Source organism: Microbispora sp. H10836 (assembly GCF_012999525.1).
Classification (GTDB): Bacteria; Actinomycetota; Actinomycetes; order Streptosporangiales; family Streptosporangiaceae; genus Microbispora.
On sequence record NZ_JABBWU010000024.1, the window covers coordinates 1 to 57,671 of the forward strand.

Below are 57,671 nucleotides of genomic sequence, written 5' to 3' on the forward strand. Positions count from 1 at the left end.
AATTCGACCACCCCGTTTCCGGGGCAACCCCTCTAACTTACCCGAACCCCCAGCCCGGCGCAAAACCACCGACCCAGACAACCCGGAAAGAGAGAAGGACACCGGCGACCAGCCCGCGCACAGCCAACACAACCACCGAAGTGATCGAAGAGGAGTGCGCCGAACCGCGCCGACACCACAAGATTACCAGGGTCCGGCACTGCCATGACCCGGTTCGACTACAACGCCCCCATCGCCGGCGCTATTCCCGGCGACGCCGGCCTGGGCGGCGCGGCGTCGCCTGTTGCGACACACCGACCGGTCGTGAGTGTTCCCGCAGGTCACAGCCGGGAGCGCCCTCCACGTCCGGGGTGCGGCAAAACGTACGAGCGGGCAGGGACAACCAGATCCGGCTCTCAAGCATCTACTTAGCGCCGCGGCGATCACGTCGGCATGGCACGGACTATCGGGGAGGCACGAGGTGAGGGACGAACGCCGTGAGCGGCTGTCGTCCCCGTGCCGCGCGACGGCTCTGACAGGCCGTCGTCTTCCCACGCAACCGAACGTCAAGCCACTCGCAATCGCCCCGCGCTACGAACATGATGCGGAAGTCCCCGTACGGCGCCAACCCGGCCGCCCGGACTTCCGTCGCTGGAGGTGGCCATCATCATGCGGTCGGAGTTCGACGACATCCGTGCCCACATCACCGCCGAGCCGCCGCGCCCGGGCGACCTGCTCGAGCTCGCGCACTCCCTGCTCGACGACCTGGAGCTGTTGCGTACGCGCGAGGCGATCCTGCGCTCGCACTACCTCGCGTTGCTGACCGCCGCTCGCGCCTCCATGGCCGCGGACGCCGCCGGCCATCCGGCGCCGCTCACCTTCCTCCAGCACGAGCTGGCCGAGCACGGGCAGCTTCCCGACGGTGAGCAGGCGCAGCGGATTCTGTCGGACGCCACGGCGGCGCAGGCCATGTTGACCAACCTCGACGAGCCCACGCCCCGGCGGCCCCGCACCGCGCGCGGCCCTCACTGTGGCGGGGTCAGCCGCAGGCTGCGGGGCTGACCCCCGCGGCCTGCGGCTCAGCCGCCGGGGATGAGCTCGTGCACGAAGACGACGTTGGGGTAGGCCGGGTTGTCGGTGAACCCCTGGACGTTGCCCAGATAGGCCCGTTGATAGGTCAGCACCCACGGCACGGCCACCACCGCCTTCTCCTCGATGAGGCTGCGCTGGAGGTCGGCGTACGCCGTCTCGGCGGCGGAGCGATCGTTCGTCCCCAGTGACGGCAGTCGGTCGATCTTGGCGTCGATGTCTTTGTTCTTGAGGTAGGTGAGGTTGAAGGACACCGGCTCGGCGCTGTGGAAGACGTTGAGGAACCACGAATAGGCGTCGGCGTAGTCGGGGTACCAGTACATGACGAAGATGTCCTGGCGCTTGGCCGGGTCCGCGGCCTTGCCCCGGTCCCACTGGTCGTTCCACGGCATGGCCTTGGCGTCGAGCTGGACGTTCAGCTCTGCGAGCGTGCGCTTGAGCCTGCGCACCAGCAGTTCCTCGTCGTCGTCCCCCTCCGCGTAGGTCAGCGTCAGGCGCAGCGGGTCGCCGCCCGGGCCGTACCCCGCCTCGGTGAGCAGCGCGGTGGCCCCGGCGAGGTCCTGCTTCTGGGTCAGGCCGGGAGCGTGACCGAGCAGGCCCTCGGGCACCAGGCCCGAGGCGGGCGCCGCCGCCCCCTTCAGCCCGGAGATCAGACCGTCGTAGTCGATGGCCTTCTGCACCGCCTTGCGCAGCCGTATGTCGGCGAGTGGTCCGGAGGCGGTGTTGAACAGCACGAGCAGGTTCTGGAACGACGGCACCTGCAGGGTCCGCACGCCCGCGGTCGCCCGGGCCCGGTGGAACAGATCGGGGTTCAGCCGCTGCACGTAGCTCGCCTCGCCGCGCAGCAGCAGCCGGTACGCCCGGTCGGGGTCGGGGGTGACGCGGAACTCGATGTTCCGGTAGTGCGGACCCTCCCAGCCGCCCCAGTAGCGGTCGAAGGCGCGCAGCACCAGTTCCTTCTCGCGCCCCTTCTTCCAGCTCGCCACCGTGTACGGCCCCGAGCCGGCGTCCCGGCCGGCCTGGAACCACTTCTTGAGGTCGCCCGAGCCCGCCGCCTGCGTGTCGTAGATGAACGCCGCGTAGTCGGCGGAGGCGATCAGGTCGAGCGGAGCGGCGTACTTGAGCCGGAACTCCACGGTCAGCGGGTCCTTGACCGTGATCTGCTGCACGGGGTCCCAGATGTAGGCCGCGCCGGCGCCCATCCGCTTGGTGCGCTCGATGGACGCCTTCACCGCGGCGGCGTCCAGCGGCCGTCCGGTGTGGAAGACCACGCCGCCGCGCAGGGTGAACGTCCAGACCTTGCCGTCGGACGACGTCTGCCAGCGCTCGGCCAGGCGGGGCGCCGCGCGCCGCGTCCTGGGGTTGTACTTCGTCAGCGAGTCGTAGATGTTCTCCATCGCGACGACCTCGTTGGAATACGAGCTCGCCGGGTCCCAGTCGGTGACGATGTCGAGATGGTGCAGGTAGACGAAGGTGGAGTCCTTCGCCGACGGCAGGTTCGCGGCCGAGATCTCTCCGGCCTCACCGCCGCCGCAACCTGCCAGGGCCAGCACGGCCAGCACTCCCAGCACGAGGAAACGGCGCATGCGTGCGGGTCCTTTCCGTGTCTCCCATGATCGACGCTACTGCAAGATCACGATTGGACACGATATCTCCCGATAATTGATCACAGGGCCCTCATCCGGCTCGCCTCACTGCTAGTCTCTTGCTCTGTCTCAAAAAGGTCTTACGTGAGGCTTGTTCCTCACTGGCGAGGTGCCATGAGTCCGCGTAGGCGCGACCGGCCGATCCGGTCCCGGCTCATCGGCCTGCTCCTCGTCCCTCTCTTCTCCCTGGTCGTCCTTTGGGTGGTCACCGCCGGCGTCACCATCGGCGAGAGCCTGAGCCTGCGTACGTACAACACCCTGTGGTCCACACTGCGGCGGCCCGCCGACTCCCTGATCGTCGAGCTGCAGGCTGAGCGCCTGGCCACGGCCCGATACCTCGCCGCGCGCCAGAAGAACAGCCGCGACGCCATGGTCCTGCAGCGCCAGCGGACCGACAAGACCAGGGAGAAGGTCCGCACGCTGGCCCTGTCCGACTCGTCCCGGTCGGCCACCACCGCCGCGATGCGCACACAGGTCGACGAGATGCTGGCGGGGCTCAGCCGGATCGACGAGATCCGTGCGGAGATCGACGAGGGGCTGTCGGAGCGTCTGCGCGTCATCGAGACCTACAACCTGGTCAGCGACTCGATTTACCGGATGCACTACAGCCTGGCCCTGATCGACGACATCCCGATCTACCAGCAGTCGCGTGTGGTGATCTCGCTCGGGTACGCCAAGGAGCTACTGACCCGGGAGCAGGCGCTGGCGGCGGCCACGGGGGCGTCCGGCGGCCTCACCGACGAGGAGCGCAAGCTGTTCACCCAGCTCGTGGGCAACCGCCGGTTCCTCATCGACCAGGGACTGCCCGAGCTGGACGCGGGCCTGCGGCAGCTCCACGTCAACCTGATCACCACCCCGCTCTACCAGCGGCTGCGGCTCCAGGAGGAGCAGATCATCGCGGCGCCCACGATCTCCGCGCGTACGCAGCGGGTGTGGCAGTCGACCTCCGACGACCTGGCCGACTCGTTCCAGAAGGCGCAGACCGAGGCGGCGGCCCTGCTCGCCCAGCGCGCCGCGCCGATCGCCGACTCGATCCTGCGCCGGGCCGTGCTGGTCGGGGGCTTCGGTCTTCTGGCGGTCCTCGCCTCGATCCTGATCTCGCTGCGGGTCGGCGGACGCCTCGCCCGTGAGCTGGCCGATCTGCGGCAGGCCGCGCTCGACCTGGCCAACACGCGGCTGCCGGGAATGCTGGTCAAGCTCAAGCGGGGCGACGACGTGGACGTGGCCACCGAAGCGCCCCCGATCCAGACGGCGGGCGGGACCGCCGAGATCCAGGACGTGGGGCGGGCCTTCTCGACCGTGCAGAAGACCGCGGTGGAGGCCGCCATCGGGCAGGCCCGCCTGCAGCGGGGTGTCAGCCAGGTCTTCCTCAACCTGGCGCGGCGCAGCCAGACACTCCTGCATCGGCAGCGGACCCAGCTGCACGGCATGCAGCGCCACACGACCGACCCGGACATGCTGGAGGAGCTGTTCCGGCTCGATCACCTGACGACCCGCATGCGCCGCCACGCCGAGGGCCTGATCATCCTGTCCGGCAACGCCCCCGGCCGCGCCTGGCGCAAACCCGTCCCGATGTACGACGTCGTACGCGGGGCCGCGGCCGAGGTGGAGGACTACGCCCGGGTGAACGTGCTGCCCATGGAGGACCACGGGATCGACGGCGCCGCGGTGGCCGACGTCATCCACCTCATCGCCGAACTGATCGAGAACGCCACCATCTTCTCGCCGCCGCACACGTCCGTGTCGGTACGCGGCGAACTCGTCGGCACGGGCTTCGCGGTCGAGATCGAGGACCGCGGGCTCGGCATGACCAAGGAGCGGCTCGCCGAACTGAACGAGCGTCTGGCCGCTCCGCCGGAGTTCGACATCGCGGACACCGAGCGCATGGGACTGTTCGTCGTCGCGCGCCTGGCCGCGCGGCGGGACATCCGCGTGACCCTGCGGTCCTCGGCCTACGGAGGAACGACCGCCATCGTGCTGCTCCCATCCGCGCTCATGGTCGGCCCCAAGGATCCCGACCTCGCCCGTCTCGCCGCGGGAGAGGTCACCCCGGAGGACATCATCCTCGCCTCGCTGAAACGGGGGCCGCAGGACAACGAGAACACCGGCGAGGAGGACGAAACGTGACGGAGCGCATGCAGGACCAGTGGCTGGACGAGGAGGCCGGGCCGATCGTGCCGGCCTACGCCCTGACCCGCGGACGCGTGCGGCCCTCCAGCCGGGAGATCGACCTCGTCGCGATCGTCACCGCGGTCGGCGGGCCCACGCCGGTGAGCCTCGGTCCCGAGCAGTGGATGATCCTCAGCCTGTGCGCACGCCCGGCGTCGCTGGTCGACATCGCCGCGGCCATCGACCTGCCCCTCGGCGTCGTACGGGTGCTGGTGGGCGACCTCCACGAGCAGGGTCTCGTGAAGGTGCGCCCGCCCGCCAACGTCGCGCGCTTCCCCGCCGAGAAGCTCCTCGGCGAGGTGATCAGCGGCCTGCAGGCCCTGTGAGCGCCCTCACAGCGCGTGGGGATAGTGCCGCCGGGCGTGCTCGCCGGTGATGTAGCCCTCCCGCAGGTCCGCGCGCACGGCCTCGGGGTCGCGCTCACCGGGCGGGCCGTACCCGCCGCCGGAGCCGGTGCGCAGGTGCACGACCGCGCCCTTGGGCAGGAAGATCCGCGTCTTCAGCGAGAAGTCCTCGACGCGCCCGTCGGGATACTCCACGGTGAGCCGGTTGGGCCGGCCGGGCAGGCCGCCCTCCAGGCCCCAGGGCGCCAGCGCGGTCCTGGCCAGGCCCGATGTGAGGTACTGGTCCTCCAGCACGCGGAAGGACAGGTCGAGTCCCAGGCCGCCGCGGTGACGGCCCGGGCCGCCGGAGTCCTCGGCCAGGGCGAGCCGCTCGATCCGCCAGGGGTTGCGCGCCTCCCACACCTCGGCGGGCGTGAAGCGGGTGGCCGACTCCGAGATGTACATGAGCGCGCTCGCGCCGTCGGCCGACCGTGAGGCGCCCTGGCCCACCGGGTGCGGCGCGCCGTCCGCCCACGGCTCGCCGGTCGCCTCGCGGTTGCCCCACCACACCAGTGCGTTGATGTCACCGCCGCTGGCGGCCGGCACCGATCCCGGCACGGCCTCGGCCAGCGCCCTGATGATCAGTTCGATGGCGTGGTCGGAGGGGATGCCGTACATGAAGCAGGGCGCGGGCCGTACGGGGTGGAAGAGCGAGCCGAGCCGGGTGACCAGCTCCAGCGGCCGGAAGTGGCCCTCGTTGGGCTGCTCGCCCGCACCCGCGAGGAAGGCCACCGCGATCCTGACGGCCGCCACGGTGGACGGGAGCGGGCAGTTGACCGGCCCGCCGACCTGGTCGGGGCAGTCGGTCAGGTCGACGGTCACCGACGAGCCGTCCACGGCGACCTCCACGCCGAACGGGATCGGCGTGCCGTTCACCCCGTCGGAGTCGATGACGCTGGACGCCCGGTAGACCCCGTCGGGCAGGCGCTCGAACCAGTCGCGCACCAGCGCCTCGCCGTGGGCGTACATCCGGGCGACGCAGCGGCGGAAGGTGTCCAGGCCGTGCCGCCGCACCAGCGCGCCGAGGGCCTCGGCGCCGGTCCGCGCCCCGGCCACCATGGCGTTGATGTCCCCGATGACCATCTCCGGCATCCGGCTGTTGGCCAGGATCATCCGGTAGACGTCGCTGACCAGCCGCCCGGCGTCGTACAGCTTGACGCCGGGGAAGATCGTCCCCTCCTGGTGGACGTCGATCGTGTCGGTGCAGTAGGGGTCCTTGCCGCCGATGTCGAGCCAGTGGGCCTTGATCGCCGAGTAGGCGACGAGCACGTCCTCGTGGAAGATCGGCACCACCATCGCCGCGTCCTGGGGGTGGGAGCCCGTGCCGTACGGGTCGTTGTAGAGGATGACGTCGCCGGGGCTGAGCGCGGCGGGACCGCCGACGCCCTCGACGGCCTCCCGCACGCAGAAGCCGAGCGTGCCCATGAACGCCGGCAGTGTCGGCGCCTGCGCCAGCATGCACATGTCGGCGTCGTAGAAGGCGACGGCGAAGTCCAGCGCCTCGTAAATGATCGGCGAGAACGCGGTGCGGATCAGCGACTGCTTCATCTGGTCGGCCGCGGCGCTGAGCCCCTGCCGGATGATCTCGGTGGTCACCGGGTCCGCGCCGTCGCCCAGCCCCGGATGCACCTCGGTGTAGCGGGTGCGGACGATGGTCATGGCCGGTCCTTCCGTGTGATCAGGAGGCAGCCGCTCTCGTGCGCCTCCACCGCGAAGCCGGCGTCCACGTAGGCGGTCGCGGTCGGCTCCACAACCAGCAGCGGGCCCTCGGCCACGCCGGTCAGGTCCTCCCGGCGTACGACCGGGGCATCGGTCCAGGCGCCCCGGCGGAACGACCACAGCCGCGTCGTCCCCGCCTCGTCCTCGCCCTCGCCTGCGGACGGGGCCGGCACCAGGGGGCGCTCGTCGTCGAGCACGACCCGGCTGGTCGCCCGTACGGTGACGATCTCCAGCGGGTCGGGCAGGGTGTGGCCGAAGGCCCGGTGGTAGGCCTCGGAGAAGCGGGCGGACACGGCGGTCAGGTCGTCCTCGCCGAGCCGCACGGGGATCGTCAGCGTGTGCTCCTGTCCCCGGTGGCGCAGGTCGAGGTCCACCTCGCGTACGGCTCCGGGCCGCGCGAGCCGTTCGAACAGCGATCGCGCCACGTCGTCGACCGCCGGCAGCGCCGCGTCGTCCAGGGGGCGCACCATCGTGCGGGCGGCCGAGCGTACGACGTCGGTCTGCACCAGGCCGACGGCGGAGAAGTTGCCCGCGTTGGGCGGCACCACCACGGTGTCCACGTCGAGCTCGTCGGCGAGCAGGCAGCCGAACACGGGACCGGCGCCGCCGAAGGCGACGACGGCCGCCCCGCGCGGGTCGACGCCCCGCTCGACCGTCACGCCGCGCACGGCCTGGGCCATGTGCGCGGCGGCGATCCTGACGACGCCCATCGCGACGGCGTCCACGCCGTCGATGCCGGTCGGGGCGGCCAGCGGCGCCAGCGCACGGGCCGCCTCATCGGCCGACAGCTCGATGCCGCCGGAGATGCGCCCGCGGGGGATCATGCCCAGGTGCAGGGCGGCGTCGGTCACCGTGGGCTCGGTCCCGCCCCGCCCGTAGCAGGCGGGCCCGGGATCGGCGCCCGCGCTGCGCGGGCCGACCCGCAGCAGGCCGCCCGCGTCGGCGTACGCGACCGAGCCGCCGCCCGCGCCCACCGACCGCACGTCCACCCACGGGCTCTGCAGCGGCAGGCCGACGACCTCGCCCTGGTACAGCAGCGGGAGCCGCCCGTCCTCGATGAGCGCGGTGTCGAAGCTGGTGCCGCCCACGTCGGCGGCGACGGCCGTGCCGAGCCCCAGGGAGTGGCCGAGGGAGGCGGCCAGGCGCGCGGTGGCGGCGGCCCCGGCCACCGGGCCGGACAGGATCGTCTCGAACGGCCGGGCCGCGGCCTCCGTCAGCGCCAGCGCGCCGCCGCCCGACCGGGTCACGAGCAGCTCGCCCGCGAACCCTCTGGCCCGCAGCTCGCGGTCGAGGTTGTGCAGGTAGGGACCCATGCGGTGACGGACGAAGGCGTCCACGACCGTGGTGCAGGTGCGCTCGTACTCCCGGTACTCCCCCGAGACCTCGTGCGACAGCGAGACCGGCCCGGCGAACCCGGCCCGCCTGAGCAGCTCGGCCACCCGCGCCTCGTGCCCGGGGTTGGCGTAGGAGTTCACCAGCACGACCGCGACGGCGTCCACGCCCTCGGCCGCGAACGTCTCGGCGGCCCGCCGCACGTCCTCCGGCTCCAGGTTACGTACGACCGAGCCGTCGGCGGCCACCCGTTCGGCCACCTCCAGGCGCAGCCGCCGGGGCACGAGCGGCGGCGGCGGGGTCCAGGACAGGTCGTAGGGGTCGTCGCGGTCACCCCGGCGGATCTCCAGCACGTCGCGGAACCCGGCCGTGGTGATCAGGCCGACGGTCGCGCCGCGTCTTTCGAGCAGCGCGTTGAGGCCGACGGTGGTGCCGTGCGCGAAGTGGCGGCAGCGGGCGAGCAGGTCGCGTGGCACGGCCGCGTCGACCGCCGCGAGGACCCCGCGCTCCGGTGCGGCCGGCGTGGTGGGCTGTTTGGCGACCCTGATCTCGCCGGTCGCGGCGTCGTGCAGGACGAGGTCGGTGAAAGTGCCTCCGACGTCCACTCCGATGACCGTTGTCATGCCAGGCAACGTAGATGTGGCCGCGCGCGGCGTCGATGTGCCCTCACAACGACGAGAGCGGCGTTGTTGTGCCCGGGAGACAGTCGTGGCCGAGCACCACGTGGCAGGCGAGCTGGAGCGCGAAGCGGGTCTGCGGGTCGGACAGGTCGGCGTCGAGGGCCTCGGCGATACGCCTGATCCGGTGGGCCACCGCGTTGGGATGCAGGCTGAGCAGCTCGGCCGCCCGGGTCCGGGAGCCCCAGCAGTCCAGGTACGCCTTGAGGGTGGGCACGGCGTGCGCGCTGAGGGCCCCGAGGCGGTCCAGCGGGGCGAGCATGTCGCGGGCGGCGACCAGCGCGCTCTCGCTGCCGCTCAGCTCCGCGAGGATCGCCTGGACGCCGAGCCGGTCGAACCTGACGACCTGCCCGGCCGCGGCGCGGGCGGCGGCGGCGCGGGCCTGCGAGGCCGTACGGCGCAGCCCGTCGGGGCCCTCCTGGCAGGTGCCCACGCCCACGGCCATGCCCGTGATCGGGGCGTCCGGGCCGCCCGGTGCCGTCGGCTCGTCGGTGGTGAGCACGACGAGCACGCCGTCCTGCCATCGGGTGACCAGCGGCGCCGCGGACAGGCCGGCCGCCCCGCCGGGGCCCTGCGGGCGCGGCAGGATCGTGGCGGCCGTCCTGCGTATCTCGCGCAGCACGGGATCGGCCGCCCCGGCGCTCCCGGAACCCCGGACGGCGTCGGGAGCCGGATCCGCGGCGGGGTCGCGCAGGAAGACCGCGACGTGCCAGCCGTCCACGGGCACGCCCTCGTGGCGGGCGCGGCGGGCGGCGGCCCGGGTGTCCTTGGCGCCGAGCAGGGCCAGCAGCGCGCGTTCGCGGGCCGCCTCCGCCTCCCGCGCGGCCGCCCGCACCCGGCCGAGCGTGGTCGCGACGACCTGGGCGACGATCGCCGCCGCCGGGTCCTCGCCGTCCCAGCACACGTAGCCGTCCGGCCGCCCGCCGACCCGGATCACGGTCGCGTTGGCCGCCGGGTCGGCCAGGTCGGCGACCGCGTACGCGACCCCGACGGAGGCGGACGCCGCGCGCAGGATGTCGTCCTCGCCCGCGCCCTCCATCGCGCCGAGCCCGTCGATCGCCTCCCTCGTACGGCGCAGCAGCAGCCCGGGGTCGGCGCGTACGGCCGCGCTGAGGCCGAGCACGGCGTCCGACAGCGAGTGGTCGGAGGCGCCGGCGAGCAGGGCGACCCCCTCCCGCCTGGCCAGCTCCACGATCTCGGGCGTCGTGCCGGCCGGGCCGGGCAGCACGAGCCCGGCCAGGCGGCCGCGCCCGGCCAGGCGCAGCGCGTCGAGCACGTCGCACGACCGCATGGCGTGGCGGGACAGGATCGCCAGCGCGCCGGGGGCGGCCGAGGCCAGCTCGCGCATCTCGTCGACGAGGACGACGCTGTCGACCTCGCGGGCGTCCCACGGGCCGGCGATGAGCGTCAGCCTGCGACCGGCGGGCGTCCTGAGCAGGTCACTGACGCGGCGCATCGCGATCCTCACGGGACACGTGGCCCAGCACCTCCTCCGCGCGGTGGCACGCCACCCCGCGCCCCTCGACCTCGCGCGCCCGCGGCGCCTCGTCCCGGCAGCGGTCCACGGCGAGGGGGCAGCGCAGCCGGAACGGGCAGCCGGACGTGGCCGGCGCCGCCTCGGTCCGCCCGGTCGGGCGCGGGGGCTCGCCGCCCAGGCGTGGCACCGCGTCGCGCAGCGCCCGGGTGTAGGGATGGGCCGGCCGGGTGAGCAGTTCCCGGGTCGGGCCCGACTCGACGACCCGCCCGGCGAACAGCACCGACGACGTACGGCACAGCCGCCCGACGACGCCGAGGTTGTGCGTGATGAGCAGGTAGCCGAGCCCGTGTTCGGCGGCCAGCCGCTCCAGCAGGTCGAGGATCCTGGCCTGCACGGTGACGTCGAGCGCGCTTGTGGGCTCGTCGAGCACCAGCAGCCGCGGCTCCACGGCCAGCGCGCGGGCGACGGCCACCCGCTGCCGCTGGCCGCCGGACATCTCGTGAGGCCTGCGGGCGGCGAGCGCGGGGTCGAGCCCCACGTCGGCAAGGAGCGCGTCCACCCGGTCCCGCCGCTCGGCCCTCGACATGCGGTGGTGGGTGGTCAGCGCCTCGGTGATCGACGCTCCGGCCGTCATGCGGGGGTCGAGCGCCTCGCTGCCGTCCTGGAAGACCGGCTGCACGGCCCGGCGGAACTCCGCCCGGCCCGTCCTGCCGAGTCCGGCGAGGTCGCGCGAGCCGTACCGGACGACGCCGGAGCGCGGGCGCACGAGGCCGAGCAGGGCGCGGGCGAGCGTCGTCTTGCCCGAGCCGCTCTCCCCGATCAGGCCCACCCCGCCCTCGTCGACGGTGAGGCTCACGTCGTGGACCACGGCCGTCGTACCGTAGGCGAGGGTGACCTTCTCGGCGGCGAGCAGCGTCATAGGTCCTCCCCGGCTTCGGGTAGTGCGGGCCCGGCTTCCGGTAGTGCGGGCACTGCGGCGATCAGCTCACGGGTGTAGGGGTCGCGCGGCCGGGCGAACACCTCGGCGGCGGGCCCGCTCTCCACCACGGCCCCCTCGCGCATCACCACGACCCGGTCGGCGATCGTGGAGACCAGCGCGAGGTCGTGGGAGACCAGGAGCACGGCGAGCCCGCGCTCGTCGCGCAGCCGGCGCAGCACCGCGACCACCTCGGCCTGCACGGTCACGTCGAGCGCGCTGGTCGGCTCGTCGGCCAGCACGACCTGCGCGCCGAGCGCGAGAGCCAGCGCGATGGCGAACCGCTGGGCCTGGCCGCCGGACACCTGGTGGGGGTGGCGGCGCAGGATCTCCGGGTCGAGCAGCACCGCGCGCACCGCCTCCTCGGCCCGCTCGCGCGCGTCCGCGCCCTTGACGCCGTGGCGGGCGAGCGCGCGGCGCATGAGCGTGCCCAGGCGCATGGTGGGGTTGAGCGCGGCCTGCGGGCTCTGCATGACCAGGGCCGCCCGCGAGCCGCGGATCTCACGCAGCCGGGCGTGGCTCGCCGTGAGCACGTCCACGTCGCCGACGGTGATCCGGCCGGAGACGTCCGCGCCCTGGGTGAGGCCGAGGGTGGCGAGCAGGGTCGTGGTCTTGCCCGACCCGCTCTCCCCGACGATCGCCACGCACTCCCCGGCGCAGACGTCGAGCTCGGGGACCGACGCGATCACCCGGTCGCCGATCCTGACGGCCAGGTCCCTGACGCTCAGCAGGGTCATCGCGCCAGCCTCGCCCTCAGCCCCTCGCCGAGCACGTTGAACGCGAACGCGGTGACCAGGATGGCGAGGCCGGGGAAGGTCACCACCCACCAGTCGGTGGTGAACAGCGTCTGCCCCTGCTGGACCATCAGGCCCCACTCCGGCGTCGGCTCGTGGGCGCCGAGCCCCAGATACGACAGCGCGGCGGCGGTGAGGATGACCCCGCCGCCGTCCAGCGACAACTGGACCAGCACCGGCGTGAGCGAGTTCGGCAGCACGTGCCGCAGCACGATGAGCGGGGCGGGCACGCCGAGGCAGCGCGCGGAGTCGACGAAGCCCCGGGTGGCCACGGACGCGGCGACCGACGCCGTGAGCCGGGCGTACCACGGCCACCAGGTGACCGCGATCGCCACGATCACGGTGGTCACGCTGGGCTGCAGCACCACGGCGAGCGCCAGCGACAGCAGCAGCGCGGGGAAGGCGAGGAAGACGTCGGTCACCCGCATGATGACGTCGCGGGCCCAGCCTCCGGCGTACCCGGCGACGACGCCGAGCACGACACCGGCCACTCCGGAGACGGCCAGCACCGCGACGGCGATCAGCAGCGAGGTGCGGGCGCCGAACAGGACCCGGCTGAGCACGTCGCGGCCGACCTGGTCGGTGCCGAACCAGTGGGCGCCGCTCGGCGGCAGCAACGCCTCCAGGGGATGCGTGGCCGAGCCGCCGTCCTCCGGATAGGGGGCGATCCACGGCGCGAGCAGCGCCGCCAGCACGACGACCGCCAGCAGCACGGCCCCCGCCACCGCGAGGCGGTCCACGCCCGCCAGGCGCCGCAGGGGCGTACGGCGGAGCGCGGGCAGGGCCGGTGTGGTCATCGGGCCCTCACCCTCGGGTCGACCACGCCCTGGAGGAGGTCCACGGCGAGGTTGGCCACGACGTACAGCACGGCGACCAGCAGCGTCACCCCGGCGATGGCGGGCGTGTCGAGCGAGCGGATCGAGTCGGCGGCGTACCGCCCGAGGCCCGGCCAGTTGAACACGGCCTCCACGAGGAAGCCGTTCACGATCGAGTACGCGAAGACGAGCGCGATCAGCGACAGGACCGGGTTCAGCGCGGGCCGCAGGGCGAACCGGGTGAGCACCGCGGTCTCGCCGAAGCCGAGCGCGCGCTCCAGCCGGGCGTGGTCGCGCGACGACTCCTCGATGAGGGCGGCCCTGGTCATCTGGGCCACGACCCCGGCCGGGTACGCCGCGATCACCAGCGCGGGCAGCACCAGATGCGACAGCGTGCTCGTGAGGATCGGCCAGTTGCCGGTGATCAATGCGTCCACGGCGGTGATGTTGGTGTAGAGGTGCAGGGGGCTGGTCCGGTCGAGCGACGCGTCGTACTCCCCGGCGACGGGGAACCAGCCGAGCCCGCTGGCGAAGACCGTCTGCAGGGCCAGCGCCAGCCAGAACACCGGCACCGACACGGCCAGCATCGACGACAGCCGCACCGACAGGTCGGGCAGGCGGCCCTTGTAGCGCGCGGCGGCGATCCCCAGCGGGATGCCCGCGACCAGCGCGATGATCAGCGCGGCGCCCACGAGTTCCAGTGAGGCCGGGAACGCCTGGAAGAGGTCGTCGCGCACCGGCTGCCGGGTGTGCAGGCTGGTCCCCCAGTCGCCGCCCAGCAGGTCGCGCACGTAGTTCCACAGCTGGACCGGCAGCGGGTCGTCCAGGCCGAACCGCCGCCTGGCCTCGGCCAGCTCGGCCGCCGTCGCCTTCGGCCCGGCGTACGCCACGGCCGGGTCGCCGGGCACCAGGCGCATGACGGCGAAGGTGAGGACGATCACGCCGGCCACGACCAGGACGGCCTGGCCGAGCCGGCGGATCAGGTACCCCGGCATGGTGTCAGGCGCCGGGCTTCAGGTCGTAGACGAAGACCACGTTGGGGTAGGCCGGGTTGTCCACGTAACCCTGGACCGTCTTGGCGAAGGCCCGCTGGTAGTTCTGCACGTACGGCACCGCCACCGCGGCCTTCTCGCTGATGATCGTGTTCTGCAGGCCGGCGTACGCCTTCTCCGCACCGGCCTGGTCGGTCGCGGTCAGCGCGGGCAGCTCGTCGATCTGCTTGTCGACGGCCTCGTCCTTCAGGTAGGAGAGGTTGAACTGCACGTCCTTCTCGCCGTGGAAGACGTTGACGAACCACGAGTAGGCGTCGGCGTAGTCGGGGAACCAGTACATGACGAAGATGTCCTGCCGCTTGGACGGGTCCTTCGCCTTGCCCTGGTCCCACTGCGTGCTCCACTGCAGCGGCTTGGCCGACAGCTTGACGCCGAGCTTGTCGAGCGCCGAGGAGAGCAGCGTGACCAGCAGTTCCTGGTCGGCGTCGCCCTGGGCGTAGGTCAGCGTCAGTTCGAGCCGCTTGCCGCCGGGGCCGTAGCCGGCCTCCTTGAGCAGCGCCTCGGCGCCGGCGAGGTCCTGCTTGGGGGTCATGCCGGGGGTGGCGCCGAGCAGGCCCTCGGGGACCAGCCCGCTGGCCGCCACGCCCGAGCCCTTCAGCGCCGCCACGAGGCCGTCGTAGTCGATGGCCTTCTGCACGGCCTGGCGCAGCTTCACGTCCTTGAGCGGGCCGTCGGCGGTGTTGAGCAGCACGAGCAGGTTCTGGAACGACGGCGTCTGCGAGGTCTGCACCGTGTCCGTGCCGCCCGCCTGGCCGAACAGCTGTGCGTTGAGCCGCTGGACGAACGTCACCTCGCCGCGCTGCAGGAGCTGCCAGGCGGTGGTCAGCTCGGGCGTGACCCGGAAGGCGACCTTCTTGTAGTGCGGGCCGTTCCAGCCGCCCCAGTAGCCGTCGAACGCCGTGAGCGTGAGCTCGGTCTCCTTGCCCTTCTGCCAGCTCTCGATGGTGTACGGCCCGGAGCCCGCGTCGTGTCCCTCGCCGAACCACTTCTTCAAGTCGCCCGAGGCGGCCGTGGTGTCGTAGATGTACGACGCGTAACCGGCCGAGGAGATCAGGTCGAGCGGGGCGGGGTACTTGAGCGTGAACTCCAGCGTCGTGGCGTCCTTGGCCTCGATCTTGTCGACCGCGCCCCAGATGTAGGCCGCTCCCTGGCCCTCCTTCATCGTGCGCTCGATCGCGGCCTTGGCCGCGGCGGCGTCCACCGGCTTGCCGGTGTGGAACTTCGCGCCCTCGCGCAGCGTGAACGTCCACTTCTTGCCGTCGGGCGAGGAGGTCCACGAGGAGGCCAGCCGGGGCTCGGTCTTCTTCGTCTGCGGGTTGTAGCGGGTCAGCGACTCGTAGATGTTCTGCATCGCGATGATCTCGTTGGAATACGAGCTCGCGGGGTCCCAGTCGGTGACGACGTCCAGGTTGGGGACGTACACGAACGTGCTGTCGGCCGCGCCTCCGGCCGGAGCCGTCGTCGAGCCCGGCTGAGGGGAGTCTTCCGCGCCGCGGACCTTCCCGCCCGCGCAGGCCGCGGCGGTGAGGGTCACGGCGGCCACGGCTCCCGCGGCGAGAAGACGCTTGTGCCAGCGCATGTGAGGGGGTTCCTTTCCTATCCGGCCTGCCGGGCGAGGGGGCCGGCGGCCTTGACGTGCAGGCGCACAGCGGGCTCAGGAAGGTAGCTGAGAGGGATCTCGCTGAGCTCGACGATCTGGACGGATGCGGGGTCGGCCCCGGCGGCGACGGCCCGCGCGGCCGCCTCCTCCTTGGCGTTGTCGATCAATGTAGCCCTGGAGCTCCCACCTCCAGAAGCGGAAACGATCGTTTCGAACCTGCCGCCGGCGAGCGCGATGGCCGCGCCCACCGCGTTCGCGACCTCCGCGTGCGCCGGGCGGATCACCTCACACACCCCGGGCACCTCCGCGGCCAGCAGGAACGCGCCGCCGCCGACCGCCACGAGCGGCCGGTCCACCCTGCCGAGCGTCACCCGGTCCACCGCGTCCGCCACCGCCTCGTCCGCTCGCCGTACGGCCCGGGCCAGCCGTTCGCGCCACTCCCCGGGCACCGGGTGGATGCCGACGTCTCCCCGCCCGGCCGCCACGGCGGCGTCGGTCATCGTGGGGGTGGAGCCGCCGAAGACGAGCGCCTCCGTGCCGATCCGGTAGCCGACCGAGCGCGGCTCGGCCCCGACGATCGTGCCGCCGCCGAGCGCGATGGACAGGATGTCGGGCATCCGGAAGTTGGTCGCGACCCCGCCGATCTCGACCGCCGCGGCCGACTCCCGGGGGAAGCCGCCCGCGAGCACGCCGAGGTCGGTGGAGGTGCCGCCGACGTCCGCCACGATCGCGTCCGTCACCCCCGACAGGTACGCCGCGCCGCGCAGCGAGTTGGCCGGCCCGGAGCCGATGGTCAGCACCGGGTAGCGGGCCGCGTAGTCGACGGCCATCAGCGTGCCGTCGTTCTGCGCGAAGTACGTCTCGACATCCAGGCCCCTCGCCGCCAGGGCCTCGCGCAGCGCGGCGGTGACGTCGCGCGCCACGCCGTACAACGCGGCGTTGAGGACGGTCGCGTTCTCGCGTTCGAGCAGGCCGAGCGAGCCGATCTCGTGGCTGAGGCTCACCGGCACGTCGCCGATCTCCGCGCGGATGACCTCGGCGACCCGGTTCTCCTGGTCGGCGCTCGCCGGGCTGAAGACGCCGGTGACGGCGATCGCGTCGGCGGGCGTGGCGGCCACGAACCTCCTGACCGCGTCCACGTCGAGAGGCGCGATCTCGCGGCCGTCGACGAAGTATCCGCCGCGGACGATGGCGGTGCCCGCCGCCACGGTGTCACGCAGGTCGTCCGGCCACTCGCTCAGCGGCGGCACCGACGTGGTCGCCGGGGCGCCGAGGCGCAGCACGGCGACCCGGCCGAGCGCGCGCCGCTCCAGAATGGCGTTGGTCGCGTGGGTGGTGCCCAGCATGACCCGCTTCACGCGCTTTTCCAGGCCCGGCTCGGGCAGCTCGGCGAGGACCGCGTCGAGCGCCGCGCGCAGGCCCTCGGTCACGTCCGGGCTGGTGGGCCGCTTGGCGGCGGCCAGCACCCGGTCGTCGTCGTCCAGGACCACCGCGTCGGTGTTGGTGCCGCCCACGTCGATGCCGACCCGCAACGCAAGGCTCATGCGATCTTCTCCACGGGCCGGTAGTCCATGTCGTAGCCGAAGGCGCGCGGGCCCGCCGTCTCCAGGCCCTTCCGCGTACGCCACAAGGGGTCGCAGGGCCAGGCCAGCACGGTCACCCGCTGGCCGTACCGCAGCCCCTCGGTCTGGATCGCCGTGGCCGTCTGCGTGTCGACCACCGTGATCAGGTCGGGCACCATGGCCCGGACCCGGCCGTCCTCGACGGCGACGAGGTTCTCGTTCTGGATCTCCAGCCGCAGCGTCCTGCCCCGGTCGCCGCCGGTGCCCTCGATCGTCGCCGTGCCCCGGGCGAAGCCGCCGGTGGTCCTCCGCTCCAGGTCGGCCAGCTTGCCGGTGATCAGCCGTACCGCGCCGAGCTCGGCGGTCAGGGCGGCGAGGGGGTCCGCGGCGCCCTCGGTCGCCCGCCCGACCGCGATCGCCCGGCTCACCGTGCCCTCGATCACCGCGCCCGCGCACTCCCGCGCGGTCAGCACGTAGTCGGCCATCAGGGCGCTCGACCCCGCGGCCACGCAGACCGCGCGGGCGATCTGCTCCGACCACAGGCCGTCGACCGGCCGGATCGTCACCACGTTGCCGACGACGTCGGCCATGACGACGAGGTTGGCGGGGATTCCGGCCACGTACATCGAGACCATCTGGACCTCGGGGAAGGCCCGGCCCATCGCGTCCGCGTCGAGCAGCGGCAGCCCGAGCCGGGCCGCCCAGGCCACGGGAGCCACGCCGTTGCCGCCGCCGATCTCCGAGGACATCACCGCGGCGGGCGGCCGGCCCAAGATCCGCTCGATCTCCTCGGCGATCCTGACCGGCTCGTCCGTGCCGTGGACCATCTCGTTGCTGACCGTCGGGGCGCCGATTCCCGACAGCGGCAGCACGAGGGCGTCGCCGGGCAACTCGTCCAGGGCGACGAGCGGCACGTCGCCGTGCTCGCGGATCGCGCGCCGCGCGGCGATGGCTCCGGGGCGGACGTCGCCCCCGCCACCGGTGCCGAGCACGGCGCAGCCGCGGGCCAGGGCGGAGACGTCCTCCAGCGTGATGCGGGCCTGCATGCGGGGAGCCTTCACCACCGGACGGCCGCCCCTCAATGTCGCCCTGCGACAGTAATCGCCTATTTGTTGTGGCGCCGCGACAAACCGTCAGCTTTGTCGCGGCACCGCGACGGAGCCGTCAGCGCAGCGGATCGCACTCCCGCAGGGCGGCGGGCTGCTTGCCGGTGGTGATCTGCTCGGCGAGGAGCCGTCCGGTGACCGGGCCCTGAGCCATACCCCACATGCCGTGCCCGCCGGCCACGTAGATCCCCGGAGCGTTCGTCGCACCGACCAGCGCCCGCCCGTCGGTCGTGACCGGCCGCGGACCGACCCAGACGTCGGTGCGTTCCTCCCAGCGCACGCCCTTGAGCAGGGGGCGGGCGGAGGCGATGATCGCCTTGAGCCGGGCCTCGACGATCGGGGCGTCGGGGTCGCGGAACTCCATGGTGCCCGCCACGCGCAGCCCGCCCTGATAGGGCGTGCAGGCCACCCGCACGTCCGGCAGGTAGATCGGGCCGGGGACGGGGTGGTCCACCGGCACGGTGAACGAGTAGCCGCGGCCGGCCTGCACCGGGACGCGTACGCCCCAGCGGCCCGCCAGCCGGGACAGCCAGGCGCCGGTGGCCAGCACCGCCGCGTCGGCGGACAGGACGGCGCCGTCACGGGCCACCACGACGACCTTCTTGGTGTCGGTGCGCACGTCCGCGACCTCGAAGGTCTCCACGGTCGCGCCTCGGGCGACGACGGCCTCGCCCAGGGCGTGCACGAAGCGGCCGGGGTCGACGTAGCGCTGCCCGTTGATCCGCACCCCCGCGCCCAGGGCGCCGGAGGCGAGCGGCATCGCCTCGGCCAACTGCGCGGCGTTCAGGACGTCGTGGTCCACCCGCTGCCCGGCGGCGGCCATTCTGCGCAGCTCGTGGAGCAGGCCCGCGGCCTGGCGCGGCGTGCGGAATCCGGCGGTGATCGGCGCGTCCTCGACGGGCGCGGCCACGCCGTTCGCGGCGAGCACCTCGTACGCCTCGATGCACTCCTCGTTGAGCGGCAGGCCGGCACGGACCGCCCGGGTCCACGACGACCACCGGCAGTTGGCGGCGAATCGGGTCAGGAACGCCCACAAGCCCGGATCGACGGTCGCCGGGACGTGCAGCGGCGCGGCCGGGTTCACCAGCGAGCGCAGGCCGTAACGCAGCACGGAGGGCTCGTTCAGCGGGATGGCCAGGCCGGGCGCGATCCAGCCCGCGTTGCCCCACGACGCGCCGGCGGCCACGCCCCGGCGGTCGACCACGGTGACCTCCACACCGCGTTCCTGCAGGAACCACGCGGTGGACAGGCCCACGATCCCCGCCCCCACGACGATCACCGACCCCGGCCATTCGTTCACGCGCTCGGCGCCGGACATATCCCACCTCCACACAGGCGACTGCTCTCCCGTTCAGGATGGCCCGTACGGCGTCGCGGACCCTTGTAGGAGCCACACAATCGCGACGCTCCTGTTGTGGGGTGCTGACAACCTCCTAGTCGTCCTCCGCGGCGAGAGTGATGACCATGGCGAGGCGCTTGCGTGGGTCGTCGAGGTGCAGCGGGGTCACCTCGCTCATCCTGCGCAGCCGGTTGCGCACCGTGTTGGCGTGCACGCCGAGCCGTTCGGCGGCGACCGCGAGATCGCCCTGGGCCTCCAGCCACGCCCGCAACGTCGCCACGTAGTGGGTGTCGTGGAGGGCGTCGTGGCGGCGCAGCGCGCTCACCGGCCCGCGCGCGGGGGTGCGTGCCGCGCGCGCCGCGGCACGCAACCGCTGGAGCAGGATGTCGTCCCAGGACTCGTCGTACGCGGGCGGACCGGCGTGCGAGGTGTCCCTCTCATGCAGCGCCAGGCACTCCTCCGCCTCCTGCCGGGCGGCCGGCAGGTCCGCCGGCTGCGCCGCCGCGCCGATCCCGGCCGCGACGCGCACCCGCGACGGCAGCCCGGCCGCCAGGGTGGCCACCCAATCCCGTGCCGCCGCCGCCCCCGCGTCCGGCAGGACGGTGTAGAGCGTGTCGCCGAGCAGCGCGCTTCTCCCGGGCCTGGACCACCCGAAGCCGGTGGTGGCCCGTTCGAAGGCCAGCAGGAGCATGGCGTGCGGCTCCTCGGTGGTGTGCGTGCGCACCGCCACGACCCGCATCTCCCGCGCGGGCAGCCCCAGCCGGCTGACCACGGTCGCGGCGTCGGCGGTGCCCTCGAGCAGCCGGACGACCAGGTCGGACTCCACCTGCCGTTCCAGGTCCGCGCTCGCCCGGGAGCGGAGCAGGTGCAACGCGACGGTGCGCGCGCCGTTCGCGAGCGCGGTGTGCCGCGTCCCGGTCAGGGGGCTGCCGCACGTCACCCATACGGACCCGAGCAGCTCGCGGCCGGCCCGCACCGCCACCGCCATCCGCCCGGTCATGCCGTGCCGCGGGTCCGGTTCGACGAACATCGGCTCGTCCGTCGCCGCCAGCCGGGCGAACACCCCACGCTCGCGGAAGACCTCCCGCAGCCGCTCCGGGACCTGCCGCACCAGGATCGTCTCCAGCCGGGCCGGGTCGCCCGCCTGCTGCGAGCGGGAGTAGGCGAGCACCCGCGAGAGCGGGTCCTCGATGGTCACGGCGCCTCCGACGGCGTCGGCCAGGCTGTCGGCCAGCGCGAACAGGTCCGTGGGCCCGCGCCCCGACTCGGTCTCCCGCCCTTCGAGCACCAGTCCGTAGACCACGCCGACGAGGTGGCTCCACGAGACCGCGGGATCGACCAGCATCACCGCCACGTCGTTGCTCTCGCCGGCCACGGTCGCCTCGCGCGCGGTCTCGGCGCCCGCGCGCACCAGGACCACCGTGGCCTGCGCCGCGACCGCCCACCGCACCGCCTCGGTCACCGATCCGGCTCCCACGGCCACGAGCACGTCGCCGGTGACCCGGCCGTCGGTCGCGTCCGGTATCGCCACGCTGCGCAGCCGCGCCGTACGCCTGTCAGGCCGGCCGCACAGCCGCACGCCGTACACGCCCAGCACGTTGACCAGGCGATCCAGCGTGATCATGGGCAACTCCTGTCCGAGACCCGGTGGCGGTGCCCGTCCCGCCCGCGGCCCCTCCGGGAAACGCCGAAGGCCCGGTCTCCGTTTCCGGAGGCCGGGCCTTCATTTCTTGGTAGCGGGGACAGGATTTGAACCTGCGACCTCTGGGTTATGAGCCCAGCGAGCTACCGAACTGCTCCACCCCGCGTCGTTGTGTTTGTTAGCTTACCCCCACCGGGGACCAGTGCCAAATCGGTTTCCTCTCGAACGCACCGCGTCGGTCGCCAGGCCACCCGGGACCAGACCGATCCACCGGCGTCGTCCTGGTGAGCACTCCACGCGGTGGCGAGCGGATCACCAGCCACAGGCCCCGCCCACCGTCGGCGTCGACGTCCGACACGCGCACCGCCGGTGCGGCTGGTGGACAGCAGGAGCGGCACATCGTCGAGGACCGGAGCCCTGACCTGTCCGGCCAGCAGCCCGCGCCCTCAGCGGTCGGATTGTGCTTCAGTCCGTGGAGTAGGAGATCCAGAACTTCGGCGGATCCGCCAAAGGGTCGATCAATTGATAGCGGGCTTTCGGTGTCGGGTCGATGCTGCGCAGAGTGATCAGCCTCTGGCCGTTCGCCTCCTGCAACACGGCCAAGGCACCGGGGAGACCCGCAGCGACTGTCGCGATGGCAATCCCCATCCCTGCCAGGCCATGGTGCTTGTGTGGATACTCAACTCGATGCAGGCCCGAAGCCGCGATCGCCGCCACCTCCCGCGGACGCTGCATCTGCCGCCCGTCGTTTGTCACAACCACCTGGAAGCCCTCAGCCGCCGCCAGCGGGTAAAGGCTCTCGTCGCGGGTGCCGGACCAGCCAGGCATATCAAGCAGGTGAACGATCTCGTGATTCAGAACGAAGGCGGTGAGGGCCTGGTAGAGCGGCTTGGGGACGTTCTCATCCAGCAGCAGCCTCACGCGGTCCTCTCGGGGGGGTCGTAGCTGTCGACGTAATCGGCGAAATCCGCGGCCTGCAGCGCGGCCGTCGCGGTGACGCTGGGGTAGTAGACAGGAATCCGATCAGCCGGAACGCCGTCCCGGAGGAGCGCGGCGACCTCGTCATAAGGCACCCGCGTGCCCTCGATCACCGGGATTCCACCCCTGACCGCCGGATCCACCGTGACGTGGTCACGCGGGCGTAGGAGGTCGGGAATATGGCGACCGTCTCGATAGAACGGTCGCAGGACGTCCACCATCTCGTGAATGACGATGTTCTTCTTACTGCGGACCAGATCGACGGCCTGAGCCGGCTCCACCAAGTAGATGCTGCTGCCGTCGGCCACGAGGCGGTACTCCGAAAGGTGCTCACGCTCTCCCAGATCATCGCGGAGCGTGTCCAACGCCCTTCTGATCTTCTGCAGCGAAGCGTCGTTGCGCAGCTTGACGCAGGTTCGCAACGCCATGACGTCCCTGAAGGAGTACAGGACGGGACGGACAGCGGAGATTTCGGGAACCAGCAGAGCCCCACGACCCGAACCGGCCTTCCGCCAGTGGGCGAGCTGGCGAAGCGTGGCACCCGACAGCGCCGCGGCGAGCTTCGGACTGTAGGACAACCGCTTCACCTCCTCCTACCGGGCATGCGGACGCTACACGGCCCATCATGGCAAAGATCTCCCCGATGTTCCCGGTGTTCCCGGCGTCCTATGCAGCCGATCATCGCCCCTGTTCAGAGGCCCGGGCATATCCACTCAGGTGGCGCGTGATCGTGAATCATCGCCCTGACAAGCCGGTCCAGCATGGTCGTCGTGAACACGCCGATTCGGCGCCTAACGGCTTGCACCATGGCCGGTTACCGGCCATCGAACATGAAGAAGCCCTCGAACCCATGGGTTCGAGGGCTTCCATTTGGTAGCGGGGACAGGATTTGAACCTGCGACCTCTGGGTTATGAGCCCAGCGAGCTACCGAGCTGCTCCACCCCGCGTCGGCTCTACGAGGTTATCCCGGTATCGGGCGGGAGGCAAACCGGAGCCCCGCGCCGTGTGGGGCGCGGGGCTCCGGAGGGTTCAGCCGCTCGGTGCGGGGCTGGGAGTCGCACTGGCCGGTGGACTCCCACCCGGGCTGGCGCCGGCGCTCGGACTCGCGCTCGGGGCCGGAGACGCCGTCGCGGCGGGCACCGCGCCCTTCACCTTCGCCAGGTCGTCCAGCGCCTTCTTGAGCGAGGTCTGCGCGTCACCGTACGCCTTCCAGTCGGGCGGGTTCGCCGACAGCGCCTTCTGCGAGTCCTCGTACGCCCGCTGGGCCCGGTCGAGCGCCGACGTCAGCGCCGGGACGTTCTCCGGCGGCGTGACCTGGCCGGGCGGCTGGTTCGCCGTCTGGTCGGGTCTCTGTTCCGGCGGCCTGGCCACCGTGCCGCCGAACACCTGCTCCAGCGCGTCGCTCAGCGTGGCGCCGAAGCCGACCTTCTCGCCGTACAGCACGAGCACCCGGCGCAGGGTCGGGTACTTGCCCGAGGTTTCCGCACGCGGCTGGATGTAGACCGGCTCGACGTACAGGAGCCCGCCGCCGAACGGCAGCGTGAGCAGGTTGCCGTACAGCACGTCGGTGCCGCCGCCGCGCAGCAGGTTCAGCTCGGTCGACACCGTGGTGTTCGACTCGAACAGGTTCTGCGCCTGTGGCGGACCCTGGATGGCCGTCGTGCTCGGCAGCTGGAGGATCTCCAGTGGGGGGTTCGGCGTGGTGGCCGTCGCGTCGACCGCCATGAACGCCGCCATGTTCTGCCGCTGGTTGGGCACGAACGTGGTCGTGAGTGAGAAGCGCTCGGTGTCGCTGCCCGGCATCTTCATCGTCACGTAGTACGGCGGCTGCTTGCTCTTGCCGGTCGCCGGGTCCTCCGGGACCTTCCAGAAGTCCTGGCCGCTGAAGAACGCGTTGGCGTCGGTGACGTGGTAGGAGGTCAGGATCTCCCGCTGCGCCTTGAACAGGTCGGCCGGGTAGCGCAGGTGGGCGCGCAGCCCCTGGCTGATCTGCGAGGCCGGCTTGACGACCCCGCCGAAGGCCTTCTGCCAGGTCTTCAGCACCGGGTCGGACTCGTCCCAGGCGTACAGGGTCACGGTGCCGTCGTAGGCGTCCACGGTGGCCTTGACCGAGTTGCGGATGTAGTTGACCTCGTCCCTGGGCACCTGCGGCACGCCGAGCCTGCTGCTCTGGACGTCGGTGGTCAGCGACTCCAGGCTCTTGCGCTCCGAGTAGGGGTAGGAGTCGGAGGTCGTGTACGCGTCCACGATCCACACGATCCGCCCGTCCACCACGGACGGGTACGGGTCGCGGTCCAGCGTGAGGAACGGCGCGACCTGCTGGATGCGCTGCACCGGCTCACGGTTGTAGAGGATGCGGGACTCGTCGTTGATGTTCGAGTTGAGCAGCAGGTTGGTCTCGCCGTACTTCACCGCGTAGAGCAGCCGGCGGAAGAAGTTCCCGACGGAGACGCCGCCCTTGCCCTCGTAGGTGTTGTTGACCTGGCCGGTGTTGTTCGGCTGGTCGGCGCCCGCCTGACCCTGCTGGGGGTAGTCCAGCTCGATGGGCCTGGCCGAGCCGGGCCCGCCGACGATCGAGTAGTCGGGCGAGTTCTCACCGAAGTAGATGCGGGGCTCGTAGTCGCCGAGGTCTCCGACCGGCGGGATGTCGCGCTCGCTGAACTCCGGCAGGCCGCTGCTGTCCACCTTGTTGCCCGGCGCGGCGACGAAGCCGAAGCCGTGCGTGTAGACCAGGTGGTCGTTGATCCAGTTGCGCTGCCCGTCCGGCGGGCGGCCGATCTCGCGGACCGCCACCACCGTGTCGCGCGGCTTGCCGTCGACGGGATACCTGTCGATGTCGAGCTGCTCGGGGAACTGGTAGTAGCCGCGGATCTGCTGCTTCTGCTGGAACGTCGGCGACAGCAGGCTGGGGTCGAGCAGGCGCATGCCGGGGATGGCCGACGCCTCGGTCTGCAGCACGGAGGCGTCCGCGTCGGTCTTGGCGCTGTACTCCGTGACCTTCGCCGTATCGACTCCGTACGCTTTTCGAGTCGCGTCGATGTTCCGCTGGATGTACGCCTGCTCCTTGCTCTGCTGGTTCGGCTTGACCTGGAACTGCTCGACCAGCGAGGGATACACGGTGCCAATCAGGACGGCCGACAGCACGAGCAGCCCGAACGCCACGCCGGGGAACATCCCGCCGGGCCGGATGACGCCGGCGAAGAAGATCAGCGCGCAGATGAGGGAGATGACCGCGAGGATCCCCTTGGCCGGGAGCACCGCGTGCACGTCGGTGTACGACGCGCCGAACGTCTTCCCGCGGTCGGAGAAGACCAGGCTGTACCTGTCGAGCCAGTAGGCCGCGGCCTTGAGCAGGACGAACACGCCGAGCAGCACCGACAGGTGCGCCCTGGCGGCCCGGGTGGCGTGCACCCCACCGGGCGAGGAGATCCGGAACCCGCCGTACAGGTAGTGCACGACCACGGCCGCGATGATCGACAGGATCACGGCCGTGAACAGGAAGTTCAGCAGCATCCGCAGGAACGGAATCGTGAACACGAAGAACGACAGGTCGATGCCGAACTGCGCGTCCTTCTCGTTGAAGGGCGTCCGGTTCACGAACTTCAGCCAGGTCCCCCACTGCCCGGCCGTGGACGACCCCGTGAACAGGGCCAGCACGGCCATGCCGACCAGGAAGACCATCCGCCGGTGCGGATCGAGTGCGACCCGGTAGCGGTCGGCGCCCTGCGGCGCCCCGAACATGCCCGGCCCGAACATCGGCCGGGTGCGGTGCGCGAGCACCATGTTGCCGCCCACGATGACGATCATCAGGGCGGCGCCCACGACGAACAGCACCACCTGGGTGAGCAGCAGCGTGGAGAACACCGAGGAGAAGCTCACCGAGTCGTACCAAAGGTAGTCGGTGTAGATTCCCGAGAAGATCAGCAGTAACACGACGATCGCCACGACGGCGATAAGTACGGGTATCAGAAGGCGCGGCCGTCGGGGCAAGCGCACCGCCCGTCCGGCTCCGGGGCTCCGGAAGCTCAACGCTCAACCCCTTGTCTCGGATTGTGTAGGGCCAGGATTGTCAGAGGGCAACGGTCCGTGCTAGGAAACCTACACTGCGAGGAGCGCGGTCGTGGTAACGGATCTGATCGTTATCACGATGCCGCTCACAGCCAAGACCGGCAGGTCACAGGCCACGCGCCCCCCGCGTACGCTCAGGCGGCCGGGCAGGAGGGGACCACGCCCGAGCGGCCGCGCAGGGAGTCGATCGCCTTGATCGCGCCGTCCAGCGTCTCGACCCGCACCAGGCGCAGCCCGGAGGGCACGGCCTTGACGGCGGCCGCGCAGTTGCCCGCGGGCGTGAGGAAGACCGTGGCGCCGGCCCGGCGCGCGCCGACCATCTTCTGCTCGATCCCGCCGATCGGGCCGACGTTGCCGGCCGGGTCGATCGTCCCGGTGCCGGCGATCGACATGCCCCCGGTGAGCGCCCCGGGTGTCAGCTTGTCGTAGATGCCCAGTGAGAACATCAGTCCGGCGCTCGGCCCGCCGACCTCGCCGACGCTGATGTCGACCTTGAACGGGAACCGGTAGCTCGCCCGCATCTGCACGCCGACCCTGGCCTTGCCGTCCTTGCCCGCCACCGTGCCGACCGGCACCTCGGTCGAGGCGCCGCCGCGCCGCACGGTGAACGTCACCGGCTCTCCCGGCTTGTGGCGTTGCACGGACGCCGCGACGGACCCGAGCTCGCCCACCGCGGCGCCGTCCACCGCCGTGATCTCGTCTCCGGGCTTGAGCTTCCCGTCGGCCGGCGTCCCCTTGTCGGTCTGCGCGACCGTGACCACTTTCTCGATGGGGATCTTCAGCGCGTTCAGCGCGGCGGCGGTGGCCGACTGCTGCGAGTCGGTCATCTCCTGGACGTTCTGCTCCTCGACCTGCTCGGCCGAGGTCGACTTCGGGAACAGCGTCTCCTCCGGCACCACGGCGATCGTCGGGTCGAGCCAGCCGCGCAGCGCGGTGATCAGGTCGAGACGGTTGTCCGGCCCGCCCTGGTAGGCCACGGTGACCAGGCTCAGCCTGCCCTGTGTGGGGTAGGTCTCGCGGCCCGAGATCGCGATGACCGGTTTGCCCTTGACGTCCCCGATCGTGTTCTCGGTGGGGCCCGGGCTCAGCACGACGTACGGCACGGGGAGCATGGCGCCGATCACGGCCAACGCGAGCGCGAGGAAACCCGCGACCAGAAGGGTCAGAGCGCGTCGGGACATGGACGAACTCTATGCGTTCCGCGTCGCGCTAATCGCAGGCGCCGACCCACTCGGCGCCCCCGTCGGCGAACACCTGGTGCTTCCAGATGGGCACCTCGTGCTTGAGGTCGTCGATCAGTCTGCGGCAGGCCTCGAACGCCTCGCCGCGGTGCGGGCAGGCGGCCGCCACGACGACGGCGATCTCCCCCAAGCGCAGGTCGCCCACCCGGTGGACGGCCGCCAGCGCCGTCACCCGGTGGTCGGCCGCCACCTTCTCCGCGACCCTGCGCAACTGCTCCTCGGCGGACGGGTGCGCCGAATACGACAGGAGCGTCACCGGCCTGCCGCCGTCCTGCTCGCGCACCGTGCCGACGAACACCGCCGTGCCTCCCGCCGCGTGGTCCTCCACCGCGCCCAGCACCTCGTCCACGGACAGCGGGGTGTCGCGAATGCCCAGCAATCGGATGACGTCCACGGTCCGAGATTAGTGCCTGAGCAGGATCAGATGCGGCGCAGTCAGGTGCGGCGCTTGCGGCGGGCGGCGCGGACGATCGCGGCCGTGCCGATGACCGCGACGGTCGCGCCCGCGGCGGTGATCGTGGCCTCCTTGCCCGACAGGCGGCGGCCGACGACGGCGTGCCTGCCCGCGGACAGTTCGAGCAGTTCACGCAGGACCGCCTCGTTGGTCCAGGCCGCCTTCCAGCCCGCCTCCCGCAGCGCCACGCCGTCGACCACCCAGGGATAGACGACGTAGTGGAGGTCGGTCGCGGCGGTCGGCGTGATGCCGAGCCGGTGCAGCCGCTGCGCGGTGCCGAACGTCACACCCGCGGGCAGCTCGAACCGCTTCAGGCCGGAGATCTCCTCCACCTGCTCCATCTCCAGCCAGCCCTCCGAGCCGACCGCCACGACCCCGCCGACCCTGCCCAGGGCGGCGGCCTCCAGCGCGGAGACCAGGTCGTCGACGTGGCAGAACTGCCAGCGCGGCAGGCAGCCCTTCACCACCAGCAGCCGGGGCGCCTCGAAGTGGCGGGTGATGACCGTGTCGACGCCCGGCCCGACCAGGGCGGCGGGCCGCAGCACGGTCACCTCAAGGCCCGGGTGCGCCCGCAGCGACCGCCGTACCAGCGCCTCGATCTCCAGGTGGTCGCCCACCAGGCCGGTGTCGGGCTCGGCCGCGACCGGGGCGTCCTCGGGCAGGGGCACCGGGTTGTCGGCGGCGGCGCCGTACACCATGGCGCTCGTCACGAGCACGACCCGCCGCACCCTGGCCGCGGCGCAGGCCGTGAGCACGGTCTGGGCGGCGCGCAGGTTGTAGCGGCGGCGCTCGGCGGGATCGGTGTCGAGCGACTCGTCCATGCCGAGATGCACCAGGACGTCCACATCGGAGATCCGGTTCGCCAAGAGCGGATCACGAATGTCGAGGACCCGCCAGGTGACGTCCGGGACGTCGCCGCGTTGTTCGTCGATGGCCACCACACGGCGGAATTCCGCAGACGAGGCCACCTTCGCGAGGAACGCCCGGCCGAGACCGGAGGCGGCGCCGGTGACGGCGACGACGGGGGGACGCAGGCGTTTCGAGGTAGGCACGAGGTCCTCACTTTGCACTGATCCGCCCCACGGCGGATAACGTGGCGGATGTGGACTCCTCCATCCTGCACGAGGTGGCGCGGTGACTGACCTGCCAGGTCGCGAAAACGACCCCAATGACAATCCGTTCGCCATGTTCGGCAGCCCGGAGCAGATCGCCGCGGCCATGCGGCAGTTCGCCGACATGCTGTCCGCCTCCCCGGAGGCCGGGCCCGTCAACTGGGACATGGCGAAGAACATCGCACGGCACGCCGTGGTCGCCGAGGGCGATCCGAGCGTCATGGAGGGCGAGCGACGCCAGATCGTCGAGGCCCTCAACCTGGCCGACCTGTGGCTCAACGAGGTGACCACGCTGCCGAGCGGCGTGAGCGTCCCGCAGGCCTGGAGCCGGTCGGAGTGGATCGAGAAGACGATCCCGGTCTGGAAGCAGCTGTGCGATCCCGTCGCCGCCCAGATGGTGGAGACGATGGGCGGCACGCTCGGCGGGGCGGGCCTGCCCCCCGAGGCACAGGCCATGGCCGGGCCGCTCATGGGCATGCTCAGGCAGATGGGCAGCATGATGGTCGGCCAGCAGATCGGCCAGGCCCTCGGCTCGCTCGCCCGCGAGGTGGTCGGCTCCTCCGACATCGGCCTGCCCCTGTCCGACACCGCCGCCCTGCTGCCCGGGGGCGTCGCCGCCTTCAGCAGCGGCCTGGAGACGCCCTCGGACGAGATCCGGCTCTACCTGGCGCTGCGCGAGGCGGCGCACCACCGGCTCTTCCAGCACGTCCCGTGGCTGCGGGCGCACCTGCTCGGCACGGTCGAGGAGTACGCCCAGGGCATCACGGTGGACGTGTCCGCCCTGCAGGACAAGCTGCAGGGGCTCGACCTCAGCGACCCGGAGCGGATCCAGGAGGTCCTGGGGGGCGGCGAGCTGCTCAAGCCCGAGGAGACCGAGCGGCAGAAGGCCGCGCTCACCCGCCTGGAGACCGCGCTCGCGCTGGTCGAGGGCTGGGTGGCCACGGTGGTCGACGCCGCCGCCCAGGGCAAGCTCCCGTCCGCCGTGGCCCTGGCCGAGACGCTGCGGCGCCGCCGTGCCACGGGTGGCCCGGCCGAGCGGACCTTCGCCACGCTGGTGGGCCTCGAGCTGCGCCCGAGACGGCTGCGTGAGGCGGCGGCCCTGTGGAAGGCCCTGGGCGACGAGCGCGGGATCGAGGGCCGGGACGCCGTCTGGGGTCACCCCGACCTGATGCCGACGGCGGACGACCTGGACAACCCCGAGTCGTTCGTGAAGGGCGAGGCCGAGTTCGACCTGTCCGCCTTGGACGAGCCCGGAGAGCCCGGGGAGCCCGGAGAGCGGGGCCCGGAGGAGACCGGCAAGTAGGAGTCCGCCGGCTGTCGGTAGGCTGCGCCGGTGAGCCTGCACCGTGACGCGCACGCCGTACTGGCCGGATGGGTCGCGCCCACCCCCGAGGAGGAGGGGCTCCGCGAGGAGTTCCTGACGCACCTGCGCGACCACGACGACGCGATGTGGCGCGAGTGCGCTCCCGGCCACCTCACGGCGACGACGGCCGTGCTGTCGCACGACGGCGAACGGGTGCTGCTGACCCTGCACCCCAAGGCCGGGATGTGGCTGCCGATGGGCGGGCACTGCGAGAGGTCCGACACCACGCTCGCGCAGGTCGCCCTGCGCGAGGCCACCGAGGAGTCGGGCATCCCCGGGCTGGTCCTGCTGGACGGGCCGCTCGCCCTCGACCGGCACAAGGTCTGGTGCCACCCGCCGCACAGCTGGCATCTCGACGTCGAGTACGGCGCGGTCGCGCCGCCGGGGGCCGAGGCGGTGATCAGCGAGGAGTCCCTCGACCTGCGCTGGTTCCCGGTGGAGGAGATCCCGGAGCTGAGCGACGAGGCCACCCGGCGCCTGGCCCGCCGCGCCCGGTCCCTGTGCCGCGCCTGACTTCTGCACGGTTCGTGCACGTCTCCCTCACACCGCGTCGCACAACCGGTGGCTAGGGTCACCCCCATGACGAAGCTGGACGTGGGCGGCGAGATCGTCTCTCCCCCGCGCCGCGGGCTGCGGGTCTCCCCGCGCCTGGCGTGGGTCGCGGCGGCGCCGTTCGCGCTCTGGGCCGCGGCCCGGCTCGCCGGCGTCGATCGCATCGGGGGAGCCGCCGTCGCGCTGATGACAGGCACGCCGCACGTCGCGGCCGCGTCGCTCGCGGCGGTCCTGGTCGCGCTGGCCGCCCGCCGCCCGGCCGTGATCGCGGTGGCGGCGGCGTCGTCGGTCCTGCTGGCGGCCGTGGTCCTGCCCCGCGCGGCCGAAACGGCCCCCACGGCCACCGGGCCGTCGCTGCGGATCCTCACGGTCAACCTCTTCTACGGCAGCGGCGACGCCGCGACCGTGGTGGACCTCGTACGCGGGCTCGAACCGGACGTGCTCACCACCCAGGAGCTCACTCCCGAGGCCGTCGGGGCGCTGGACGCGGCGGGCCTGGGGAGGCTCCTGCCGTACCGGCACCTGGAGGACGGGCCCGGGCCCTCGGGCAGCGGGATATACGCGCGCCATCCCCTGACGAAGGCGCCCGGCTTCGCGCCCGAGGGCGGTCACAACATGCCGAGGGCTCGCCTCGCCCTGCCGTCCGGGCCGCCTGTGGAGATCGTCGACGTGCACACGCTCGCGCCGCTGAGCAATGGTGACGTCGCCCAGTGGACCGCCGAGCTGGCGGCGCTCCCGGCCGCTTCCCCCGGCGTCGTACGCGTCCTGGCCGGTGACTTCAACGCGAGCCTCGACCACTCGGCCCTGCGCGCGGTGCTCGGGCGGGGTTACGCGGACGCGGCCGACGCGACCGGCGACGGCCTGACCACCACCTGGCCGGCGAACCGGCGGTACCCGCCGTTGATCACGATCGACCATGTGATGTACGACCGGAGGGCGTCGGCCGTGCGGACCGGGGTCCACACGGTCCCGGGCAGCGACCACCGGGCGTTGTTCGCCGAACTCCGCCTGCCCGGACGCCTGTGACTCAGGTCAGCAGGGCCCGGGTGTTGTCCCAGCCTTCGAGGCCGGGGTCGAGGCGGGCCACGTCCTGCGGCTTCCTGAGCCGGTGCCAGCCGGGACCCGTGGCGACCATGCGGGGACCGGGCGCCCTGCGGCGCATCGCCGCGACGACGTCGGGCTCGTCGAGATCCGGCGCGGCCCAGCCGGGGACCGGCAGCCGCGCCGCCACGGCGACCGCGCCGCCGCCCTCCGCCGGGCAGACCGCGAGGTGCGCCCGGCCGAGTTCCCGGAAGAGCTTCCCGATCAGCAGGGGCGGCAGGTCGGGGGCGTCGGCACCGACGACCACCGCCTCCTCCCCCGGTGGAAGCGCCGCGAACGCGTCGGCGGGAGAGGCGATAGGCAGGACGGGCGTGCCCGGCCAGGCGATGTCCTCGAGCCCCGGCACTCCGGCCGACAGGATCACCGGCCGCACCAGTTCGAGCCCGGCGACCATCTCGTAGGTGTCCTCGGCGATCGCCGTCAGGAACGCGGCCGGATCGACGCCGGGCGGAGCCGCGTCCGCCATGCCCGGCGTGACCAGCACCGCGGCGATCCGGGTCAACACTCCTCCGGGGCGCCGTTGGCCGCCATCGAGAAGCCCTCCAGGAAGCCCCGCGCGCGTTCCGCCCGGGGATAGCGCTCGACGAGGGCCCAGAACCGCGGGCCGTGACTCGGCACGAGCAGGTGGACGAGCTCGTGCATGATGACGTAGTCGACGACCCAGGCCGGCATGCCCCGCAGCCGGGCCGACAGCCTGATCGTGCCGTGGTCGGGCGTGCACGAACCCCATCTGTGGAGCTGGTTCTCCACCCACCGCACGCTGGCCGGCATGGCCTTGCCGTCGAGGTAGCGCGCGGAGAGCTCCGTCGCCCGTTCGAGCAGGTCGTCGTCGCTCGGGCGTCTTCGCTGCTCCTTGGCCGCTAGGCGGTCGAGCATGCGGCGTACCCATTGCTCCTCGTCGGTCGTGCTCAGACCGGCCGGAAGCAACACGATGGTCTTGTCTCCATCGCGGTACGCGGAAACGGTTCGCCGCCGTCGTGCGCTCCGACGAACCTCGACTGTCTCGGGGGGCACATATGAAAGGTAGCCGACACGCGCCGAATTCCACAGGGGGTGATACACGTTCTCCCTGGTCAATCGGGCGAACGTGACCTTGCGGGCGTGAAAACTACGGGGTTGCGGATATTCACCAACCACGAACACCCCGGTAATTATCCACAGCCCCGCTGGTTCCGGCGCCCGGCCCGGCCGGTGTATGGCATGGTCTGGCGACTATGAGACCTCGTCTGAAGCCCGTCCTGCGCCGGATCGAGCGGGACGGCCGCACGCTGCAGTTCGGCGTCCATCCGCTGCGGGCCGTCGTGCTGACCGGTGTCGAGCCGCCCGTGCGCCGCCTGATCGACGGCCTGGACGGCACCCGCACCCTCCGGCAGGCGGTGGCCGGGAGCGGCCTCGACGAGTCCGCCGCCCAGGAGGTGGTCGCCCGGCTCGCCGCACACGGCCTGATCGAGGACGCCGCGGCCCGGCCGGAGCCCCTGGCGGACCTGCCTCTGGCCGATCGGGACCGCCTCCGTCCCGACTTGGACAGGCTGTCGCTGACCGCCACCGACGGCGGCATGAGCGCCCTGTCCGCGCGCAGGGCGGCGCGGGTTCGCGTGTACGGCGCGGGCCGGGTCGGCGCCCGGGTCGTCAGCCTGCTCGCCGCCGCCGGAGTGGGCCACATCTGCGTGGTCGATCCCGGCACGGCCACCGCGGGCGACGTGGTCCCGGGCGGAATCGGCCGCGCGGAGACGGGGATGACCCGCGAGGAGGCCGCCGTGCTCGCGGCCCGGCGGATGTCCCCCGCCGTCAACGCCTGGCCCGGCCGGGCCGCCTCCCGCCTGTCCGACGGCGGTGTGCACCCGGATCTCGTGATCCTCGCGCCCGCCGCCCCGCTCGACGCCACGCTGGTCCACGAGATCGTGACCGAGGGGGTGGCGCACCTGCTCGTCTGCGCGTTCGAGGGCCACGGCTCGGTTGGGCCCTTCGTCGTCCCCGGGCTCACCCCCTGCCTGCGCTGCCTCGATCTCACCCGCCGCGACCGGGACCCGTCCTGGCCCCTCGTGGGCGCCCGGCTCGGGGGTTATCCGGCGGGCGAGATCGCCTGCGACGTCGTGCTGTCCTGTCTCGTGGCCGCGCAGGCGGCGGGTCAGGCTCTGGCCTATCTCGACGAGGGACGCGTGCCGGAGGGCCTGCTGGAGGTGTCGCCCGGATGGCGCTGGCGGCACCGCGCCTGCGAGCCGCACCCCGACTGCGGCTGCGTCCGCAGCGACCTGATCGGCGCCGCCGTGATCGCGCCGCGCGCTCCCGGGCAGGCGGCGTGAACCACCGCCCGGCCGGCGCGCACGCCGCGCCGGGGCCGGCACCTCGTCGACCCCTCAAACTGCGCAGACGTCCCTGACCACCTCCAGGAAATTGCGGATAGCTGCACGCGTTCGAGCACGAGGCCATCGGCAGCGGTGACTCCTACACCGTCTTCGATACGCCCTGGGGCTTCCGCGCGGGCGTCCTCATCTGCTGGGACAACAACCTGGTGGAGAACGTCCGGGCGACCGCGCTGCTGAGCGCCTCGGTGCTGCTCGCGCCGCACCAGACCGGTGGCACCGCCTCTCGCAGTCCCCACGGCATGCAGCCGATCCCGCCGGAGCTGTGGCGGCGCAGGAGCAGCGATCCGGAGGCGATCGAGGCCGAGCTGCGCGGGCCGAACGGACGCGAGTGGCTGATGCGGTGGCTGCCCGCGCGCGCCCACGACAACGGCCTGTTCATCCTGTTCAGCAACGGGATCGGCCAAGACGACGACGAGTCCGCACAGGCAACGCCATGATCCTCGACCCGTACGGCAGGGTCGTCAAGGAGACCTCGGCGGCCGGCGACGACATGGTCGTCGCCGGCCTCGATCTCGGAATGCTGCCGCTGTCGACCGGCCGCCGGTGGCTGCAGGGGCGGCGGCCGGAGCTGTACGGCATCCTCACCCGGCGCTTCGGGGACGAGCGGGACCCCAGGACCGCCCGGTTCGCCGAGGAGCCCGTGCCGGTCACGCGCACCCCCGGACGTACGGACCGGCCCGGTTCCGCCTGAGCCGGCCGCGCGCCGCGCACGGCCGCCATACGGCCCGTCACGCGTCTCACCCGCGGATACTCGTGTCACAACAGCAATGGTGTGACCAATGTCATACGCGGCCTATTTCCCCGAAAGGCTCGCGACCGCCGAAGCCCGGGCGGCCGGACGATCGGAAATTGTGGTTGAAAGCGCCCTTCATCGCCGACAATGGTCGTGTGAGTGACCTTCCCCACCGTGCCGTGACCCGCTCGGCAAAGCTCGCGACACTCCCCCTCGGGTTCGCCGGCCGCACCGCGCTCGGACTGGGCAGGCGGCTCGGTGGCGCCTCCGCGGAGATCGTCACCCAGGAGATCCAGCGGCGTACGGCCGACCAGATCTTCAAGGTGCTCGGCGAGCTCAAGGGCGGGGCCATGAAGCTCGGGCAGGCCCTGTCGATCTTCGAGGCCGCGCTGCCACCCGAGATCGCCGGGCCCTACCGGGCGACGCTGACGCGCCTGCAGGAGGCCGCGCCGCCGCTTCCGGCCGCCACCGTCCACCGGGTCCTGACCGAGCAACTGGGCGACGACTGGCGGGAGAACTTCCTGGAGTTCGACGACCGGCCGAGCGCCGCGGCGTCCATCGGGCAGGTGCACCGCGCCGTGTGGCACGACGGCCGCCCGGTCGCCGTGAAGATCCAGTATCCGGGGGCGGGCAAGGCCCTGATCTCCGACTTCAACCAGCTCGCGCGGCTCGGCAAGCTCTTCGGCGCCATGTTGCCCGGTCTGGACATCAAGCCGGTCCTGGCCGAGCTCAAGGAGCGGGTCGCCGAGGAGCTCGACTACCTCAAGGAGGCCGAGGCCCAGCACGCGTTCGCCGAGGAGTTCCGCGACGACCCGGACTTCCACGTGCCCGCCGTGATCGCGGCCAACGAGCAGATCCTGGTCACCGAGTGGATGACGGGAACCCCGCTCTCCAAGATCATCACCGATGGCACGCAGGAGGAGCGCAACCACGCCGGCCTGCTGTTCGTCCGCTTCCTGTTCTGCTCTCCGGCCCGGGTCGGAATGCTGCACGCCGACCCCCACCCGGGCAACTTCCGGCTGATGGAGGACGGACGGCTCGGCGTGCTGGACTTCGGCGCGGTCAACCGCATGCCCGGCGGCTACCCCGTCGTGTTCGGCAGGCTCACGCGCATCTTCAACCAGGGCGACATGGACACGGTCGTGCGCGGGCTGCGCGATGAGGGGTTCATCCGCCCGCACATCGAGATCAATCCCGACGCCCTGCGGGCCTTCCTCGCACCGTACGTCGAGCCGACCCGGGTCGAGGAGTTCGCCTTCAGCAGGGAGTGGCTGCGGCAGCAGGCGGCGACCGTGGCCGACCTGCGGTCGAACAACGTGGTCCGCCAGCTCAACCTGCCCGCGTCCTACGTGCTGATCCACCGCGTGCACGCGGCCGGCGTCGGCGTGCTGTGCCAGCTCGGCGCCACCGCCCGCTTCCGCGACGAGGTCGTGCGCTGGGTGCCCGGCTTCGGCGACGAGGCGGGCGAGTCGGAGGACAGCGCGCTCACCCTGACCTGAGCGTCATCTGCCTGCGCCGCCCCGGCTCTCCACCGCCTTCAGGGTCTGGTTGATCACGCAGCGGTTGATCCCCTTCCTGCAGTTGCCGTTGAGCGTGTTGGTGAAGACGCTGACGCTCGACACCTGCTGGACGCCGGCGAAGGTGACGGCGCTGTTGGCCGCGGGCGCGTTCACGTTGCGCCGGCCCGCCGATATCTGTTTGACCGGGCTTTTGATGGCGGGCGCGTTCGAGGTGTCGGTTCCCCCGCTGATCTGGGTCGCTCCGTCACCATGACCGTCACCATGACCCTCACCGTGGCCGTGGCCGTTGGCATGGCGGGCCCGGAACGCTCCGGGCGTCGGTGCGGCCTCGGCTCCCGGTGCGGCCGGCCCCCACAGTCCGATCACGAAAGCGGCCACGAGGCCGATCCCGAGCGCGGTGGCGGCAGGCCCTCGCGCGCCCGCCGCGTGATCAACCGCACCTGGCGTCCGCTCGCCCATCCAAGTCCCACCCACCGCTCGCGCGTCGCTCCGCCTGCCCCGTACGGCCGTACGGCCCGGGGCGCTCCGGCTCATACCCCGCGATCGCGGGGGTCTCTCGCGACAGACGATCTTCTGTGCGTCCGGTGATCGCTTCTTTACCGGTTCGGGGTGGCGGCCGGGCGACCCACAGCACGACGATGGGCGGTCCCGCCGGGGACCGCCCATCTGAACGAGCTGTCGGACGATTTGGTGCGGTGGACGCTATCGCGTCACATGCGCGCCAGCGCGGAGCTCAGCCGCCGGGACGCGCGCTCGGCCTGCCGGCGTGCTCTCTGCACGCTCCTGATCCGGCCGGCCAGCCGCTCCTGCGCCGCCTCCTCGTGCAGGGTCCGTATTCGCTCGTGCGCCAGTTCTTGATTCAGATACATGGCGGTGGTCGGGGAGATGCTCATCTGGATCGGTTCCTTCCGGGAAAATCGCTGGAATTGCTGGTCAGGCGGCGACGGGAGACTTGCGCGGGCGCCCACGGGGACGCTTGCGGGGTACGACGACCCCCCTCAGGATGAGCTCCCCGCCCCAGACGCCCCACGGCTCCTCGCGCTCCAGCGCGCGGGCCAGGCAGGCCTTCTGGATCGGGCAGCCGCCGCAGAGCGCCTTGGCGAACTCCACGTCCTCGGGGGACTCGGCGAACCACAGGTCGGGGTCGGTACGACAGGGGATTTCGGCTTCGATCAGGTCCATGACCGGGGCCGCCATCTGCGTCACCTCTTCGAGTGTTTGGTCTGGGTGTCCTCGTTTTGGGGTGTGGATTCGTGGCCGACAAACAAGAAGGCCGCGGATCCTGGTGCGGATCCGCGGCCCGGAGATGGAGACCGGTCAGGGTATGACTGGTCCTCTCCAGGCGTCGTGCGGACCCTGCGCACCGCCGCGAGCGGCGGTGCGGATCTGCTCATCGCTCATCGGCCGGTTCACGTAGACCGGACGGTGGGCGGGGTTGCCGTGGCTGGCCGGGCGGGCGAACGCGCCGAAGGCGGCCGAGCCCGCGACTCCGGTGATCAGAGCCTGGGCAGGAGCGGCCTCGCCACGCCGCAGTTTCGTCGGCATGACAATGGCGGCCGGGCATGCGGAGGCGAGCCACAGCGTGCGGGATGTCGTCATGTTCCTCACTGGACTCACCTCCATTTCAGTGCGATCGCCGGACCGAAGCGTCCGGCTGACTTGTCCAAGACCCTAAACCGCCGTGGCAGGGCGGGCAACCTATTTTCTACCTGCGATTTTCACGACTTCGTGACATCGGGATGGAGCGCGGGCGACACCCGCACCAAGCATTCCTGAACCACGGATACGGCCAGGTCTCCGGCGGCGGTGAACATCTGCCCGCGGGCGAGCCCGCGGGCCGCCCCGGACCAGGGCGACTCCTGGGCGTAGAGCAGCCAGTCGTCGGCCCGGAAGGGCCGGTGGAACCACATGGCGTGGTCCAGCGAGGCGCCGGACACCGCCGAGGACCCCCAGGCGAGGCCGTGGGCCAGCAGCACGGTGTCCACCAGCGTGAAGTCGCTGGCGTAGGCCGCGAGCACGACGTGCAGCAGCGGGTCGTCGGGCAGGTCGGCGTCGTACCGGAACCAGACGTTGTTCTCGGCGGTGACCAGGGCGGGGTCGTGGGCGGCCTCCCAGGTCAGCGCGTTCACGTACCGCGCGTCGACCGGGCGCGGCTTGGCCAGCAGCTCGCGCCAGCCCGGCTCGTCGCCCACGATGTCGAGCATCCGCTTCTGGAAGGTCGGCAGGGTCTCGGGGGCCGGCACCTCCGGCATGCGGGCGGCCTGGTGGCTCACGCCCGGCTCGTCGATGTGGAACGACACCGACATCGAGAAGATGGCCTTGCCGTGCTGGATGGCCGTGATGCGCCGGGTGGTGAACGACCGCCCGTCGCGCACCCGCTCCACGTTGTAGACGATCGGGACGGCCGGGTCCCCGGGCCGGATGAAGTAGGCGTGCAGCGAGTGGACCATCCGGTCGGACGGCACCGTACGGCCGGCCGCCACGAGGGCCTGCGCCGCCACCTGGCCGCCGAAGACCCGCTGGATGCGCTCCTCCGGGCTGCGCCCCCGGAAGATGTCGAGCTCGATCTGTTCGAGATCGAGCAGGTCCAGCAGCTCCTTCAGGGCCGAGTTCACGGGAGCCTCCAGCACGCGCGGATATTACTCGTCGGTAACACTATCGGCAACACTGTCGGCGCCGCGGCAGAGCTCGAGGACCGCGTCGCCGTACCGCTCAAGTTTGACGCGTCCGATTCCGGCGATCGAGAGCAGGTCCTCCTCGGAGGTGGGCCCCCGCTCGGCGATGGCCTGGAGGGTGACGTCCGTGAAGACGACGTACGCCGGCACCTTGGCCTCCTTCGCCGCCGCGGTGCGCCACGCCTTGAGCCGTTCGAGCAGGGCCTCGTCGTAGTCCGCCGGGCAGGTCGCGCAGCGGCCCAGCTTCTGCTCCGCGGCGGCGGCGAGCGTCCGGCCGCAGATCCGGCAGTGCAGCGGCGCCGCCGACCGCTTCGCCCGTCCGCCGGCCCCTCCCCCGGGCCGCTCGGACCGGGCCGGGCCCGCCGTACGGGGGGACAGCCCGTCGAGGAAGCGCGACGGCCTGCGGGCGCGGCGGCCCCCCGGCGAGCGGGCGAGCGCCCACGACAGGTGCAGGTGCTCGCGGGCCCGGGTGATCCCGACGTACAGCAGCCGCCGTTCCTCCTCGACCTGGTCCGGCGTCTCCGCGTAGACGATCGGGACCATGCCGTCGGTCAGGCCGACGAGGAAGACCGCGTCCCACTCCAGGCCCTTGGCGGCGTGCAGGGACGCGAGCGTCACGCCCTCGACCGGCGGCGCGTGCTGCTCCATCGCCCTGCGCTCCAGCTCGCCGACGAAGCGGGGAAGGTCGGCGCCCTCGGCCGCCATGTCCTCGGCCAGGTCGGCGAGCGCCTTGAGCGACTCCCACTTCTCCCTGGCCTTGCCGCCCCCGGGCGGCTCGGCGGTCAGCCCGATCCCCGACAGGATCGCGTGCACGGCGGGCGCGAGCGGCTCGTCGCCCGCCGACCGGGCCGCGCCGCGCAGCAGCACCACGGCCTGGCGCACCTCGGGCCGCTCGAAGAACCGCTCCGCCCCGCGCAGCAGGTACGGCACGCCGGCGTCGGTGAAGGCCTGCTCGTACGCCTCGGACTGGGCATTGACCCGGAACAGCACGGCGACCTCGCGGGTGGGCACGCCGTCCGCCATCAGCTTCTTGACCGTGAGCGCGACGCCGAGCGCCTCGGCCTGCTCGTCGTCGTACTCGGTGAAGGCCGGCTCGGGTCCGTCCGGCCGCTGGGCGACCAGTTCCAGCCGGTGGGGCGAGCGCGCCATGACGCGGTTGGCCAGCGTGACCACCTGCGGGGTCGAGCGGTAGTCGCGCACCAGCCTGATCACGGCGGCCGAGGGGTGCTCGACGGCGAAGTTGGTCAGATAGTGGGGCGTCGCGCCGGTGAACGAGTAGATGGTCTGGTTGGGGTCGCCCACCACGCACACGTCGTCACGCCCGCCGAGCCAGGTGTCGAGCAGCAGCTTCTGCAGCGGGTTGACGTCCTGGAACTCGTCGACCACGAAGTAGCGGTACTGCTGGCGGATCTGGGTCGCGACCTCGCGGTGCTCGGTCATCACCGCCGCCGTGAGCTCGAGGATCGTCTCGAAGTCGATGAGGTTGCGCTGGCGGCGCAGGCTCTCGTAGCCCTCGTACAGCCGCGCCACCTCCTCGGGCGCGATCGGCGGGGTGCGGCGGGCCTTGACGGCGGCGGCCGGGTAGTCCTCGGGACCGACCTGGGTGACCTTCGCCCACTCGATCTCGCTCGCGACGTCGCGCAGCTCGCCGCGGTCGGGGTTCCTGCGCAGGCGCCGGGCCGCCTCCACGAGCAGCGGCAGCTTCGACTCGACCACCTGCGGCGGGTCGCCGCCGACCACCCTGGGCCAGAAGTAGCTGAGCTGGCGCAGGGCCGCCGCATGGAAGGTCCGGGCCTGCACGCCGGGCGCTCCGAGCCCGCGCAGCCGCTGCTTCAGCTCCCCCGCCGCGCGGGTCGTGAAGGTCACGGCGAGCACGCCCTGCGGCTCGACGACCCCGGTCTGCACGGCATAGGCGATGCGGTGCGTGATGGCGCGGGTCTTGCCGGTCCCCGCCCCGGCGAGCACGCACACCGGTCCGCGCACCGCCTGGGCGACCTCGCGCTGCTCGGGATCCAGACCCTCGAGGACGTCCAAGGAGCGGCTCCTGACATGCGTTGCGGACGTTGTTACTGGCATCATCCTTCCAGCAGCCGACCGAGCGTGTCCCGGCGACCGGTCGGCGCACGACGCAACATCGGGGAGGAACACGCCGTGGCCACCGCGGTCCGAACTGCTTTAGGCATGGGCACCGCCGCCCTCGCCGCCCTCATACTCGCTCCGCCCGCCGCCCAGGCGGCCGCGGCGGGCGACCCCGTCCGCCGCCCCTCCGCTTCCCCCGCCCCGTCCCCCACGACGTCCGCGAGCCCGTCGCCCTCGCCGTCCCCGTCGGCATCCCCCTCGCCGTCGGCCACGCCGTACGGCCCGAGGGTCCGCACCTACGCGTACGGCTCGCACGCGCGCCAGATCATGGACGTGTGGTGGCACACCGCCGGTCCGCGCCGCCCGATCGTGTTCGTGATCCACGGCGGCTGGTGGTCCGGGGGCGACAAGAAGTACATGACCTCGATCACCCGCAGCTACTCCGAGCTCGGCTACACCGTCGTCAACCTCGACTACCGCCTGTCGGGCGACGCGGCCTGGCCGGCCCAGCGCACCGACGTCATGTCCGCCGTCAACGCCGTGCGCAGGCACGCGGCGATGTTCAACGCCGACCCCAATCGCTATGTGCTGCTCGGCTTCTCCGCCGGCGGCCACCTCGCCACCGCCGTCGGCGCGTACGGCGACGGGCGGCCGGGCCTGCGCGGGGTCGTCGGGATCTCCCCGCCCGTCTCGCCGCTGTCGGCGTTCGCGGACGGCAGCGCGTTCGGCAGCAAGGAGCAGCAGAAGCTGCGCAAGGCGGCCATAAAGCTGGCCGGCGGCTGCGTGCCCGCCAAGTGCCCGCGCGTCTGGTCGAGCATGGAGGTGCCGTTCCACGCCTCGGCCGGCGACCCGCCCATGCTCACCATCCACTCGTCTGAGGAGTTCGTCCCGCCGTACCAGAGCGAGATGCTCAAGGAGTCGCTGCAGACCGTCGGGGTTCCGATGATCGTCAAGACGATGGCCGGCACCCAGCACAGCGCGCCGCTCTACCGGGAGCCGGGAGTGGCCGAGAGCGTCCAGGCCTGGATCACCGCCAGGCTGGGGCGCGTCGCGACGCCCGCGGCGTCCTCGCCACAGCGGTAGGCGGGAACACCCGGCGCGCCGGCGATGTTGCCATGACTGCTCTCGGCAACAGTGATGCGCACGAAAGGGACGACAGATGGCGCTGACGGTTTACACCACGAGCTGGTGCGGCCCCTGCAAGCGGCTCAAGGGCCAGCTCACGCGGGAGGGCATCCCCTTCAGCGAGGTCGACATCGAGCGTCATCCGGACGCCGCCGAGTTCGTCGCGAGCGTGAACAACGGCAACCAGGTCGTTCCCACCGTGGTGACGGACTGCCACACCATGACCAACCCCTCGGTCGCCGAGGTGAAGCGGCACCTCGCAGGCGCCTGCTAGTGCCGCCAGGGGCACTAGATCACCAGCCGGTGTCGGGGATCGGCGCGCCGTACCAGGTCTCGATCAGCCGCCGGGCGATCGAGACCTGGCCGGGCAGGACCAGCTCGCCCGAGCGGACCTGGATCTCCAGCTCCTCCCGGGACAGCCAGCGGGCCTCGGCGATCTCCTCCCGGTCGGGGCGCAGGTCGGTGGTGACGGCGCGGGCGAAGAAGCCAAGCATCAGGCTGCGCGGGAACGGCCAGGGCTGGCTGCCGAGGTAGCGCGGCGCGGTGACGGCGACGCCCACCTCCTCCAGGACCTCGCGGACCACGGCGTGCTCCAGCGACTCCCCCGGCTCGACGAACCCGGCGAGCACCGACATCCGGCCTTGCGGCCATTGCGGGCCGCGCGCCAGCAGGATCCGGCCCTCGTCGTCGTGCACCAGCATGATCACCGCGGGGTCGACACGCGGGAAGTGCTGGCTGCCGTCCCGCGGGCACACCCGCATGTGGCCCGACGCGGTGACGTCCGTACGGCTGCCGCACCGCGGGCAGTACTCGTGGCTCGCGTGCCACGCCTCGAGGGCCACCGCGTAGACGAGCAGCCCGGCGTCGCGGTCGTCGAGCAGCACCGCGGCCTCCCTGAGGCCCGCGACGTCGCCCTCGGGCAGGGTGGCGTTGACCGCGAAGTAGGCCACGCCGTCCTCGTCCACGCCCAGCAGGTAACGCGTGCCCTCCGGTGCCTCGGCCGGCGAGGTGAGCACCAGGGCCGCGCCGTCGCTGAAGCGGCGCACCACCGTGCGGCCGTCGTGGATGAGGAAGACTCTCGTCTTGTCCGCCTCCCACGCCCGCCGCAGCCAATCCTCGTCGCCGCGCAGGGCCGCCGAGCGGTCGATGGCGCTCCTCGCCAGGAGCAGGGGCCCGAGCAGTCCGTCCGCGATTTCCACGCCGTCATCCTTCCACCGCCGCCGCCCCGGCAATCTCCCCTCCCGTGGCGTTCACCCGTCGAATGACCGACGTTCGGGACTAGGATGCTCTCACTTAGGTTAGCCTTACCTATGGAGGGCCGGTGCGGCTGTACCTCACCACGCTCAACCCGACCGATTCCGTGACCGGCGGGTTCCTTCCCGCCGCGGCCGCGCTGGGCTGGGACGTGACGATACTCACCGACCAGCCTGATCGGTATCCGGGGCACGACGTCGTGGCGGCGGACGTCCGCGATCCCCGGGCCGTCATCGACGCCGTGGCCGCCCATCACCGGCCCGATGTGATCTTCTCCAATTCCGACCACCTCCAGGCCGCCACCGCGCTCGCCGCCGAGTATTTCGGCCTGCCGGGCAAGGACTGGCGGGCCTGTGTCACCGCCAAGAACAAGGCGCTGACCCGTCGCGCCCTCTCCGCCGTCGAACCGGTCAGGTCCGTACGGATCCCTCCCGGCGCGGACCTTCCCGAGGGCCTGCCGTACCCGGTCGTGGTCAAGCCCGCGCTGGGCGTGGCCAGCGAGGACGTCGTGCTGGTGGACGGGCGGGAGGCGCTGGCCGACGCCGTCGCGGCGATCAGGCGGCGGCGCCCGGAGGATGTCCTGGTCGCGGAGGAGTTCCTCGAAGGGCCGCTCCGCACGCTGGAGACGCTGGGCGACGGCTCCTCCCGGCGGATCGTCGGCGGGTTCGCCACCACGCTCGGCCCGCTGCCGCACTTCGTGGAGGAGCGCCTCGACTGGCGGCCTCCGGACCCGGACCACCTGCCCCACCTGACCGCGGCGCTCGACGCGGCGGGGGTCGGCTTCGGGATGTGCCACACCGAGTACGCCGTCACCCGGGACGGCCCCCGCGTCATCGAGATCAACTATCGGCTGATCGGCGACAACTGCGACTTCCTGCTGGCGGACATCCTCGGCGTACCCCTGCACCAGTGGATCCTGCGCGTCCACGCGGGCGAGCCGCTCTCCGCCTTCGGCCTCGACGCCCTTCGCACCGCGTACGGGGCCGTGGTCAGCCTCGTGGCCGAGCGGTCCGGCACGGTGACCGCCGCGCCGCCGGACCTCTGCCCGCCTCGTACGGACGACGGCGTGCGTCTGTGGCACCGGGCACTGCGCGAGATCGGCGATCATGTCGAGGTGACGGGGACCAACCGCGACTACCTCGGCCTGCTCCGCGCCGCCGGCCCGGACCGCGCGAGCGTCGACGCCGCCATCGACGCCTTCAAGAAGGAGCATCCTTGGGTGCTCACATGATCCGCGCGGCTCGCGATCACCGGGAGGCCACGGACCGGGAGCGCTACCTGGCCGCGCGGGTGCTGAACGCGCTGCTGCGGGAGGACTACGCCGGGATCTCCGCCAGGGTCACCCACGACAGGGACGGGGTCGCGATCGTCCTCGCCTCCGGACGGCGGATCGGGCTCGCGGCGGGCGACCCGTTCCAGGACTTCGCGACCGCGCCGCACGAGCGCCTGCGCCTGGCGGAGGTGCTGGAGACGCTGGAGGCCGTCGCCCACCCCGCCGACGCCGAGGGGGTCGCCGCCTTCGAGCGGGAGTGCGACGAGGCCCTCGCGGCCCTGGAGGCCCACCACCGCATGCGCGGCGAGGTGGCCCGGCGGCTGCGCGGGCGTCACGGCCTCATCCGGTACGAGTCGCTGGCCGCCGCGGTGGATCACCCGCTCTATCCGACGGCCCGCTGCCGCCTGGGGGTCTCCCCGGCCGGCCTGGCGGCCCACGCCCCGGAGTTCGCCCCCGAGTTCCGCATGCGGTGGACGGCGGCGCCGCGCGAGCGGGTGACGCTCTCCCGGCCGGACCTGCCCGGCTGGTGGCCCGTGCCCGGGGACGTCGGGCTGCCGGCCGATCTGGCCCGGACGCACGTGCTCTTCCCCGTCCACCCGCTGACGGAGCCGCTGGTGGCCGGGCTGCCCGGCCTGGTTCCCGGGCGGGAGCCGTACCTGACCGTGCGGCCGACCCTGTCCACCCGTACGGTCGAGGCCGGCGAGCGCGTCCACCTCAAGGTGCCGCTGGCGGCCAGCACGCTGGGCCTGCGCAACCGCCGGTCGATCAAGCCGGGCACGTTGAGAGACGGCGCGCTGGCCGAGTCGCTGCTGCGCCGGATCCTGGCGCGCGAGCCCGGCCTGCGCGTCGCGCTCGCCGACGAGCAGACCTACGGGCACGCGGAGCACGAATACCTGGGCTGGCTCGTCCGCCGGCTGCCCGAAGGGGAGATCGTCCCGGTCGCGGCCCTGCTCGCGCCGCTGCCCGCCTCCGGTGACCGGCTCGTCCTGCACGAGGTGGCCGAGCGCCATCACGGCGGCGACGCGGAGGCGTTGCTGCGCGACTACCTCGCGGTGCTGCTGGAGTGGAACGTCACGCTCTTCGTCCGGTACGGCGTCGCGCTGGAGGCCCACCAGCAGAACCTGGCGCTGCTGTTCGGCGACGGGCCCATGCGGCTGCTGGTCAAGGACGACGACGGGCTGCTGGCCTCGCCGCGGCGGCTGCACGCGGCCGGGATCGAGGCGCCCGGCTTCGGCGACGAGCGCATGCTGACCGACGACCCGTACGCCCTCGCCGACGTCTTCGTGACGATCACCCTGCATCTGGCCGCCATGGCCGTGGCCCACGGCGCGGTGCCCGGCTCCGGCGCCACGCTGGTCGCGCGGGCCCTGAGGGCCGCGCTCGAGCCGTACGGGGACGACCCGATGGCCCGGCTGCTGCGGGCCCGCACCCTGGACGCCGCCCGTCTCACCGGCAAGTCGATGGTCGTCGCGGGGACGCTCGTGGCCAAGGAACGCACCGGGGCCGGGGACGTCAACAAGTTCTACGGCACGACCGGCCCCAACTACCTGAGGGGTGCCTGAGCCGTGGACCGCCTCCTGCTGGACCCGCACGCCGCCCCGGCCGAGGAGGCGGCGCTCGGGGCACTGCTGCGCTGCTGGCTGCGCGAGGTCGGCGGCCCGCGCGGCGACGTGCGCGCCGCCGGGCCCCACCTGACGCTCCGCGTGGCGGGCACACCCGTGCGCGTACGCGTCCGCGGCGGCATCGCGCTGCGCTTCGACGGCCCGCCCGAGCAGCTGGCGGAGGGGCGGTGGCGGCCCCTGGACCTGCCCTCGCTCGTCGCGCTGGTGGAAGCGGAGCTGGACGGCGGCAACGAGGAGTTCGCCGCCCAGGTCCGCGCGGGACGCGAGGCGGTCGCGGCGATCCTCGCCGCCCGCGCGCGGGCCGTCCCGCCCGCCGACCCGTGGCTCGCCTCAGAGCAGGCGCTGGTGGCCGGGCACCCGTTCCACCCGGCGCCCAAGGCCCGCGAGGGCGACGGCTGGCTGGACTACGCGCCGGAGACGCACGCGCGGTTCGCCCCACGGCTGCTCGGCGTGCGCGCCGACCTGGTGGCCCAGGAGGGCGACACGACGGCGCTCGACGCGTTCGGCGGCGCGCCGGAGGGGTACGTCGCGCTGCCCGCCCACCCCTGGCAGCTCGACCTGCTCGCCGCCGACCTGCGCGGGCCGCTCGCGGACGGGCGGCTCGTCGACCTCGGGCCCGGTCCCCGCGCGGTCGTGCCCACGTCGTCGGTCAGGACGGTCTACGACCCCGGCAGCGGCATGTGCCTGAAGTTCAGCCTGGACGTGCGGATCACCAACTGCGTGCGGAAGAACGCGTGGTACGAGCTGTCCGGCGCGGTCGAGCTGACCCGGCGGCTCGGCCCCGTCTTCGACCGGCTGGCCCGGCGCTTCCCCGGCACGCGGTGGCTGCCCGAGCCCGGCTACCGGTCGGCCGCCCTCGGCACCCGGCTGCTCGAAGGGCTCGGGGTGATCGTCCGTACCGGTCCGTGGGCGGTGTGCGGGCCGGGGACCACGCCGGTCCTCGCCGGCGCCCTGGCCAGCGGCGCGGACGGCGTCCCCGAGGCCGTCCTGGCCCGCCGCGCGGCCGACCCGGTCGCGTGGTGGGAGGCCTACGTCGAGCGCGTGGCGTATCCGGTGCTCGACGCCTTCTTCCGCCACGGCGTCGCGCTCGAAGCGCACGTGCAGAACGTGCTGGTCGGCTTCGACGCCGGCGGGTGGCCCGTCGAGGCGGTCTTCCGCGATCTGGAGGGCACCAAGCTGATCGCCGGCCGGCACGACCTGACCGGCCTGCCGGGCGCGGTGGCGGGCCCCCTGTCGTACGACGCCGCGCGCGGCTGGAACCGGGTCGCCTACTGCCTGTTCGTCAACCACCTGGCGGAGGTCGCCGCCACGGTGGCCGACAGGGTGGCTGACACGGTGACCGACACGGTGGCCGACAGGGTGACCGACACGGTGGCCGACACGGCCGACGGCGTCCTGCGCGCGCTGTGGGCGGCCGCCCGGGAGACTTTGGGCCGCTACGTGGAGGACCACGCCGCCGGCCCGGCCGAACCGCTGACGCGGCTGCTGGCCGGGGCGCCGCTGCCGGCCAAGGCCAACCTGGGCGTGCGCTGGGCGAGGGCGGCCGACCGGACCGCCGGATACGTGCCCGTCCCGAACCCGCTCGGCGTGGAGTGCGTGGCGGAAGGAGAGCGCCGATGAGCATCGAGGTGCCGGTGGGCATGGCTCAGGTGGGCATGGCTCAGGTGGACGTGGTTCCGGTGGGCGTGGTTCCGGCGGGCGTGCGGAAGGTCGCCGAGTCGCTGGACGACGTCCCCGCCTACGTCTACGACCTGGCCGGGCTCGCCCGCCACGCCGCCGGCGTACGGGCCGCCCTGGCGGGAACGGAGATCTGCTACGCCGTCAAGGCCAATCCCGACCCGGAGGTGCTGCGCGCGCTCGCGCCGCACGTGGACGGCTTCGAGGTCTCCTCGGGCGGCGAGTTCGCCCACGTCAGGGCGGTGCTGCCGGAGATCCCGTTGAGCTTCGGCGGGCCGGGGAAGACCGGCGCGGAGTTGGCCCTGGCCCCCTCGGCGTACCGCTGGCACGTCGAGAGCCCGGCCGAGCTGCGGCGGATGCGGGAACCGGCGGACGTGCTGCTGCGGGTCAACCTCGACGTAGACGTCACCGGCGCGGCCCTCACCATGGGCGGCGGCGCCACGCCGTTCGGCATGGACCCCGGCGGGATCGCCGAATGCCTGGCCCTGCTCGGGTCCTCGCCGGTGCGGCTGCGCGGCCTCCACGCCCACCTCGCGAGCGGCCTGGCCGCGCCCGGCCTGCTCGCGCTCGCCGAGGCCGTCCTGACGTACGGCAGGAGCCTCGGCCTGCGCGAGTTCAACCTGGGCGGCGGCATGGCCGTCTCCTACATCCGGCCCCGCGATCGGTTCGACTGGGCGGCGTACGGCGCGGGCCTGCGGGGGCTGGCGCTGACGGGCGAGACGCTGCGCGTGGAGCCGGGACGCGCCCTGACGGCCTACTGCGGGTGGTACCTCACCACCGTGCTCGACGTGAAACGCGTCCACGGGGAGCGCTTCGCGGTCCTGTCCGGCGGCACACACCACCTGCGGACCCCCGTGACGAAGGGACACGACCAGCCGTTCGCCGTGCTCCCGGGGGGCGGGGAGGGCGAGGACGGGCCGGTGACCCTGGTGGGACGACTGTGCACCCCCAAGGACGTCTTCGCCCGCCGCATCACCGCCTCACTCGCCGTCGGCGACGTCGTCGCCTTCGCCATGGCCGGGGCGTACGCGTGGAACATCTCGCACCACGACTTCCTCATGCACCCGAAGCCGGCGTTCCACTACCTGGGGTGAGGGGCTACCAGGACAGCGTGAGCGTGCCGTCGAGGACCTTGGCGGAGTTGGCCAGTCGGGCCTGGTTGAGCGCCTCCACGACGCCGAGCCGTGCGCGGTTCCGGTCGATGACCCGCCTCTCGGCCTCGACGAAGACCGTGCGGCGCACGTCGGAGTAGCCCGTCTCGGCCCGGCATCGCGCGTCCGCGACCGCCGTGTCGATCTCGGCCCGCGTACCGCGCGGCTTGGGGGTGTGGCCGATCGAGTCGTCGTTGACGGTCGAAGCCCAGCGGGGGTCTCCGAGGGCCTGGTCGGTGCTCCGGTAGTCGAAGCCCTCCGACCTCATGCAGTCGCTCCACTCGCGCTCGGCCGCCGCGATCCGGGGGTCCTCGAGGGCGAGGTCGGTCGCGCTGTCGACATAGCGCGGGACCTCGTCGTCGTCGAACCTATTGCCGGCGTCGGCCGGGCCCACGCCCCGCGCTCCCCGGTTCAGCAGGGCGTCCGCCTTGGCCATGCACCCCCCGGGCGGCACCGTCCGTCCGTGGAACCGCCGGACCTTCCCTTCCAGCACGTAGAACTCCTCGTCCGTCACGGAGTACGACGGAATGCCGGTCATCTCATCAGGATTTCGCCTCTCCCCCATGTATCCCGATTCGGCGGAGTGGCGGGGATCGAGCCACCGGAGAAGATCGACGTTGCGCAGGTCGGTCACCGGTTCGACGGCGGGCAATCGGAAGTCGATTCCGACATGCCGCATGCATTCCTCCATCAGCATGAACCGGGCTCGTATCACCTGGGCACGATCCTTCGCACCGAGACTGTAGGCGTCCAGAGGGAGGGTGAGGTCCGGAGGATCCACCGCCGCCGAACATCCGGTCACCACCGCGACACAGGCCGCCGCCATCGCCATCCGCAAACCCGGCATAGGCCATTCATAGCCGATCATGAACAGCCTGCGTCAGTGAAAGAGGTAATCACTCTCGCGAAAAAGTCCGATCCCGTCACGAGAAATTTGCTGCAGGTGCGTCGCCTATGACCGATTCACAGAGCCGGTTTTCCCCTTCCCGGTAGGGCTTTCCTTCACCTCGTCACCCCTACCGAGGAATTTCCCTCCCATCAATCCGCTGTTACTTTCCGTGGCGATCCGGAAACGATCCGTACCATCAATGGAGGAGCAGGAGAGGATGGCGACATGGCCCTCACCAAGCCGACCAAGCGCGGCAGGCACGACCGCCCGGTCCCACAGAAGCAGGACGATCCCGTCCCGGACGATCTCGTCTCGGACGAGTACGAGCCCCCAGAGGCCGGGAAGCCCGAGGAGCCCCAAGAGCTCGCTGACGAGGTGCTGCACCTGTGCATGCAACTCAACGACGCCGGTTACCGGGCGGAGATTCGTCTCGGGCAGGTCGTCGTGAGCCCGTGGATGAGTGAGGAGACCAACGAGATCATCGACCGGGTCTCAAAGCTCCTGCTGCCCTTGGGGATGGCGAAGGGCTGGCGCTTCTTCTGCAACTGGGCGGTCCACATCCCGCCGATGCTCGACCATCGGCTACCCGACCTGCTCGTCCTACCTCGGAAGGCCGAGCGGCTCGATCGGATGCGGGTGCACGGGCGCAGCGTCCTGCTGCTCGTGGAGGTGTGCTCTCCCGGCACCCAAAAGGTCGACTGGCAGGAGAAGCCGCTCGACTACGCGCGGGCGGGCGTGCCGCTCTACCTGATCGTGGACCCTGTGACGTCTCCGCGAAGGGTGACGCTGATGAGCGATCCCCTCTCCGACCTGAAGCCCCTCGACTACCACCGGCAGGCGTACCGGCAGATCGTCACGGCGGAGGAGGGCGAGGCCCTGGAGCTACCCTGGCCCTTCGAAATCAAGATCGAGACGAGCGCGCTCTTCGATCAGGTGGTCAGCCCTCAGGAACCCGCTGAATGAGCGTGGTGAGGCCGTCCGCGTCGAGGAGGTCCACGGGGCGAACGGTCTCGTTCGAGCGGACGTAGTGGAAGGCCGCCCCGACCTTCTCCAGCGGCACCCCGGCCAGCGCGGCCCAGGCCACCCGGTAGGCCGCGAGCTGCACCGACGCGGTCTCGGCGGCCCTGCCCTGCGGCCGTTCGCCGGTCTTCCAGTCGATCACCACGTAGCCGTCGCCCTCACGGAAGACCGCGTCCATCCGGCCGCGCAGCAGGCGGTCGCCGATCATGGTCTCGAACGGGACCTCCAGGTCGACCGGCTCACGCGCGGCCCACTCGCTCTCCTCGAACCGCTCCTGCAGCTCGGCGAGCTGGACCTCGGTCTCCGACAGCTCGTCGTCGGCGGCGCCGGGCAGCTCCAGGTCGTCGATCAGGCGCTGCTGGCCCCAGCGCGACTCCAGCCAGCGGTGGAAGGTGGTGCCCCTGCGGGCCAGCGGCGCGGGCTTGCGCGGCACCGGCCGCCGCACCTGCCGGGCGAACGCCGCCGGGTCCTGGGCCAGCGTGACCAGCGACGACACCGACAGCCGCGACGGCAGCTCCACGACCGCCCCGGCCCGCCGGCGGTTCGTCTCCCGCTCACGCAACAGCAGGTCGGTGTCGCGCGCCCAGGCCCGCATCCGCTCCCAGTCCCGAATGTTGAGCAGGACCTGGTCGTCGGCCGCCGCGGAGGCGACGCCGGTCATCGCCTCCTCGACAAGGCGGGCGCCGTCCTCGACGGCGGCAGGCACCTCGATCGACGGCCAGTCGGCCGAGGCGGGCTCGGCGAGCAGCGGGTTCACGGCGTCTTCCGTGTCCTCCGCCTCGCCGGCCCAGTCCGCGACCTCGGCCCCGGCGTCCCGGATCTCCTCCAGGAAGCGGGACGGCGCGAGCGGCCTGGACGAGGTGCCCCAGCGGTAGCCGCTGGCGATCAGTAGGTAGTGCGCCCGGGTCACGGCGACGTACGCCAGGCGCCGCTCCTCCATCAGGTCGCGGTCGCGGCAGCGCTCGTCGAACTCGGCCAGCGCCTCCTTCTCCAGCCCGGCAAGGGCCGGCAGGTCCGCCGCGTCGCCGCGCAGTGGGTACGGCAGCTTGCGGGGGTTCTCCGTCCAGCGTGAGTTCGTCACCGGCGCCGCGGGGAACAGCGTGCCCTTCGTCGGCGCTCCGTCCTTCGTCGTGAGCTCCGACAGCCCGGGCACGATCACGACCGGCCACTCCAGGCCCTTCGACGCGTGCACCGTCATCAGCTTGACCGTGTTGCTGTCGCCGACGCGCCCCGCGTCCAGCCCGAACTCTTCGCTCTCCGCCGCCTTGAGGTAGGCCAGGAACGCGCCGAGCGTCGGGTCCTCGGAGTCGCCGGCGAACCGGGCCGTGGCGTCGAGGAAGGCATCCAGATCGGCCCGGGCGGCCAGCGGACTTCCGCCGCGAGCGGCCACCTCGACATCGAGCCCGAGCCTGCGTTCGATCTCGCTGACGAGGTCGGGCAGCGGCTGCCCGGTGCGGGAGCGCAGCAGGCGCAGCTCGCGGGCGAGCACGGGCAGCCGCTCCCCTGCGGCCGGGGAGAAGTCCGCCAGCCAGTCCGGCCGGTCCGGCAACTCGTCCAGCGCGTCGATCAGGCTCCCACGCTCCTCGGCGAGGTCGGCGACGACCTGGTCGAGCGGGTCCTGCGGCCGCGGCTCGCCTCGGCCGCCGCGAAGCTCCCTGTTCAGTTCGCGGGCCCTGTCGCCGAGCAACTTCAGGTCGGCCGGCCCGATCCGCCAGCGCGGCCCGGCGAGCAGCCGGACCAGCGCGTCACCGGCGGTGGGATCGTAGAGGACCCGCAGCGTCGCCACGATGTCGGCGACCTCGGGCACGATCAGCAGGCCGCCGAGCCCGACGACCTCGACCGGGATGTTCCTCTTCTCCAGCTCCCGGCGCAGCGCGGGGAACTGGGACCGCTTGCGCGCCAGGATCGCGACGTCCTGCGGCTGCAGGACGGGGCCACGCCTGCTCCGCTCACCCTCGCTCCAGGGCAGGCCGTCGGGGGCGTGCCCGCTCCCGAGCAGGTCCCCGATCTGTCCGGCGATCCACGCCGCCTCGTCCTCGGCCGTACGGTGGAACGCGCACCGCACCCGCCCGCGGCCCGCTCGGTTGCCGCCCGGCACCAGCACCGGGACCTGCCGGGCCTCCCGGCGCAGGGGCGTCTGGATCCGGGCCGCCACGTCGAGCACGCGCTGGCCGTTGCGGAAACTGACCGACAGCTGCCGCACCGGCGCGGGCTCCCCGGAGGCCGTGGGGAAGTCGTGGGGAAACCGGGACAGATTGCCGGCCGACGCGCCGCGCCAGCCGTAGATCGACTGGCAGGGGTCGCCGACCGCGGTCACCGGGTGGCCCCCGCCGTACAGAGAGCGCAGCAGCACGAGCTGGGCGTGGCTGGTGTCCTGGTACTCGTCCAGCAGGACGACCGCGAACCGGGACCGCTCCGACATCCCGACCTCCGGATGCCGGGAGGCGATCCGCGCGGCCAGCGCCATCTGGTCGCCGTAGTCGATGACCTCACGGCTCCGCTTCAGCCGCTCGTACGCCTCGACCATCGGCAGCAACTGCTCGCGTACGGCCTGGGTCTCCACCGGCTTGCGCTGGTCCTTCACGATCCGCCCGGTGAGCGAGGCCAGGCGCTCGCGCAGCCAGTCGCCGACCTCACGCACGTTCTCGGGGCCGCACAGGTGCTCGGCCATCTCCCCGGCCAGCTCCAGCACCGCGGCCGTGACGGTGGTGGGGGCGTAGTCGACCCGGTCCATCGGCCCGTCGTACCGCCCGACCACCCGCGCCGCCATCTGCCAGGCGACGGCGGGGGTGACGAGCCGCATGGTGGGCTCCAGCCCCTCCCGCAGCGCGTGGTCGGTCACCAGCCGGGCCGCGTACGCATGGTAGGTCGAGATCGTCGGCTCGGAGTCGAGCACCTGCGGGTCCTCGACGACACCGGCCTCCGCCAGCCCGGCCAGCCGCTGACGTACCCGCTCGGCCAGCTCGGCGGCCGCCTTGCGGGTGAAGGTGAGGCCGAGGATCTGCTCGGGCCTGGCCACGCCGTTGGCCACGAGCCAGACCACCCGTCCGGCCATCGTCTCGCTCTTGCCGGACCCCGCGCCCGCCACGACCACCATCGGCTCCGTGGGCGCCTCGATGACCACCGCCTGCTCGGGGGTGGGAGTGCGGATGTCCAGCCGTTCGGCGAGCTGCCCCGGCGTCAGCACACCTGGCCCCCCTTGTCGTTTACCGGGCAGGCGATTCTGGCCGCGCACGTGCGGCAGCCGTCGTTGACCGTGGCCTGGAACACCTTCGCCGACATGCCCGTCGCCACGGTTTTCACCAGTTCTTCGGCCCACCCGGGCTCCGGGTCGTCCGCGAGCGCCCCCTGCACCTGCTCCTTGGCCTCCTTGGTCCCCGCCGCCTTGCCCACGTGCAGGAGCGAGGCGCCGCCCGGCTCGGTCAGGCCGAGCTTCTCGAACGCCTTCAGCGTCGTGGCCAGCTGGTACACCCCGAGCTGCGGGTGCCGGCCGATCTCGCCGTCCTTCGGTTTGGAGGTGCCGGTCTTGATGTCCACGATGACCGCCCGGCCGTTCTCGTCGCGCTCGACCCGATCGACCCGGCCCTTGATGCGTACGCCGATCTCCGGCATCTCGACGGTGAACGCCTCCTCGGTCCTGACGAGATCGCGGTCGTTGTTCTTGTGCCACTGCACGAACCGTTCGACCATCTGCTCGGCGACGAGGCGCTGCTTGCGGTTGAACCACACGCCGCCGAAGTCCAGTTGGTCCCAGACATCGTCCAGCCGCCCGAACAGGTCGCTGCCGTCCTGCGTCGCCAGCACGGCGATCGCGTGGACCACGGTCCCGAGGCTCTGGACGACGCTGGTGTCGCGCGCACCCACCGCCGTCTCTAGCACCCACCGCAGCCCGCACCTGGTGAAGCTCTCCACCGCCGAGGGCGAGATCTGCACCATGTCGTCCGGCCAGCCCAGCGGCCGGTCGTCGCTGATCGGGGTCAGCGCGTACCACTCGCCGGGGTTCGCGCCGGGCACCCCTGCCGCGGCGAGCCGGGCGAGGTGCGCGGCGGCGGCCCGGCGCAGCGACTCGGACCTCTGTGGGTCGCACACGACGGAACGCAGGTCCGCCACGAGCGCGGACATGCTCAGCCACCGGGCCCGGTCGTCGGTGGTGGCCGGGGCGACACCCTGCGGCAGCAGCTCGGTAAGGAACCGGGAGGGCCGTTCGTCGGTGTCCTCGCCGCCGACGGCGGTGACGACGAGCCTCCTGCGGGCGCGGGTCGCCGCGACGTAGAACAGCCGCCGCTCCTCGGCGAGCAGCTTGGAGGTGATGGTCGCGGCCGTCACCTTCTCGGTGGCCGCCTCGGCGCCCGCGACGAGTTCGACGAGGGCCTCGGTGCCGAGGAGCGAGCCGCGCAGGCGCAGGTCGGGCCACAGGCCCTCCTGCACGCCCGCGACCACCACCACGTCCCACTCCAGGCCCTTCGACCGGTGCGCGGTCAGGATCCGTACGGCCTCGCCCTCGGGGGCGGACTCGGCGAGCGTGTCGCCGGCGATCTCCTGGGAGGTCAGGTCGTCAAGGAAGACCTCGACGCCGGCCTTGGGCAGCCGGTCGGCGAAGCGGGCCACGTGGTCGAACAGGGCGACGACCGCGTCGAGGTCGCGGTCGGCCTGCGCGCCCCGCGCCCCGCCCGCGAGGCTGGCCTCGGTCCAGCGCTCCGCGAGCCCGCTGGCCTGCCAGATCTCCCACAGCGTCTCCTCCGCGCCCCGGCCGTGCCGTACGGCCTCACGGGCGATCGCGATGAGCCGCGCGAGGCGTTCGGCCGGGGCCGCCACATGCTGCTCCAGGTCGACGCGTTCCCGGACGTCCAGCAGTGCGGCGACCAGCAGCTCGTCCGAGGGCCGCGCCGTCCGGGCGGCGGCCTCCGGACCGGCGACGCCGGACGCCGGTTGCTCGGAAAGCCGCTCGGTGTTCTCGGACTGCCCGGAATGCTCGGAATCCTTCGAGAGCGAGTCGTGCTCGGCGATCCGCAGGGCGCGGCGCAGCCGGCGTACGCCGATCATGTCGGTGCCGCCGAGCGGGCCGGTCAGCAGTTCCTCGGCGGTCGCCACGTCGAGCGCGGCCGGCGCGGCGGCGATCCGCAGCAGCGTGATCAGCGGCCGGACGCCGGGCTCCTGCACCAGCGGAAGCTCGTCGCCCGCGACCACCACGGGCACCCCGGCGGAGACCAGCGCCCGCCGCAGCAGCGGCACCTGCCGGACGGCGCTGCGCACCAGCACCGCCATGCGCGACCACGGCACCCCGTCGATCAGGTGCGCCCGCCGCAGCGTGTCCGCGACCACCGCGGCCTCCTGGGTGGCGCTGCCGGCCACCAGGACCTTCACCTCGCCGGGGTCGGCGTCCTCGACCGGAATCAGGTCGCGGTGGCCGCCCGCCCTGTTCTCATGACCCGGTACGGCCGGGAGGCGCTGGGCGACGCGGCGGGAGGCCTCCAGCAGGGCCGGGCCGCTGCGGCGGCACACGCGCAGCGCGACCACCGGGGCCGGATCGCCGTGCGGCGTCCTGAACCGGTCGGGGAACCGCAGGATGCCCTGCACGTCGGCGCCGCGGAAGCCGTAGATGGACTGGTCGGGGTCGCCCACGGCGATCAGGTCGCGGCCGTCCCCCGCGAGCTGCCCGAGCAGGAACTCCTGCGCCGGGTCGGTGTCCTGGTACTCGTCGACCAGCACCAGGTCGTAGGCGTCCCGCTCGCGCCGCCGGACCTCGCCGTCGGTCAGCAGGCCGGCCGCTTCGCGGATCAGCTCCGAGTAGTCGAGGGCGGGCACCGGATCGAGGTCGAACCTGTCCTGGTAGCGGTGGGAGAACCGCCCGGCGGCCTCCCAGTCGGGCCTGCCGTGCTCGCGGCCCAGCCGCACCAGCGCGTCGCCGTACAGGCCGCGCTCGGCCGCCCGCGACAGGAAGTCGCGCAGCTCCTCGGCGAACCCGCGGGTCTTGAGCAGCTCCCGCATGTCCGGCGGCCAATGCCGCGCGCCGTCCTCCAGCTCGCCGTGCAGCAGCCGCCGGATCTCCAGCAGCTGCTC

48 protein-coding genes and 2 tRNA genes (1 of these 50 running past the window's edge) are annotated in these 57,671 nt (G+C 72.4%); 17 read left to right on the forward strand and 33 right to left on the reverse strand.

Features of this window, described 5'->3' with window-relative positions; translation table 11 throughout:
- The first annotated feature begins 648 nt into the window (after positions 1–648).
- Positions 649–1,041, forward strand: a complete 393-nt coding sequence (locus HHX30_RS33110; protein WP_169987080.1) for a hypothetical protein — start codon at positions 649–651, stop codon at positions 1,039–1,041.
- Between the two features lie 17 nt (positions 1,042–1,058).
- Here the strand turns inward: HHX30_RS33110 and HHX30_RS33115 are convergent, their stop codons facing one another.
- Positions 1,059–2,654, reverse strand: a complete 1,596-nt coding sequence (locus HHX30_RS33115; protein ID WP_169987081.1) for an ABC transporter substrate-binding protein — start codon at positions 2,652–2,654, stop codon at positions 1,059–1,061.
- A gap of 174 nt (positions 2,655–2,828) precedes the next feature.
- On the opposite strand from HHX30_RS33115, the gene HHX30_RS33120 reads away from it, so the two are divergent.
- Together HHX30_RS33120 and HHX30_RS33125 are read left to right on the forward strand one after the other, a co-directional pair.
- Positions 2,829–4,841 (forward strand): nitrate- and nitrite sensing domain-containing protein, encoded by a 2,013-nt coding sequence (locus tag HHX30_RS33120; RefSeq protein WP_169987083.1) that lies wholly within the window; start codon positions 2,829–2,831, stop codon positions 4,839–4,841.
- Positions 4,838–5,209 carry a DUF742 domain-containing protein gene (locus HHX30_RS33125; protein ID WP_310742132.1) on the forward strand — a complete coding sequence of 124 codons (372 nt, stop codon included), beginning with the start codon at positions 4,838–4,840 and terminating at the stop codon, positions 5,207–5,209. The genes HHX30_RS33120 and HHX30_RS33125 overlap by 4 nt, the downstream gene beginning before the upstream one ends.
- Before the next feature lie 6 nt (positions 5,210–5,215).
- Here HHX30_RS33125 and HHX30_RS33130 read toward each other — a convergent pair whose 3' ends face one another.
- From HHX30_RS33130 to HHX30_RS33225, 20 genes are all read right to left on the reverse strand, one after another.
- Positions 5,216–6,925 carry a hydantoinase B/oxoprolinase family protein gene (locus HHX30_RS33130; protein WP_169987084.1) on the reverse strand — a complete coding sequence of 570 codons (1,710 nt, stop codon included), beginning with the start codon at positions 6,923–6,925 and terminating at the stop codon, positions 5,216–5,218.
- The gene (locus HHX30_RS33135; protein ID WP_169987086.1) at positions 6,922–8,940 is read right to left on the reverse strand and encodes a hydantoinase/oxoprolinase family protein; all 2,019 of its coding nucleotides are present in this window, start codon (positions 8,938–8,940) and stop codon (positions 6,922–6,924) included. The genes HHX30_RS33130 and HHX30_RS33135 overlap by 4 nt, the downstream gene beginning before the upstream one ends.
- Before the next feature lie 43 nt (positions 8,941–8,983).
- On the reverse strand, positions 8,984–10,450 hold the full coding sequence (locus tag HHX30_RS33140; protein ID WP_169987087.1) for a helix-turn-helix domain-containing protein: 1,467 nt from the start codon (positions 10,448–10,450) through the stop codon (positions 8,984–8,986).
- A complete protein-coding gene (locus tag HHX30_RS33145) occupies positions 10,434–11,390 on the reverse strand; it encodes an ABC transporter ATP-binding protein (RefSeq protein WP_169987089.1) in 957 nt (318 codons plus the stop codon). The genes HHX30_RS33140 and HHX30_RS33145 overlap by 17 nt, the downstream gene beginning before the upstream one ends.
- On the reverse strand, positions 11,387–12,184 hold the full coding sequence (locus tag HHX30_RS33150; protein WP_169987091.1) for an ABC transporter ATP-binding protein: 798 nt from the start codon (positions 12,182–12,184) through the stop codon (positions 11,387–11,389). The genes HHX30_RS33145 and HHX30_RS33150 overlap by 4 nt, the downstream gene beginning before the upstream one ends.
- Complete coding sequence (locus HHX30_RS33155) at positions 12,181–13,038, reverse strand: ABC transporter permease (RefSeq protein WP_169987092.1); 858 nt, start codon at positions 13,036–13,038, stop codon at positions 12,181–12,183. Before HHX30_RS33155 ends, HHX30_RS33150 begins: the two co-directional genes overlap by 4 nt.
- Positions 13,035–14,051: an ABC transporter permease gene (locus HHX30_RS33160; protein ID WP_169987094.1), complete on the reverse strand. Its 1,017-nt coding sequence runs from the start codon at positions 14,049–14,051 to the stop codon at positions 13,035–13,037. Before HHX30_RS33160 ends, HHX30_RS33155 begins: the two co-directional genes overlap by 4 nt.
- Before the next feature lie 4 nt (positions 14,052–14,055).
- The gene (locus HHX30_RS33165) at positions 14,056–15,687 is read right to left on the reverse strand and encodes an ABC transporter substrate-binding protein (protein ID WP_169987096.1); all 1,632 of its coding nucleotides are present in this window, start codon (positions 15,685–15,687) and stop codon (positions 14,056–14,058) included.
- Between the two features lie 17 nt (positions 15,688–15,704).
- Positions 15,705–17,252: a hydantoinase/oxoprolinase N-terminal domain-containing protein gene (locus HHX30_RS33170; RefSeq protein WP_169987097.1), complete on the reverse strand. Its 1,548-nt coding sequence runs from the start codon at positions 17,250–17,252 to the stop codon at positions 15,705–15,707.
- Positions 17,249–18,316 (reverse strand): DUF917 domain-containing protein, encoded by a 1,068-nt coding sequence (locus HHX30_RS33175; RefSeq protein ID WP_169987099.1) that lies wholly within the window; start codon positions 18,314–18,316, stop codon positions 17,249–17,251. The genes HHX30_RS33170 and HHX30_RS33175 overlap by 4 nt, the downstream gene beginning before the upstream one ends.
- Positions 18,317–18,434: 118 nt before the next feature.
- Positions 18,435–19,694, reverse strand: a complete 1,260-nt coding sequence (locus tag HHX30_RS33180; RefSeq protein ID WP_169987100.1) for an FAD-binding oxidoreductase — start codon at positions 19,692–19,694, stop codon at positions 18,435–18,437.
- A gap of 115 nt (positions 19,695–19,809) precedes the next feature.
- On the reverse strand, positions 19,810–21,339 hold the full coding sequence (locus HHX30_RS33185; protein WP_169987102.1) for a CdaR family transcriptional regulator: 1,530 nt from the start codon (positions 21,337–21,339) through the stop codon (positions 19,810–19,812).
- A gap of 107 nt (positions 21,340–21,446) precedes the next feature.
- Positions 21,447–21,523 (reverse strand) — tRNA-Met (locus tag HHX30_RS33190).
- Positions 21,524–21,822: 299 nt separating this feature from the next.
- The gene (locus tag HHX30_RS33195) at positions 21,823–22,278 is read right to left on the reverse strand and encodes a DUF5615 family PIN-like protein (RefSeq protein WP_169987104.1); all 456 of its coding nucleotides are present in this window, start codon (positions 22,276–22,278) and stop codon (positions 21,823–21,825) included.
- Positions 22,275–22,922 carry a DUF433 domain-containing protein gene (locus HHX30_RS33200; RefSeq protein ID WP_311922970.1) on the reverse strand — a complete coding sequence of 216 codons (648 nt, stop codon included), beginning with the start codon at positions 22,920–22,922 and terminating at the stop codon, positions 22,275–22,277. Before HHX30_RS33200 ends, HHX30_RS33195 begins: the two co-directional genes overlap by 4 nt.
- A gap of 284 nt (positions 22,923–23,206) precedes the next feature.
- Positions 23,207–23,283, reverse strand: a tRNA-Met gene (locus HHX30_RS33205).
- Between the two features lie 82 nt (positions 23,284–23,365).
- Positions 23,366–26,332 carry a UPF0182 family protein gene (locus HHX30_RS33210; RefSeq protein WP_311922971.1) on the reverse strand — a complete coding sequence of 989 codons (2,967 nt, stop codon included), beginning with the start codon at positions 26,330–26,332 and terminating at the stop codon, positions 23,366–23,368.
- Positions 26,333–26,538: 206 nt separating this feature from the next.
- Positions 26,539–27,585 carry a PDZ domain-containing protein gene (locus HHX30_RS33215; RefSeq protein ID WP_169987108.1) on the reverse strand — a complete coding sequence of 349 codons (1,047 nt, stop codon included), beginning with the start codon at positions 27,583–27,585 and terminating at the stop codon, positions 26,539–26,541.
- Between the two features lie 28 nt (positions 27,586–27,613).
- Positions 27,614–28,039, reverse strand: coding sequence for a molybdenum cofactor biosynthesis protein MoaE (locus HHX30_RS33220; protein ID WP_169987110.1), 426 nt, complete (start codon positions 28,037–28,039; stop codon positions 27,614–27,616).
- 41 nt (positions 28,040–28,080) lie between these two features.
- On the reverse strand, positions 28,081–29,151 hold the full coding sequence (locus tag HHX30_RS33225; protein WP_311922972.1) for an NAD-dependent epimerase/dehydratase family protein: 1,071 nt from the start codon (positions 29,149–29,151) through the stop codon (positions 28,081–28,083).
- Positions 29,152–29,233: 82 nt separating this feature from the next.
- On the opposite strand from HHX30_RS33225, the gene HHX30_RS33230 reads away from it, so the two are divergent.
- The 3 genes from HHX30_RS33230 (at position 29,234) to HHX30_RS33240 (ending at position 32,152) form a co-directional block, all read left to right on the forward strand.
- Positions 29,234–30,514 (forward strand): zinc-dependent metalloprotease, encoded by a 1,281-nt coding sequence (locus tag HHX30_RS33230; protein WP_396706168.1) that lies wholly within the window; start codon positions 29,234–29,236, stop codon positions 30,512–30,514.
- Positions 30,515–30,544: 30 nt separating this feature from the next.
- A complete protein-coding gene (locus HHX30_RS33235; RefSeq protein ID WP_169987115.1) occupies positions 30,545–31,087 on the forward strand; it encodes an NUDIX hydrolase in 543 nt (180 codons plus the stop codon).
- A gap of 66 nt (positions 31,088–31,153) precedes the next feature.
- Positions 31,154–32,152, forward strand: a complete 999-nt coding sequence (locus HHX30_RS33240; protein ID WP_169987117.1) for an endonuclease/exonuclease/phosphatase family protein — start codon at positions 31,154–31,156, stop codon at positions 32,150–32,152.
- Position 32,153: 1 nt separating this feature from the next.
- On the opposite strand, the gene HHX30_RS33245 is transcribed toward HHX30_RS33240, so the two are convergent.
- Both HHX30_RS33245 and HHX30_RS33250 read right to left on the reverse strand, forming a co-directional pair.
- Positions 32,154–32,729, reverse strand: coding sequence for a DUF2064 domain-containing protein (locus tag HHX30_RS33245; protein WP_211592974.1), 576 nt, complete (start codon positions 32,727–32,729; stop codon positions 32,154–32,156).
- Positions 32,726–33,241, reverse strand: a complete 516-nt coding sequence (locus tag HHX30_RS33250) for a M48 family metallopeptidase (RefSeq protein WP_169987119.1) — start codon at positions 33,239–33,241, stop codon at positions 32,726–32,728. The genes HHX30_RS33245 and HHX30_RS33250 overlap by 4 nt, the downstream gene beginning before the upstream one ends.
- Positions 33,242–33,441: 200 nt before the next feature.
- Here HHX30_RS33250 and HHX30_RS33255 point away from each other — a divergent pair, with 200 nt between their 5' ends.
- The 4 genes from HHX30_RS33255 to HHX30_RS33265 all read left to right on the forward strand — a co-directional run bounded on the left by HHX30_RS33255 (position 33,442) and on the right by HHX30_RS33265 (position 36,825).
- Positions 33,442–34,530 (forward strand): ThiF family adenylyltransferase, encoded by a 1,089-nt coding sequence (locus HHX30_RS33255; RefSeq protein ID WP_169987121.1) that lies wholly within the window; start codon positions 33,442–33,444, stop codon positions 34,528–34,530.
- Between the two features lie 101 nt (positions 34,531–34,631).
- Positions 34,632–35,030, forward strand: coding sequence for a nitrilase-related carbon-nitrogen hydrolase (locus tag HHX30_RS40940; protein WP_211593003.1), 399 nt, complete (start codon positions 34,632–34,634; stop codon positions 35,028–35,030).
- Positions 35,027–35,284 (forward strand): hypothetical protein, encoded by a 258-nt coding sequence (locus HHX30_RS40945; protein ID WP_211592975.1) that lies wholly within the window; start codon positions 35,027–35,029, stop codon positions 35,282–35,284. The genes HHX30_RS40940 and HHX30_RS40945 overlap by 4 nt, the downstream gene beginning before the upstream one ends.
- A 197-nt stretch (positions 35,285–35,481) precedes the next feature.
- Positions 35,482–36,825, forward strand: a complete 1,344-nt coding sequence (locus HHX30_RS33265; RefSeq protein WP_169987123.1) for an AarF/ABC1/UbiB kinase family protein — start codon at positions 35,482–35,484, stop codon at positions 36,823–36,825.
- 3 nt (positions 36,826–36,828) lie between these two features.
- Here HHX30_RS33265 and HHX30_RS33270 read toward each other — a convergent pair whose 3' ends face one another.
- From HHX30_RS33270 to HHX30_RS33295, 6 genes are all read right to left on the reverse strand, one after another.
- A complete protein-coding gene (locus tag HHX30_RS33270) occupies positions 36,829–37,305 on the reverse strand; it encodes a hypothetical protein (RefSeq protein WP_169987125.1) in 477 nt (158 codons plus the stop codon).
- A gap of 251 nt (positions 37,306–37,556) precedes the next feature.
- The gene (locus HHX30_RS33275; RefSeq protein ID WP_169987078.1) at positions 37,557–37,739 is read right to left on the reverse strand and encodes a hypothetical protein; all 183 of its coding nucleotides are present in this window, start codon (positions 37,737–37,739) and stop codon (positions 37,557–37,559) included.
- Positions 37,740–37,779: 40 nt separating this feature from the next.
- A complete protein-coding gene (locus tag HHX30_RS33280) occupies positions 37,780–38,043 on the reverse strand; it encodes a WhiB family transcriptional regulator (protein ID WP_079315495.1) in 264 nt (87 codons plus the stop codon).
- A 120-nt stretch (positions 38,044–38,163) separates the two neighbouring features.
- On the reverse strand, positions 38,164–38,445 hold the full coding sequence (locus tag HHX30_RS33285; protein ID WP_169987127.1) for a hypothetical protein: 282 nt from the start codon (positions 38,443–38,445) through the stop codon (positions 38,164–38,166).
- Between the two features lie 119 nt (positions 38,446–38,564).
- Positions 38,565–39,461, reverse strand: coding sequence for an acyl-CoA thioesterase II (locus HHX30_RS33290; protein WP_169987267.1), 897 nt, complete (start codon positions 39,459–39,461; stop codon positions 38,565–38,567).
- Positions 39,462–39,485: 24 nt separating this feature from the next.
- Positions 39,486–41,555 (reverse strand): ATP-dependent DNA helicase UvrD2, encoded by a 2,070-nt coding sequence (locus HHX30_RS33295; RefSeq protein WP_396706177.1) that lies wholly within the window; start codon positions 41,553–41,555, stop codon positions 39,486–39,488.
- 147 nt (positions 41,556–41,702) lie between these two features.
- Between HHX30_RS33295 and HHX30_RS33300 the strand changes: the two genes are divergently transcribed.
- Both HHX30_RS33300 and HHX30_RS33305 read left to right on the forward strand, forming a co-directional pair.
- Complete coding sequence (locus HHX30_RS33300; protein ID WP_169987131.1) at positions 41,703–42,683, forward strand: alpha/beta hydrolase; 981 nt, start codon at positions 41,703–41,705, stop codon at positions 42,681–42,683.
- Positions 42,684–42,759: 76 nt separating this feature from the next.
- A complete protein-coding gene (locus tag HHX30_RS33305) occupies positions 42,760–42,999 on the forward strand; it encodes a mycoredoxin (protein WP_169987133.1) in 240 nt (79 codons plus the stop codon).
- Positions 43,000–43,018: 19 nt separating this feature from the next.
- Here the strand turns inward: HHX30_RS33305 and nudC are convergent, their stop codons facing one another.
- A complete protein-coding gene (gene nudC, locus HHX30_RS33310) occupies positions 43,019–43,918 on the reverse strand; it encodes an NAD(+) diphosphatase (protein WP_396706225.1) in 900 nt (299 codons plus the stop codon).
- Between the two features lie 128 nt (positions 43,919–44,046).
- Here nudC and HHX30_RS33315 point away from each other — a divergent pair, with 128 nt between their 5' ends.
- From HHX30_RS33315 to HHX30_RS33330, 4 genes are read left to right on the forward strand one after another with little or no spacing between them, the layout of a single operon-like run.
- Positions 44,047–45,210, forward strand: a complete 1,164-nt coding sequence (locus tag HHX30_RS33315; RefSeq protein WP_169987137.1) for an acetyl-CoA carboxylase biotin carboxylase subunit family protein — start codon at positions 44,047–44,049, stop codon at positions 45,208–45,210.
- The gene (locus HHX30_RS33320; RefSeq protein ID WP_249350712.1) at positions 45,195–46,814 is read left to right on the forward strand and encodes an IucA/IucC family protein; all 1,620 of its coding nucleotides are present in this window, start codon (positions 45,195–45,197) and stop codon (positions 46,812–46,814) included. Before HHX30_RS33315 ends, HHX30_RS33320 begins: the two co-directional genes overlap by 16 nt.
- Before the next feature lie 3 nt (positions 46,815–46,817).
- Entirely contained in the window at positions 46,818–48,494 is a 1,677-nt protein-coding gene (locus tag HHX30_RS33325) for an IucA/IucC family protein (protein WP_169987139.1), read from the forward strand.
- Positions 48,491–49,645: a type III PLP-dependent enzyme gene (locus HHX30_RS33330; protein ID WP_249350713.1), complete on the forward strand. Its 1,155-nt coding sequence runs from the start codon at positions 48,491–48,493 to the stop codon at positions 49,643–49,645. The genes HHX30_RS33325 and HHX30_RS33330 overlap by 4 nt, the downstream gene beginning before the upstream one ends.
- Before the next feature lie 4 nt (positions 49,646–49,649).
- Here HHX30_RS33330 and HHX30_RS33335 read toward each other — a convergent pair whose 3' ends face one another.
- Positions 49,650–50,381: a hypothetical protein gene (locus tag HHX30_RS33335; RefSeq protein WP_169987141.1), complete on the reverse strand. Its 732-nt coding sequence runs from the start codon at positions 50,379–50,381 to the stop codon at positions 49,650–49,652.
- 435 nt (positions 50,382–50,816) lie between these two features.
- Between HHX30_RS33335 and HHX30_RS33340 the strand changes: the two genes are divergently transcribed.
- The gene (locus HHX30_RS33340; protein ID WP_169987143.1) at positions 50,817–51,554 is read left to right on the forward strand and encodes a Uma2 family endonuclease; all 738 of its coding nucleotides are present in this window, start codon (positions 50,817–50,819) and stop codon (positions 51,552–51,554) included.
- Here the strand turns inward: HHX30_RS33340 and HHX30_RS33345 are convergent.
- A complete protein-coding gene (locus tag HHX30_RS33345; RefSeq protein WP_169987145.1) occupies positions 51,529–54,798 on the reverse strand; it encodes an ATP-dependent DNA helicase in 3,270 nt (1,089 codons plus the stop codon). The two genes, HHX30_RS33340 and HHX30_RS33345, sit on opposite strands and share 26 nt — an antisense overlap.
- Positions 54,792–57,671, reverse strand: partial view of an ATP-dependent DNA helicase gene (locus tag HHX30_RS33350; RefSeq protein WP_169987147.1) — the 3' portion only. 324 nt of this gene lie beyond the right edge of the window; only the last 2,880 of its 3,204 coding nucleotides appear in the window; its start codon lies off the right edge, out of view; the stop codon is at positions 54,792–54,794. Before HHX30_RS33350 ends, HHX30_RS33345 begins: the two co-directional genes overlap by 7 nt.

Excerpts from the sequence above, each read along its gene's own strand:
- HHX30_RS33110 (WP_169987080.1), top strand. The coding sequence starts at position 649 with ATGCGGTCGGAGTTCGACGACATCCGTGCCCACATCACCGCCGAGCCG.
- HHX30_RS33115 (WP_169987081.1), bottom strand. The coding sequence starts at position 2,654 with ATGCGCCGTTTCCTCGTGCTGGGAGTGCTGGCCGTGCTGGCCCTGGCA.
- HHX30_RS33120 (WP_169987083.1), top strand. The coding sequence starts at position 2,829 with ATGAGTCCGCGTAGGCGCGACCGGCCGATCCGGTCCCGGCTCATCGGC.
- HHX30_RS33130 (WP_169987084.1), bottom strand. The coding sequence starts at position 6,925 with ATGACCATCGTCCGCACCCGCTACACCGAGGTGCATCCGGGGCTGGGC.
- HHX30_RS33135 (WP_169987086.1), bottom strand. The coding sequence starts at position 8,940 with ATGACAACGGTCATCGGAGTGGACGTCGGAGGCACTTTCACCGACCTC.
- HHX30_RS33140 (WP_169987087.1), bottom strand. The coding sequence starts at position 10,450 with ATGCGCCGCGTCAGTGACCTGCTCAGGACGCCCGCCGGTCGCAGGCTG.
- HHX30_RS33145 (WP_169987089.1), bottom strand. The coding sequence starts at position 11,390 with ATGACGCTGCTCGCCGCCGAGAAGGTCACCCTCGCCTACGGTACGACG.
- HHX30_RS33150 (WP_169987091.1), bottom strand. The coding sequence starts at position 12,184 with ATGACCCTGCTGAGCGTCAGGGACCTGGCCGTCAGGATCGGCGACCGG.
- HHX30_RS33155 (WP_169987092.1), bottom strand. The coding sequence starts at position 13,038 with ATGACCACACCGGCCCTGCCCGCGCTCCGCCGTACGCCCCTGCGGCGC.
- HHX30_RS33160 (WP_169987094.1), bottom strand. The coding sequence starts at position 14,051 with ATGCCGGGGTACCTGATCCGCCGGCTCGGCCAGGCCGTCCTGGTCGTG.
- HHX30_RS33165 (WP_169987096.1), bottom strand. The coding sequence starts at position 15,687 with ATGCGCTGGCACAAGCGTCTTCTCGCCGCGGGAGCCGTGGCCGCCGTG.
- HHX30_RS33170 (WP_169987097.1), bottom strand. The coding sequence starts at position 17,252 with ATGAGCCTTGCGTTGCGGGTCGGCATCGACGTGGGCGGCACCAACACC.
- HHX30_RS33175 (WP_169987099.1), bottom strand. The coding sequence starts at position 18,316 with ATGCAGGCCCGCATCACGCTGGAGGACGTCTCCGCCCTGGCCCGCGGC.
- HHX30_RS33180 (WP_169987100.1), bottom strand. The coding sequence starts at position 19,694 with ATGTCCGGCGCCGAGCGCGTGAACGAATGGCCGGGGTCGGTGATCGTC.
- HHX30_RS33185 (WP_169987102.1), bottom strand. The coding sequence starts at position 21,339 with ATGATCACGCTGGATCGCCTGGTCAACGTGCTGGGCGTGTACGGCGTG.
- HHX30_RS33215 (WP_169987108.1), bottom strand. The coding sequence starts at position 27,585 with ATGTCCCGACGCGCTCTGACCCTTCTGGTCGCGGGTTTCCTCGCGCTC.
- HHX30_RS33240 (WP_169987117.1), top strand. The coding sequence starts at position 31,154 with ATGACGAAGCTGGACGTGGGCGGCGAGATCGTCTCTCCCCCGCGCCGC.
- HHX30_RS33255 (WP_169987121.1), top strand. The coding sequence starts at position 33,442 with ATGAGACCTCGTCTGAAGCCCGTCCTGCGCCGGATCGAGCGGGACGGC.
- HHX30_RS40945 (WP_211592975.1), top strand. The coding sequence starts at position 35,027 with ATGATCCTCGACCCGTACGGCAGGGTCGTCAAGGAGACCTCGGCGGCC.
- HHX30_RS33270 (WP_169987125.1), bottom strand. The coding sequence starts at position 37,305 with ATGGGCGAGCGGACGCCAGGTGCGGTTGATCACGCGGCGGGCGCGCGA.
- HHX30_RS33275 (WP_169987078.1), bottom strand. The coding sequence starts at position 37,739 with ATGAGCATCTCCCCGACCACCGCCATGTATCTGAATCAAGAACTGGCG.
- HHX30_RS33280 (WP_079315495.1), bottom strand. The coding sequence starts at position 38,043 with ATGGCGGCCCCGGTCATGGACCTGATCGAAGCCGAAATCCCCTGTCGT.
- HHX30_RS33285 (WP_169987127.1), bottom strand. The coding sequence starts at position 38,445 with ATGACGACATCCCGCACGCTGTGGCTCGCCTCCGCATGCCCGGCCGCC.
- HHX30_RS33300 (WP_169987131.1), top strand. The coding sequence starts at position 41,703 with ATGGGCACCGCCGCCCTCGCCGCCCTCATACTCGCTCCGCCCGCCGCC.
- HHX30_RS33305 (WP_169987133.1), top strand. The coding sequence starts at position 42,760 with ATGGCGCTGACGGTTTACACCACGAGCTGGTGCGGCCCCTGCAAGCGG.
- HHX30_RS33330 (WP_249350713.1), top strand. The coding sequence starts at position 48,491 with ATGAGCATCGAGGTGCCGGTGGGCATGGCTCAGGTGGGCATGGCTCAG.
- HHX30_RS33335 (WP_169987141.1), bottom strand. The coding sequence starts at position 50,381 with ATGCGGCATGTCGGAATCGACTTCCGATTGCCCGCCGTCGAACCGGTG.
- HHX30_RS33340 (WP_169987143.1), top strand. The coding sequence starts at position 50,817 with ATGGCCCTCACCAAGCCGACCAAGCGCGGCAGGCACGACCGCCCGGTC.